Source organism: Burkholderia sp. USMB20, from assembly GCF_000949135.2.
Taxonomy (GTDB): domain Bacteria; phylum Pseudomonadota; class Gammaproteobacteria; order Burkholderiales; family Burkholderiaceae; genus Burkholderia.
The window spans coordinates 57383-115053 of sequence record NZ_JTAN02000013.1 but is presented as its reverse complement, the minus strand read 5'-3'; the positions used below and the strand labels follow the sequence as shown (position 1 = coordinate 115053).

The 57671-nt window shown below is 68.4% G+C and carries 42 protein-coding genes, 2 tRNA genes and 4 pseudogenes (2 of these 48 running past the window's edge); 16 read left to right on the top strand and 32 right to left on the bottom strand.

Annotated elements, in window-relative coordinates; genetic code table 11:
- Positions 1 to 406 carry the beginning of a pyruvate dehydrogenase (acetyl-transferring), homodimeric type gene (gene aceE, locus PL79_RS17840; RefSeq protein WP_044849249.1) on the bottom strand. 2291 nt of this gene lie to the left of the window's left edge, so 406 of the gene's 2697 nt are visible here — the first part of the coding sequence; the start codon lies at positions 404 to 406; the stop codon falls past the left edge of the window.
- Between the two features lie 132 nt (positions 407 to 538).
- Positions 539 to 756: pseudogene (locus PL79_RS37190) on the bottom strand (hypothetical protein); the annotation flags it as partial.
- Between PL79_RS37190 and fixL the strand changes: the two are divergent.
- From fixL to PL79_RS17815, 4 genes are all read left to right on the top strand, one after another.
- The gene (fixL, locus tag PL79_RS17830) at positions 676 to 3192 is read left to right on the top strand and encodes an oxygen sensor histidine kinase FixL (protein ID WP_044849250.1); all 2517 of its coding nucleotides are present in this window, start codon (positions 676 to 678) and stop codon (positions 3190 to 3192) included. The pseudogene PL79_RS37190 and the gene fixL sit on opposite strands and share 81 nt — an antisense overlap.
- Positions 3189 to 3827, top strand: coding sequence for an oxygen response regulator transcription factor FixJ (gene fixJ / locus PL79_RS17825; protein WP_006493245.1), 639 nt, complete (start codon positions 3189 to 3191; stop codon positions 3825 to 3827). Before fixL ends, fixJ begins: the two co-directional genes overlap by 4 nt.
- A 231-nt stretch (positions 3828 to 4058) precedes the next feature.
- The gene (gene folD / locus PL79_RS17820) at positions 4059 to 4916 is read left to right on the top strand and encodes a bifunctional methylenetetrahydrofolate dehydrogenase/methenyltetrahydrofolate cyclohydrolase FolD (RefSeq protein ID WP_044849112.1); all 858 of its coding nucleotides are present in this window, start codon (positions 4059 to 4061) and stop codon (positions 4914 to 4916) included.
- A 284-nt stretch (positions 4917 to 5200) separates the two neighbouring features.
- On the top strand, positions 5201 to 7288 hold the full coding sequence (locus tag PL79_RS17815) for a M3 family metallopeptidase (RefSeq protein WP_044849111.1): 2088 nt from the start codon (positions 5201 to 5203) through the stop codon (positions 7286 to 7288).
- A gap of 60 nt (positions 7289 to 7348) precedes the next feature.
- On the opposite strand, the gene dinB is transcribed toward PL79_RS17815, so the two are convergent.
- Positions 7349 to 8710 carry a DNA polymerase IV gene (dinB, locus tag PL79_RS17810; protein WP_082088772.1) on the bottom strand — a complete coding sequence of 454 codons (1362 nt, stop codon included), beginning with the start codon at positions 8708 to 8710 and terminating at the stop codon, positions 7349 to 7351.
- A gap of 202 nt (positions 8711 to 8912) precedes the next feature.
- On the opposite strand from dinB, the gene PL79_RS17805 reads away from it, so the two are divergent.
- Positions 8913 to 9605, top strand: a complete 693-nt coding sequence (locus tag PL79_RS17805) for an aspartate/glutamate racemase family protein (RefSeq protein ID WP_044849110.1) — start codon at positions 8913 to 8915, stop codon at positions 9603 to 9605.
- Between the two features lie 82 nt (positions 9606 to 9687).
- Here the strand turns inward: PL79_RS17805 and PL79_RS17800 are convergent.
- Positions 9688 to 9764 (bottom strand) — tRNA-Met (locus PL79_RS17800).
- Positions 9765 to 9945: 181 nt separating this feature from the next.
- On the opposite strand from PL79_RS17800, the gene xth reads away from it, so the two are divergent.
- Positions 9946 to 10722, top strand: coding sequence for an exodeoxyribonuclease III (xth, locus tag PL79_RS17795; protein WP_193759854.1), 777 nt, complete (start codon positions 9946 to 9948; stop codon positions 10720 to 10722).
- Positions 10723 to 10747: 25 nt separating this feature from the next.
- Here xth and PL79_RS17790 read toward each other — a convergent pair whose 3' ends face one another.
- The 4 genes from PL79_RS17790 to glnA form a co-directional block, all read right to left on the bottom strand.
- Positions 10748 to 12865 (bottom strand): prolyl oligopeptidase family serine peptidase, encoded by a 2118-nt coding sequence (locus PL79_RS17790; protein ID WP_044849108.1) that lies wholly within the window; start codon positions 12863 to 12865, stop codon positions 10748 to 10750.
- Positions 12866 to 12946: 81 nt separating this feature from the next.
- Entirely contained in the window at positions 12947 to 14470 is a 1524-nt protein-coding gene (gene ntrC, locus PL79_RS17785; protein WP_044849107.1) for a nitrogen regulation protein NR(I), read from the bottom strand.
- Positions 14471 to 14516: 46 nt separating this feature from the next.
- On the bottom strand, positions 14517 to 15659 hold the full coding sequence (gene glnL / locus PL79_RS17780; RefSeq protein ID WP_044849106.1) for a nitrogen regulation protein NR(II): 1143 nt from the start codon (positions 15657 to 15659) through the stop codon (positions 14517 to 14519).
- 161 nt (positions 15660 to 15820) lie between these two features.
- On the bottom strand, positions 15821 to 17236 hold the full coding sequence (gene glnA / locus PL79_RS17775; protein WP_044849105.1) for a type I glutamate--ammonia ligase: 1416 nt from the start codon (positions 17234 to 17236) through the stop codon (positions 15821 to 15823).
- Between the two features lie 405 nt (positions 17237 to 17641).
- Here glnA and PL79_RS17770 point away from each other — a divergent pair, with 405 nt between their 5' ends.
- Positions 17642 to 18106 carry a rhodanese-like domain-containing protein gene (locus PL79_RS17770; protein ID WP_044849104.1) on the top strand — a complete coding sequence of 155 codons (465 nt, stop codon included), beginning with the start codon at positions 17642 to 17644 and terminating at the stop codon, positions 18104 to 18106.
- 147 nt (positions 18107 to 18253) lie between these two features.
- On the opposite strand, the gene PL79_RS17765 is transcribed toward PL79_RS17770, so the two are convergent.
- From PL79_RS17765 to hrpA, 5 genes and pseudogenes are all read right to left on the bottom strand, one after another.
- Positions 18254 to 19069, bottom strand: a complete 816-nt coding sequence (locus tag PL79_RS17765) for a competence/damage-inducible protein A (protein ID WP_044849103.1) — start codon at positions 19067 to 19069, stop codon at positions 18254 to 18256.
- The gene (locus tag PL79_RS17760; protein WP_044849102.1) at positions 19066 to 19893 is read right to left on the bottom strand and encodes an EI24 domain-containing protein; all 828 of its coding nucleotides are present in this window, start codon (positions 19891 to 19893) and stop codon (positions 19066 to 19068) included. The genes PL79_RS17765 and PL79_RS17760 overlap by 4 nt, the downstream gene beginning before the upstream one ends.
- 111 nt (positions 19894 to 20004) lie before the next feature.
- Positions 20005 to 20979, bottom strand: a complete 975-nt coding sequence (locus PL79_RS17755; protein ID WP_044847671.1) for a sterol desaturase family protein — start codon at positions 20977 to 20979, stop codon at positions 20005 to 20007.
- 16 nt (positions 20980 to 20995) lie between these two features.
- A complete protein-coding gene (locus tag PL79_RS17750) occupies positions 20996 to 21985 on the bottom strand; it encodes a YVTN family beta-propeller repeat protein (RefSeq protein WP_044847670.1) in 990 nt (329 codons plus the stop codon).
- Between the two features lie 164 nt (positions 21986 to 22149).
- Positions 22150 to 26353: pseudogene (gene hrpA, locus PL79_RS17745) on the bottom strand (ATP-dependent RNA helicase HrpA).
- 23 nt (positions 26354 to 26376) lie between these two features.
- On the opposite strand from hrpA, the gene argA reads away from it, so the two are divergent.
- Both argA and PL79_RS17735 read left to right on the top strand, forming a co-directional pair.
- The gene (argA, locus tag PL79_RS17740) at positions 26377 to 27756 is read left to right on the top strand and encodes an amino-acid N-acetyltransferase (RefSeq protein ID WP_044847668.1); all 1380 of its coding nucleotides are present in this window, start codon (positions 26377 to 26379) and stop codon (positions 27754 to 27756) included.
- A gap of 49 nt (positions 27757 to 27805) precedes the next feature.
- A complete protein-coding gene (locus tag PL79_RS17735) occupies positions 27806 to 28081 on the top strand; it encodes an oxidative damage protection protein (protein ID WP_006478357.1) in 276 nt (91 codons plus the stop codon).
- Between the two features lie 259 nt (positions 28082 to 28340).
- Here the strand turns inward: PL79_RS17735 and PL79_RS17730 are convergent, their stop codons facing one another.
- The 3 genes from PL79_RS17730 to PL79_RS17720 all read right to left on the bottom strand — a co-directional run bounded on the left by PL79_RS17730 (position 28341) and on the right by PL79_RS17720 (position 32915).
- Positions 28341 to 29753 (bottom strand): MFS transporter, encoded by a 1413-nt coding sequence (locus PL79_RS17730; protein ID WP_044847675.1) that lies wholly within the window; start codon positions 29751 to 29753, stop codon positions 28341 to 28343.
- 190 nt (positions 29754 to 29943) lie between these two features.
- On the bottom strand, positions 29944 to 31164 hold the full coding sequence (locus PL79_RS17725) for a CaiB/BaiF CoA transferase family protein (RefSeq protein ID WP_044847667.1): 1221 nt from the start codon (positions 31162 to 31164) through the stop codon (positions 29944 to 29946).
- A complete protein-coding gene (locus tag PL79_RS17720; RefSeq protein WP_044847666.1) occupies positions 31161 to 32915 on the bottom strand; it encodes an acyl-CoA dehydrogenase family protein in 1755 nt (584 codons plus the stop codon). Before PL79_RS17720 ends, PL79_RS17725 begins: the two co-directional genes overlap by 4 nt.
- A gap of 173 nt (positions 32916 to 33088) precedes the next feature.
- Between PL79_RS17720 and PL79_RS17715 the strand changes: the two genes are divergently transcribed.
- A complete protein-coding gene (locus PL79_RS17715; protein ID WP_044847665.1) occupies positions 33089 to 33991 on the top strand; it encodes a LysR family transcriptional regulator in 903 nt (300 codons plus the stop codon).
- 36 nt (positions 33992 to 34027) lie between these two features.
- Here PL79_RS17715 and PL79_RS17710 read toward each other — a convergent pair whose 3' ends face one another.
- The 4 genes from PL79_RS17710 to PL79_RS17695 form a co-directional block, all read right to left on the bottom strand.
- Complete coding sequence (locus PL79_RS17710) at positions 34028 to 35446, bottom strand: amino acid permease (RefSeq protein WP_044847664.1); 1419 nt, start codon at positions 35444 to 35446, stop codon at positions 34028 to 34030.
- A 92-nt stretch (positions 35447 to 35538) separates the two neighbouring features.
- Positions 35539 to 36609: a porin gene (locus PL79_RS17705; RefSeq protein ID WP_442861561.1), complete on the bottom strand. Its 1071-nt coding sequence runs from the start codon at positions 36607 to 36609 to the stop codon at positions 35539 to 35541.
- 94 nt (positions 36610 to 36703) lie between these two features.
- The gene (locus PL79_RS17700; RefSeq protein WP_044847662.1) at positions 36704 to 37090 is read right to left on the bottom strand and encodes a RidA family protein; all 387 of its coding nucleotides are present in this window, start codon (positions 37088 to 37090) and stop codon (positions 36704 to 36706) included.
- Positions 37091 to 37120: 30 nt separating this feature from the next.
- Positions 37121 to 38335, bottom strand: a complete 1215-nt coding sequence (locus PL79_RS17695; RefSeq protein ID WP_044847661.1) for an amino acid aminotransferase — start codon at positions 38333 to 38335, stop codon at positions 37121 to 37123.
- Positions 38336 to 38526: 191 nt separating this feature from the next.
- On the opposite strand from PL79_RS17695, the gene PL79_RS17690 reads away from it, so the two are divergent.
- Both PL79_RS17690 and PL79_RS17685 read left to right on the top strand, forming a co-directional pair.
- Positions 38527 to 39009 (top strand): Lrp/AsnC family transcriptional regulator, encoded by a 483-nt coding sequence (locus PL79_RS17690; RefSeq protein WP_044847674.1) that lies wholly within the window; start codon positions 38527 to 38529, stop codon positions 39007 to 39009.
- A gap of 83 nt (positions 39010 to 39092) precedes the next feature.
- A tRNA-Val gene (locus tag PL79_RS17685) sits at positions 39093 to 39167 on the top strand.
- Between the two features lie 158 nt (positions 39168 to 39325).
- Here PL79_RS17685 and PL79_RS17680 read toward each other — a convergent pair.
- The 10 genes from PL79_RS17680 to hutH form a co-directional block, all read right to left on the bottom strand.
- Complete coding sequence (locus tag PL79_RS17680; protein ID WP_044847660.1) at positions 39326 to 40762, bottom strand: aspartate aminotransferase family protein; 1437 nt, start codon at positions 40760 to 40762, stop codon at positions 39326 to 39328.
- A gap of 37 nt (positions 40763 to 40799) precedes the next feature.
- A complete protein-coding gene (locus PL79_RS17675) occupies positions 40800 to 42137 on the bottom strand; it encodes a glutamine synthetase family protein (protein ID WP_044847659.1) in 1338 nt (445 codons plus the stop codon).
- Positions 42138 to 42149: 12 nt separating this feature from the next.
- Complete coding sequence (locus PL79_RS17670) at positions 42150 to 42956, bottom strand: gamma-glutamyl-gamma-aminobutyrate hydrolase family protein (protein ID WP_044847658.1); 807 nt, start codon at positions 42954 to 42956, stop codon at positions 42150 to 42152.
- 726 nt (positions 42957 to 43682) lie between these two features.
- Positions 43683 to 44480, bottom strand: a complete 798-nt coding sequence (gene hutG, locus PL79_RS17655) for an N-formylglutamate deformylase (protein ID WP_044847657.1) — start codon at positions 44478 to 44480, stop codon at positions 43683 to 43685.
- 60 nt (positions 44481 to 44540) lie between these two features.
- Positions 44541 to 45917, bottom strand: a complete 1377-nt coding sequence (locus PL79_RS17650) for a formimidoylglutamate deiminase (RefSeq protein WP_044847656.1) — start codon at positions 45915 to 45917, stop codon at positions 44541 to 44543.
- A gap of 151 nt (positions 45918 to 46068) precedes the next feature.
- Positions 46069 to 47292, bottom strand: coding sequence for an imidazolonepropionase (gene hutI, locus PL79_RS17645; protein WP_044847655.1), 1224 nt, complete (start codon positions 47290 to 47292; stop codon positions 46069 to 46071).
- A 4-nt stretch (positions 47293 to 47296) separates the two neighbouring features.
- Complete coding sequence (locus PL79_RS17640) at positions 47297 to 47908, bottom strand: HutD/Ves family protein (RefSeq protein ID WP_044847654.1); 612 nt, start codon at positions 47906 to 47908, stop codon at positions 47297 to 47299.
- A 2-nt stretch (positions 47909 to 47910) separates the two neighbouring features.
- The gene (hutU, locus tag PL79_RS17635) at positions 47911 to 49599 is read right to left on the bottom strand and encodes a urocanate hydratase (RefSeq protein WP_044847653.1); all 1689 of its coding nucleotides are present in this window, start codon (positions 49597 to 49599) and stop codon (positions 47911 to 47913) included.
- A gap of 39 nt (positions 49600 to 49638) precedes the next feature.
- On the bottom strand, positions 49639 to 50334 hold the full coding sequence (gene hutC / locus PL79_RS17630) for a histidine utilization repressor (RefSeq protein ID WP_044847652.1): 696 nt from the start codon (positions 50332 to 50334) through the stop codon (positions 49639 to 49641).
- Between the two features lie 4 nt (positions 50335 to 50338).
- Entirely contained in the window at positions 50339 to 51862 is a 1524-nt protein-coding gene (gene hutH, locus PL79_RS17625) for a histidine ammonia-lyase (protein ID WP_044847651.1), read from the bottom strand.
- A 225-nt stretch (positions 51863 to 52087) separates the two neighbouring features.
- Here hutH and PL79_RS17620 point away from each other — a divergent pair.
- Positions 52088 to 53007: pseudogene (locus tag PL79_RS17620) on the top strand (glutamate/aspartate ABC transporter substrate-binding protein).
- 28 nt (positions 53008 to 53035) lie between these two features.
- Here the strand turns inward: PL79_RS17620 and PL79_RS17615 are convergent.
- Both PL79_RS17615 and PL79_RS17610 read right to left on the bottom strand, forming a co-directional pair.
- A pseudogene (locus PL79_RS17615) lies at positions 53036 to 53774 on the bottom strand (4'-phosphopantetheinyl transferase family protein); the annotation flags it as partial.
- 160 nt (positions 53775 to 53934) lie between these two features.
- Positions 53935 to 54987 (bottom strand): alpha/beta hydrolase family protein, encoded by a 1053-nt coding sequence (locus PL79_RS17610; protein WP_044847649.1) that lies wholly within the window; start codon positions 54985 to 54987, stop codon positions 53935 to 53937.
- Between the two features lie 118 nt (positions 54988 to 55105).
- Between PL79_RS17610 and PL79_RS17605 the strand changes: the two genes are divergently transcribed.
- The 3 genes from PL79_RS17605 to PL79_RS36900 all read left to right on the top strand — a co-directional run.
- Complete coding sequence (locus PL79_RS17605; RefSeq protein ID WP_044847648.1) at positions 55106 to 56047, top strand: LysR substrate-binding domain-containing protein; 942 nt, start codon at positions 55106 to 55108, stop codon at positions 56045 to 56047.
- Positions 56048 to 56412: 365 nt separating this feature from the next.
- Positions 56413 to 57645: an MFS transporter gene (locus tag PL79_RS17600; protein WP_044847647.1), complete on the top strand. Its 1233-nt coding sequence runs from the start codon at positions 56413 to 56415 to the stop codon at positions 57643 to 57645.
- A protein-coding gene (locus PL79_RS36900; protein ID WP_044847646.1) for a hypothetical protein crosses the window boundary here: on the top strand, positions 57636 to 57671 show its 5' portion. The gene runs 87 nt beyond the window's last position; 36 of the gene's 123 nt are visible here — the first part of the coding sequence; its start codon is at positions 57636 to 57638; its stop codon lies beyond the right edge, outside the window. Before PL79_RS17600 ends, PL79_RS36900 begins: the two co-directional genes overlap by 10 nt.

The window sequence follows — 57671 nt, the reverse complement described above, 5'->3', positions numbered from 1 at the left end:
CCGCGTGCCAGAAGTGGTTGTAGCCGACGTCATAGAGCGTCGCGGCCGATGCGAACGACGCGATGTGGCCGCCGACGTTCGTGTCCTTGCCGGCGCGCAGCACCATCGCCAGCGCGTTCCAGCGCGTGTACGAACGGATGCGGTGCTCGAGGTCCTGGTCGCCCGGAATCTTCGCCTGGGCTTCGACCGGGATCGTGTTGATGTACGGGGTGTTGGCGGAGAACGGCAGGTGTTCGCCGTGCATGCGGGCGAACTCGATCTGCTTTTCGATCAGGTAATGCGCGCGGCCGGTGCCCACCGAGGAGATCACGCCGTCGAGCGACTCGAGCCATTCAACGGTTTCTTGCGGGTCGTCGTCACGTTCGGCGGCGACATATTTCATCACTTCGTTCGGTACAGCGGACATTCTCGTCTCCTGGGTCCTGGAATGTGAGGATCGCTCTCGTGCAGACGACGCGGCGCGGCCTGCGGCAAGCTCCGACGGATTGTAATGAGCGTCGCCGGCCCCGCGCAACAGAATTTTCGAATTATGAGATCTTTTCTCGTAATGCGGAATATTGCTGCGCTGCACCCTTGCGGCGGGCCTCTCCGGCACGCGCCGCGGGCATAAATCCGTTTCCGTTCAACATATCCGGTATAGGTTTTCCATGTATTGCGCTGCGCTACAATCCTGCCATGTTGACCGATCGGCTTTTCGCACGCTCGGCGCGACCGTCGGGCCCGCCGGCGGAGTCGCAGCCGTCCCGCTGGCACCACGGACCGTGGTGGTCCAATTCCTATTTGCTGACGCCGCTGCTGTCGATCCTCGTGTTCCTCGTGGTGATGAGCCTCATTCTATGGAGCCTCAATCGCCGCGAACAGCAGCAGCAGGAAGACACCCTGTTCCGTAACGTCGCGTGGGCGCAGCAGCAGATCCGCCTGTCGATGACTGGCGCGCAGGAGCAGCTGCAGGCGCTGTCGCGCGATCTCGCGTCCGGCCGCCTCGACCAGAACGCATTCCAGATGGCCGTCGCGGACGTGATGCAGACGCATCCGGAAATCCTCTATCTGAACTGGTACACCGCGCCCGGCGTGCAGCGCTGGCCGACCGTGCATCCGCCGCTGCTCGGCCAGCGGCTCGCGAAACCCGGCGACGCGCAGATGCAGGACGCCGTGCGCGGCGCGTACGACGAAGCGCGCAGCACGCGCCGCCAGGCCTATTCGCCGCTGATCTACGACGACTTCGGCAACGGCTTCATCACGCTGCAGACGCCCGTGATGCGCGGCGACCGCGAATATCTCGGCGCGCTCGCCGCGGTGTTCTCGGTCGAAGGGATCCTGAAGCACGACATCCCGCAGGAGCTGTCGTCGAAGTACAAGATCTCGATTACCGACTCGAACAACCGCGAGCTGTCGTCCACGTCGACGCGCCCGCGCCTGCCGCGCGACTCCCACTACGACCTGCCGCTCGACCCGCCCGGCCAGGGGCTGACCGTGCGCGTGTACGCGTTCCCGCAGCTCACGAACCTGACCAACAACACGCTCGTGTGGCTCGTGGCCGGCCTGTCGTGCTTCGTGCTGTGGAGCCTCTGGAGCCTGTGGAAGCACACGCGCCAGCGCTTCGAGGCACAGCAGGCGCTGTATGCGGAGGCGTTCTTCCGCCGCGCGATGGAGAATTCGGTGCTGATCGGCATGCGCGTGCTCGACATGCACGGCCGCATCACGCACGTGAACCCCGCGTTCTGCCGGATGACGGGCTGGGACGAAACCGACCTCGTCGGCAAGGTCGCACCGTTCCCCTACTGGCCGCGCGACTCGTATCCCGAAATGCAGCGCCAGCTCGACATGACGCTGCGCGGCAAGGCACCGAGCTCGGGCTTCGAGCTGCGCGTGCGGCGCAAGAACGGCACGCTGTTCCATGCGCGCCTCTACGTTTCGCCGCTGATCGACAGCTCCGGCCGCCAGACCGGCTGGATGTCGTCGATGACCGACATCACCGAGCCGAAGCGCGCGCGCGAGGAACTCGCGGCCGCGCACGAGCGCTTCACGACGGTGCTCGAAAGCCTCGACGCCGCGGTATCGGTGCTGGCCGCCGACGAAGCCGAGCTGCTGTTCGCGAACCGCTACTACCGCCACCTGTTCGGGATCCGCCCGGACGGCCACCTCGAGCTGTCGGGCGGCGGCTTCGACCGCGCGCAGGCGTCGTCCGACTCGATCGACATGGTCGATGCGTTCGCGGGCCTGCCGGCCGCCGCGCTGACGAGCAGCACTGCAGACGCGCAGGAGGTGTACGTCGAGAGCATCCAGAAGTGGTTCGAGGTGCGCCGCCAGTACATCCAGTGGGTGGACGGCCACCTCGCGCAGATGCAGATCGCGACCGACATCACGACCCGCAAGAAGGCGCAGGAACTCGCGCACCAGCAGGAAGAGAAGCTGCAGTTCACGAGCCGATTGATGACGATGGGTGAAATGGCGTCGTCGATTGCGCACGAATTGAATCAGCCGCTCGCCGCGATCAACAACTATTGCTCGGGCACGCTCGCGCTCGTGAAAAGCGGCCGCGGCACGCCCGAGACGCTGCAGCCCGCGCTGGAAAAGACCGCGCAGCAGGCGCTGCGCGCGGGGATGATCGTCAAGCGGATCCGCGAATTCGTGAAGCGCAGCGAGCCGAAGCGCCAGCCGGCGCGGGTCGCGGACATCGTCGCCGACGCAGTCGGGCTCGCCGAAATCGAGGCCAGGAAGCGCAGGATCCGGATCGTCACGGAAATCCTCGCAAGAATGCCTATTATTTATGTCGACCCCGTGCTGATCGAGCAGGTGCTCGTGAACCTGATGAAGAACGCGGCCGAGGCGATGGCCGACGTGAAGCCGGCGTCGGCGGACGGCGTGATCCGCGTCGTCGCCGACATCGATGCGGGTTTCGTCGACATCCGCGTGATCGACCAGGGTCCGGGCGTCGACGAAGCGACCGCCGAACGCCTGTTCGAACCGTTTTACAGCACCAAGTCCGACGGCATGGGCATGGGGCTGAACATCTGCCGTTCGATCATCGAATCGCATCGGGGGCGTCTGTGGGTGGTCAACAATGTCGAACCGGACGGCCGCATTTCCGGCGCGACATTCCACTGCAGCCTGCCCATTGGGGAACCCGCTGATCTCGGCCAAGGGGGGCGCGAGGCATCGGCATCACATACCGTTACGGGAGAACTATGAATAGCCCTGTCACCACCACTCAGGAAACTGTCTTCGTCGTCGACGACGACGAAGCCGTACGGGACTCGCTGCGCTGGCTGCTGGAGGCGAACGGCTATCGCGTGCAATGTTTCTCGAGCGCCGAGCAGTTCCTCGATGCGTACCAGCCGGCGCAGCAGGCCGGCCAGATCGCCTGCCTGATCCTCGACGTGCGGATGTCGGGCATGAGCGGCCTCGAGCTGCAGGAGCGCCTGATCGCCGACAACGCCGCGCTGCCGATCATCTTCGTCACGGGCCACGGCGACGTGCCGATGGCCGTGTCGACGATGAAAAAGGGTGCGATGGACTTTATCGAGAAACCGTTCGACGAGGCCGAGCTGCGCAAGCTCGTCGAGCGGATGCTCGACAAGGCCCGAAGCGAAAGCAAGAGCGTCCAGGAACAGCGCGCCGCGAGCGAGCGCCTGTCGAAGCTGACCGCGCGCGAGCAGCAGGTGCTCGAGCGGATCATCGCCGGCCGCCTGAACAAGCAGATCGCCGACGATCTCGGGATCAGCATCAAGACGGTCGAAGCGCACCGCGCGAACATCATGGAAAAGCTCAACGTCAACACGGTCGCCGATCTGCTGCGCCTCGCGCTGTCGAAGAAGCAGGCCTGAACGTTGCGCGCGGCCGCCGGGCGCCTGCCGCGGCGCACCGCCGCGCCGCGCGATGCGGCCCACTCGCGCGGCACGGCACGGCGCCGCCTCCGGGGCGCCGGCACCGCCGCCATGACGCTTTCCTTGTATTCGCTGTCGGACGACGGCAGGCGACCGGTATAATTCCGTGTTTTGCTGCGGCGCTTCGCGCGCCGTACGCCCGCATTCCAACTTCCCGGCAGGACCACCACCATGACAGCCCTCCTCATCGACGGCAACGCCCTCTCGAAGACCTTGCGCGCGCAGGCCGCCGAACGCGCCGCCGCCCTGACCGCACGCGGCCACCAGCCCGGCCTCGCGGTGATCCTCGTCGGCGCCAACCCGGCGAGCGAAGTCTACGTGCGCAACAAGATCAAGGCGTGCGAGGACAACGGCTTCTTCTCGCAGAAGGATGCGTATCCGGACACGCTGTCGGAAGCCGACCTGCTCGCGCGCATCGATGAACTGAACCGCGACCCGAAGATCCACGGCATCCTGGTCCAGCTGCCGCTGCCCGCGCACATCGACAGCCACAAGGTGATCGAGGCGATCGCGCCGGAGAAGGACGTCGACGGTTTCCACGTCGCGAACGCCGGCGCACTGATGACGGGCAAGCCGCTGTTCCGCCCGTGCACGCCGTACGGCGTAATGAAGATGTTCGAAGCGCACGGCATCCCGCTGCAAGGCGCCAACGCCGTCGTGATCGGCCGCTCGAACATCGTCGGCAAGCCGATGGCGATGCTGCTGCTCGAAGCCGGCGCGACCGTGACGATCTGCCACAGCAAGACGCGCGACCTCGCCGCGCACACGCGCCAGGCGGACGTCGTGGTCGCCGCGGTCGGCAAGCGCAACATCCTGACGGCGGACATGGTCAAGCCGGGTGCGACGGTGATCGACGTCGGCATGAACCGCGACGATGCGGGCAAGCTGTGCGGCGACGTCGACTTCGCCGGCGTGAAGGAAGTCGCCGGCCACATCACGCCGGTGCCGGGCGGCGTCGGCCCGATGACCATCACGATGCTGCTGATCAACACGATCGAAGCCGCCGAGCGCGCCGCCGCGGCCGCCTGAGCGCCTTCGCCCCTCTCGCCCGTCCAGCCGGCGCGCATGCGTGCGCCGGCGTCCCGCCGGCCGCCCGTCGCGGCCGCGTCAGCGCCCTGCCACACTGCCGCGCTCCGCTTCATTCCGCCCCTTTCGACCCTTTCCGGCTCCGCGTCGCGCACCGCCAATCGCCTCGTTAGAAACTAACGATTGGAAAGCGCGCGATGCGCCCCAATAATGTCGATATCGGGCGCCGCCGCATCGCGCCTCACCCTTTTCACCCCGGTTCATCCGGCAACAGACAGGGAGTCTTAATGTCCGCCAGCGCCAATACCAATCCGCTCCTCGATTTCTCCGGCCTGCCCCGCTTCGGCGAGATTCGTCCGGAACACGTGACGCCCGCGCTCGACACGCTGCTCGAGGCCGCCAACCGCGCGGTCGACACGGCGAGCGCACCCGCGACGCCGGCGACCTGGACCGCGATCGTCGAGACGGTCGAGCAGGCGACGGAGCCGCTCGGGCGCGCATGGGGCGTCGTCGGCCACCTGAACGCGGTCGCCGATACGCCGGAGCTGCGCGCCGCGTACGGCGAAAACCTGCCGCGCGTGACCGAATTCTGGTCGAGCGTCGGCCAGAACCTCGCGCTGTACGAGAAGTACAAGGCGATCGCCGCGAGCGCCGACTACGCGACGCTGTCCGCCGAGCGCAAGAAAATCCTCGACAACGCCCTGCGCGATTTCCGCCTGTCGGGCGCCGAGCTGCCCGAGGATCAGAAGCCGCGTTTCGCGGAACTGCAGGAGCAGCAGGCCGCGCTGTCGAAGGCGTTCTCCGACCACGTGCTCGACGCGACCAACGCGTATGCGTATTTCGCGCAGGACGAAGCCGAGCTGGCCGGCCTGCCGGGCGACGCGATCGAAGCGGCCCGCGAGGCCGCGCAGAAGGAAGGCAAGGAAGGCTGGAAGTTCACGCTGCACTTTCCGTCCTACTTCCCGGTGCTGCAGTACGCCGAGAACCGTGCGATGCGCGAGACGCTGTACCGCGCGTATGCGACGCGCGCGTCCGAACTCGGGCCGCAATACGGCGGCGGCAAGGCCGAGTGGGACAACACGGCGATCGTCGCGGACGAGCTTAAGCTGCGCCGCGAAGAGGCGCAGATGCTCGGCTACCGCAACTTCGCCGAAGTGTCGCTCGCGCCGAAGATGGCCGAATCGCCGCAACAGGTGATCGCGTTCCTCGAGGATCTCGCGACGCGCGCGCGTCCGCACGCGGACAAGGACTGGGACGAACTGCGCGCGTTCGCCGCGAAGGAACTCGGCCTGACCGAGCTCGCCCCGTGGGACGTCGCGTTCGCGGCCGAGCGGCTGCGTCAGCAGCGCTACGCGTTCTCGGAAAACGAGGTCAAGCAGTACTTCCCGGAACCGGCCGTGCTGAAGGGCCTGTTCAACGTCACCGAAACGCTGTTCGGCGTGCGGATCAAGCCGGACGACGCGCCGGTGTGGCACAAGGACGTGCGCTTCTTCCGCGTGGAGAACCGCGACGGCTCGCTCGTCGCGCAGTTCTATCTCGACCTGTACGCACGCGAAGGCAAGCGCGGCGGCGCGTGGATGGACGATGCGCGTGCGCGCGCCAAGCGCGGCGACGCCGTGCAGACGCCGGTCGCGTACCTGACCTGCAACTTCTCGGCACCCGTCGGCGGCAAGCCCGCCTGCTTCACGCACGACGAGGTCATCACGCTGTTCCATGAATTCGGCCACGGGCTGCATCACATGCTCACGCGCGTCGACGAGCTCGGCGTGTCGGGCATCAACGGCGTCGAATGGGATGCGGTCGAGCTGCCGTCGCAGTTCATGGAGAATTTCTGCTGGGAATGGGACGTGCTGTCGTCGATGTCGTCGCACGTCGATACGGGCGCCGCGCTGCCGCGCGAGCTGTTCGACAAGATGATCGCCGCGAAGAACTTCCAGAGCGGCCTCGGCACGCTGCGCCAGATCGTGTTCTCGATGTTCGACATGCTGCTGCACGTCGACTTCGACCCGGCCGGCACGACCGGCGTGAATGCGTTCGCGCGCGAGATCAACGAGCGCTACCACGTGATCCCGCAGGCCGCGTTCTCGCGCTGGCCGAACACGTTCAGCCACATCTTCGCGGGCGGCTATGCGGCCGGCTACTACAGCTACAAGTGGGCCGAGGTGCTGTCGGCCGACGCGTATGCGGCGTTCGAGGAAGCGGCCGCCGCCAGCGGCAGCGTGCTCGACGCGGCGACCGGCACGCGCTATCGCCGCGAAATCCTCGAAGTCGGCGGCAGCCGGCCGGCGATGGATTCGTTCAAGGCGTTCCGCGGCCGCGAGCCGGAAATCGACGCGCTGCTGCGTCACAACGGGATGGCCTCGCCCGCGCACTGAGCGCGCGCTGTCCGGCTTGTCCGGTTGCGTGGAAAGGCACCGCTGCTGCGGTGCCTTTTTTCATGGCGTGGGAGGTTTGTCGTTGGCGGTGTTCGCCTCGTTCGCCTCGTTCGCGCCGTTCACGTCGTTCGGGTCGGTTGCGTCGGTTGCCGCGTTGGCGTTGGCGTTGGCGTTGGCGTTGGCAGCGGCAGCGGCAGCGGCAGCGGCAGCGGCAGCGGCAGCGGCAGCGGCGTCAGTATCAGCCCCCTCGTCCGCATCGTCCCCATCGTCCCCATCGTCATCGAACAGCGAAAACTGCCCGTGACGTTCGGCCGTGTCCTCGTCGATGCGCACGCCCACGCCGAGCAACCGCACGGCCTGCGCGCGCCGTTGCAGCCCCTTCGCGAGCAGCGTGACGGCCGTCTGCGCGTTCGTCGCGTCGGCCACGCACTCGACCGTCGTACGCTGGAAATCGGCGAAGCGGATCTTCACGTAAAGCTTGCGGATCGTGCGGGCCGCGCCGGCGCGCGCGATGCGCGCGTCGAGCTGCACGACGAGGCGGCGGATCTCGTCCGCGCATTGCTCGAGCGTCGTCAGGTCGGTCACGTAGGTCGTCTCGACGCTGACCGACTTGCGCTCCTGGTCGGCCCGCACCGGCCGCTCGTCGATGCCGCGCGCCAGCTGGTACAGCCGCCGGCCGAACGCACCGAACTCGCGATGCAGGTCGATCAGCGACCAGCCGCGCAACTGCGCGCAGGTCTGGATGCCGAGCCGGTCGAGCCGCGCGGCCGTCACCTGGCCGACGCCGTGCAGCTTGCGCACCGGCAGCGCCGCGACGAACGCATCGACCTCATGCGGCCGCACGACGAACAGGCCGTCGGGCTTGTTCCAGTCGGACGCGATCTTCGCGATGAACTTGTTCGGCGCGACACCCGCCGACACCGTCACGCCGACCGTGTCGTACACGCGCTGGCGAATCTCCCGCGCAATCAGCGTGGCGCTGCCCTGGCACAGCTGCGAACCGCTGACGTCGAGGTACGCCTCGTCGAGCGACAGCGGCTCGACGTCGTGCGTGTAGTCGCGATAGATCGCCATGATCTGCCGCGACGCCGCACGGTACTTGTCCATCGCGGACGGCAGGATCAGCAGGTCCGGACACTTGCGCATCGCGAGCGCCGACGACATCGCGGAATGCACGCCGTAGCGCCGCGCCTCGTAGTTGCAGGTCGCGATCACGCCGCGCTGGTCGGGCCGGCCGCCGACGGCGAGCGGCCGGTTGCGCAGCGACGGGTCGTCGCGCATCTCGACCGACGCGTAAAAGCAGTCGCAGTCGCAGTGGATGATCTTGCGCACGCGCGACGGCGCGTCGCCGGGCGGCGACCCGCGCGGATCGGCAGGCGGGATGATGGTCGGATTCACGGTGCCGATACTGTACAAAAACACAGTGCCCGTTTCAACTGTCGCGTGCTGCCGCGTTCGGCCGACGCCCGGCGCAGCCGGACCGCCTCGGATCGCCTCCGCCCGCTCGCCGGCCACCCCCGACCGGCAATGCCGTACCGGTCCGCTTCGCGCGGATCGTACCGCCGCGCGCCCGGGCCGGCCCCTATACTCGTCTGCCACGACATATGAAACGCACAGGTGACGGATGAAAACGATCGGACTCATCGGCGGGATGAGCTGGGAATCGTCGGCCGAGTACTACCGGATGATCAATCGCCATTCGAAGGCGCTGCACGGCGGCCATCACAACGCGAAGAGCGTGCTGGTCACGGTGGATTTCGCGGAGATCGAAGCGCTGCAGCGCGCGCAGGACTGGGCGGCGCTCGGCGAACGGATGGCCGATGCCGCGCGTCGGCTCGAAGCGGCCGGCGCCGATCTCGTCGTGCTGACGACCAACACGATGCACCGCGTGCACGGCGCGATCGAGGCCGCCGTATCGCTGCCGTTCCTGCACATCGCCGATCCGACCGGCGCCGCGCTGCGCGCCGCGGGCGTCGAGCGCGTCGCGCTGCTCGGCACGCGCTACACGATGGAGCTGCCGTTCTATGCGGAGCGCCTGCGCGACAAGTTCGGCCTCGACGTACTGGTGCCGGACGAATCCGCACGCAACGACGTGCACCGGATCATCTACGACGAGCTGTGTCATGGCGTGATCGATGCCGGGTCGCGCGCGACCTACGTGTCGATCATCGGGGAACTGGCGAAACGCGGCGCGCAGGCGGTGATACTCGGCTGTACGGAAATCACGCTGCTGATCGGCGCGGACGATGTGCCGCTGCCGGTATTCGATACGACCGCGCTGCATGCGAAGGCGGCGGTCGAGTGGGCGGCGGGCTGAAAACAAAAAACCCGGCACGGGGCCGGGTTCCTGTCGACGAAGCGCGCATCGGTCACTTGCGCTGCACATCGTCTGGTGTGCTTGGTTGCGGGGGTAGGATTTGAACCTACGACCTTCGGGTTATGAGCCCGACGAGCTGCCAGACTGCTCCACCCCGCGTCAGAGAAATAAATTATAGGGTGATGAAGCACTCACGTCAATACTTTTGTCACAAATTCTTCGCAGGCCGTCGATATCGACACGCACGGCACCGGCTTCGCATCGTGTGTCGCGCGCGTTCGCGCCCCGTGCTCGCGGTAAGATGGCGGCCTTCGCATTCACCCCGCACGCATTCCCGTTCATGAAAATCGCAACTTGGAACGTCAACTCGCTCAACGTCCGCAAGCAGCACGTGCTCGACTGGCTCGCGCAAAGCGGAACCGACGTGCTGTGCCTGCAGGAACTGAAGCTGCCGGATGAGAAATATCCGCGCGCCGATCTCGAAGCGATCGGCTACCGCAGCTGGTTCGCGGGCCAGAAGACCTACAACGGCGTCGCGATCCTCGCGCGCGACACGCTCGCCGTCGACGAATCGGACGTCGTGCGCAACATCCCCGGCTTCGACGACGCGCAGCAGCGCGTGGTCGCCGTGACGGTCGAAGGCGTGCGCATCGTGTCCGCGTATTTCCCGAACGGCCAGGCACCCGACTCCGACAAGTTCGTCTACAAGATGCAGTGGCTCGACGCGCTGCACGCGTGGCTGGGCACCGAGATGCAGCGCTACCCGAAGCTCGCGCTGCTCGGCGACTACAACATCGCGCCGGAAGACCGCGACGTGCACGACCCGGCGAAATGGGAAGGCCAGAACCTCGTGTCGCCCCAGGAGCGCGCGCACTTCGCGAAGCTGATCGAACTCGGCTTCGTCGATGCGTTCCGCCGCTTCGAGCAGCCCGAGAAGACCTTCACGTGGTGGGACTACCGGATGTTCGCGTTCCGCCGCAACGCGGGGCTGCGCATCGACCACATCCTGCTGTCGCCCGCGCTCGCCGAAACCTGCACGTCGTGCGAGGTCGATCGCGTGCCGCGCACGTGGGAACAGCCGTCCGACCACACGCCTGTGATCGCGGTCGTCAGCTGAACGCCCTGCCCGCTCGCGCCTGCGCTCAAGCGCGCGCGGGCGCGGGCCCGAGATGCGCCCACAGGAAGCCGAATTCCGCCGCATCGGATTCGGCACGCTCAAGATCGTCGGCGCTGCCGTGGCCGCCGTCGGTGTTCTCCCAGTACCACACCCGTTCGTGTCCGAGCGCATGCATGCGCGCGGCCATCTTGCGCGCATGCGCGGGATGCACGCGGTCGTCGCGCGTCGACGTCGTCAGCAGCAGCGGCGGATACGCAACGCCTTCGCGCACGCGGTGATACGGCGAGTAGGCGGCGAGCGCCGCGCCCTCGCGCGCATCGTCCGGATCGCCGTACTCGTCGAGCCACGCGGCGCCCGCGTGCAGCTTCGGATAGCGCCGCATGTCGAGCAACGGCACGCGGCACAGCACCGCGCCGAACAGTTCCGGGCGCTGCACCATGCATGCGCCGACCAGCAGCCCGCCGTTGCTGCCGCCCTCGATGCCGAGTTGCGCGGCCGTCGTCACGCCGGTGCGGATCAGGTCCTCGGCCACTGCGATGAAGTCGTCGAACGAGCGCTGCCGATGCTCGCGTTGCGCGTCGACGTGCCAGCCCGGTCCGAATTCGCCGCCGCCGCGGATGTGCGCGAACGCCGCGACGCCGCCGCGTTCGAGCCATGCGATGCCGAGTGCATCGCTGTAGCCCGGCAGGTTCGGAATCGCGAAGCCGCCATAGCCTGACAGCAGGCACGGCCGCGCGACACGGGCGCTGCCGTCGGGATGCGCCAGGCCATCGAGCGCATCACGCGGCCCGATCAGCGTGTACGGCACGACCGTGCCGTCGCGCGAGCGGGCATTCGCGCGACGCACGACGAGCCCGGCCGCATCGAACCGCACCGGCGGCCGGTCGAGCAGCACGCGACGCGACGGCGCATCGGCCGCGCGGTCGGCCAGATCGGCGAGCCAGCATTCGGGCGGATCGAGATAGGTGTCGACGTCCACGTACACGTCGTCGTTCAGCGTCGACTCGACCGGCTCGACGTCGATCTGCGCGTCGCCCGGCCATTCGAACGGCCGTGCGTCCCACGTCCATGCGCCGTCCTCACCCTGGCGCGGCTGCCACAGCATCGTGCGGTTGTGCACATCGTCGAGCCAGCTCGCGATCAGCATCGTGCGCGTGTGCGTCCACGTGCACGCGGACGTCGTCGGTCGCGGCTCGAACAGCGTCGTGAGCTCGCGCGATCCGGCGAGGAACGCCTGCTCGCGGATCGCGAGCAGCGAGCCGCCCGCGTGACGCACGCCGCCGCAGTCCCAGTCGAGCCGCGGCTCCAGCATCAGCCAGCCTTCCCAGAAACCGACCTCGACGTGCGTCGGCACGTCGTAGCGCGCCCACTCGCCCGCGTCGGTCAGCCGGTATGCATGCGCGTCGAAGAAATCGACGCTGCGCCACGCGACGTGGCGGCCGTCGATCGGATCGAACCCGGCGCCCGCGCTGATGTCGTCGGGTTCGCCGCGGAACACCACCGGCGCATCGGCGAGCGGCGTGCCGCGCACCCAGCGGCGCGCTTCGTACGGATAGCCGGCGGCGGTCGCATGCGCCTCGCCGCGATCCCAGCTCACGTAGACGGTGTCTCGGTCGATCCAGCCTATCGTGTGATTCCCGGGCACGTCGATCGTGAAGCCGCCGTCGACGAAACGGCGCTGCACGAGGTCGAATTCGCGCACGACGACCGCGTCGGCGCCGCCCGGCGACAACGACAGCAGCGCGCGGTCGCCGTCCGGGTACAGGATCGCGTCCTGCTCGAACACCCACGACTCGCCCTCTTGCGCGCCGAGCGCGTCGACGTCGAGCAGCGTTTCCCACTCGGGCCGGCCCGCGCGCCAGTCGTCCCAGCGCGCGCGGCGCCACAGTCCCTTCGGATGGAGATCGTCCTGCCACAGGTCGTACGCCCAGTCGCGCCAGCGGGTCGGAATCACCGGGCGTTCGCGCGGCAGATACGCCTGCGCGAGCCGCGCGGTCAGCGCGCGATACGCGTCGTCGTCGCGCAGCGCGACCCGCGTGCGCGCATTCTGCTCGTCGACCCACGCACGGGCACGCTTGCTGTCGAGCGCTTCGAGAAAACGGAAGGGATCGGCCCCGGCGGGCCAGCGGAAGGAATCGGACATGACGGGAGCGCACGTGACGGCAAACCGCGATTATGTCCGATCGCGGCATGCGCGACGCACGCGCATGCCGCGACAGAGGCTTTACGGCTCCAGATGCAGTTCCTGGATCTTGCGCGTGATCGTGTTGCGGCCGATGCCGAGCCGCTCTGCCGCCTCGACCTTGCGGCCGCGCGTGAAATCGAGCGCCTCGCGGATCACGGCCGCCTCGAAGCGGCGCGCGAGCTCGTCCATCACGTCGGCCGAATTCTCGCGCAACAGCCGCGCGACTTCCGTGCGCAGCCCGCTTTCCCACATCGGATAGCCGGCCGGTGCGCCGTTCGGCGCGACCGCGACGGGCGCAGCCGTCAACGGCGCGCCCACCGCCGGCTGCACGCGCGCGATGTCGCCACCGCCCACGCCGGTGCCGGCGTGCGCATCCGCGCCGTCGGCCGTCGCCGTCACCGGCGCGCCTGCCGGCACGAGGTCGGGCGGCAGGTCCTTGATCTCGACCGTCTGCGCGGGCGCCATCACGGTCAGCCAGTTCGCGAGGTTCTCGAGCTGACGCACGTTGCCGGGGAACGTGAGCGACGTCAGATACGCGAGCGCTTCGTCGGACACGCGCTTCGGCTCGACGCCGAGATCGCGCGCGCTCTTCTGCAGGAAGTGGCGCGTGAGCAGCGCGATGTCCTCGCTGCGTTCGCGCAGCGGCGGCAGCCGCAGCCGGATCACGTTGAGCCGGTGGTAAAGGTCCTCGCGGAACAGCCCCTGCCGCACGCGCGACTCGAGATTCTGGTGGGTCGCGGCGATCACGCGCACGTTCGCGCGCAGCGGGTTGTGGCCGCCGACCCGATAGAACTGGCCGTCCGACAGCACGCGCAACAGGCGCGTCTGCAGGTCGAACGGCATGTCGCCGATTTCGTCGAGGAACAGCGTGCCGTTCTCGGCCTGCTCGAAGCGGCCCTGGCGCGTCGTCTGCGCGCCGGTGAACGCGCCGCGCTCATGGCCGAACAGTTCGGATTCGAGCAGGTCCTTCGGAATCGCCGCGGTATTCAGCGCGATGAACGGCCCGTTCGCGCGCGGGCTGTGACGGTGCAGCGCCCGCGCGACGAGCTCCTTGCCGGTGCCCGACTCGCCGGTGATCAGCACGGTCGCGGCCGAGTGCGACAGGCGGCCGATCGCGCGGAACATGTCCTGCATCGCGGGCGCCTGGCCGAGCATCTCGGGCGCTTCGGCCACACGCTCGTCCTGCGGCGCGCCGCCGCGCAGGCTCTCCTCGACCGCGCGGCGAATCAGCTCGACCGCCTTGTCGACGTCGAACGGCTTCGCGAGATATTCGAACGCGCCGCCCTGAAACGCCGCGACGGCGCTGTCGAGATCGGAGAACGCCGTCATGATGATGACGGGCAGGCCCGGCAGGCGCTCGTGCATCGCCTGCAACAGCTCGAGGCCGGAGCCGCCCGGCATCCGGATGTCGGACACGAGCACCTGCGGCGTCTCGTGGTCGAGCGCGGCCAGCGCGTCGCGCACGTTCGCGAAGCTCTTCGTCGCGAAGCTGTCCCGGGCGAGTGCCTTTTCGAGCACCCAGCGGATCGATTGATCGTCGTCTACTATCCAGATCGGCTTCATAGGTCGGTCAGGTATGGGTGAATCCGGTGAATCGCCATGCCGCCGCTCAATGATCGAGCGGCAGCAGGATCTGAAATTCGGTACGACCGGGCCGGCTCTCGACCTCGATCATCCCGTCGTGCTGCTGCACGAACGTCTGCGCGAGCGTGAGGCCGAGGCCGCTGCCGTCGTCGCGCCCGGACACGAGCGGGTAGAAGATCCGGTCGCGGATCTCCTCCGGAATGCCGGGCCCGTTGTCGACCACGTGCAAGTCCAGTGCCAGCCTGTACAGGCGCTTCGCGATCGTCACCTTGCGTGCGATACGCGTGCGCAGCTCGATCTTCGCGTCGCCCTGCGCGATCCGCTCGCGCAGCGCCTGCGCCGCGTTGCGCACGATGTTCAGCAGCGCCTGGATCAGCTGCTCCTTGTCGCCGCGCAGGTCCGGCACGCTCACGTCGTAGTCGCGCTCGATGGTGAGCCCGCGCGGAAATTCCGCGAGCATCACCGCGCGCACGCGTTCGCATACTTCATGAATGTTCACGTCGCCGACGATGTGCGGATGCCGGTGCGGCTCCAGCAACCGGTCGACGAGCGTCTGCAGGCGGTCGGACTCCTTGATGATCACCTGCGTGTATTCGCGCAACTCGCCGCGCTCGCGCCCGCTCAGTTCGAATTCGAGCAGCTGGGCTGCACCGCGAATGCCGCCGAGCGGGTTCTTGATCTCGTGCGCGAGGTTGCGGATCAGTTGCTTGTTGACCGCGGTCAGGTCGTGGATGCGCTCCTCGCGATCGGTGCGCGACTGCCGTTCGTTCTCGAACAGTTCGACCAGCACGAAATCGGGCACGGTCTCGAGGAAGCCGACGATCGCATGCACGTGCAGCGGCTCGCGGCCGGGCCGGTCGAGCACGGTATCGAGATGCGTCGCGTGAAAGCGCTCCTGGCCGATCGCGGTGATCGTCGACGCGAGTTCGTTCGCATTCGGGAAAATCTCGCCCCACGGCCGCTGCGCGAGCTGCCGGCGCGAGATGTCGAGCATCGCCTCCGCGGACGGGTTCGCGAACGCGACCCGCAGCGTCTTGCGGTCGAGCACGATCACGGCCGTCGGCAGCGCTTCCAGCCCCGCCAGCAGGCCCGAGCGCGCGAGCCGCTCGTCTTCCGTCAGTCGCTCGGGCTGCCCCGTCTTCGCCTTGATGAGATTCTTCAGAGCCATCGTGCGTGTCGTCGCGCGTTACCGGGTCGGAAATTGGAAATTTTCGGAACAAAAAAGGGACGGCTGGACGCCGTCCCCCTTCAGACTCCGCGGTTCCCGCCGCAGGCCACGCGACGGGAACGAACCGGCATGACGGCGCTGAATCGAAGCGCCATCGCCGATTACAGCGAGTAGTACATCTCGAACTCGATCGGATGCGTCGTCATGCGGAACTTCGCCAGCTCCTGCTCCTTCAGCGCGAGGTACGCATCGATCATGCCGTCGGTGAACACGCCACCGCGCGTCAGGAACTCGCGATCCTTGTCGAGCGCTTCCAGTGCCTGGTCGAGGCCTGCGCAGACGGTCGGGATCTTTGCGTCCTCTTCCGGCGGCAGGTCGTACAGGTTCTTGTCGGCGGCTTCGCCCGGATGGATCTTGTTCTGGATCCCGTCGAGGCCGGCCATCATCAGCGCCGTGAAGCACAGGTACGGGTTCGCCATCGGATCCGGGAAGCGCGTTTCGATACGGCGACCCTTCGGGTTCGACACGTGCGGAATGCGGATCGATGCCGAACGGTTGCGCGCCGAGTACGCGAGCTTGACCGGTGCTTCGAAGTGCGGGACCAGACGCTTGTACGAGTTCGTCGTCGGGTTCGTGATCGCGTTCAGCGCACGGGCGTGCTTGATGATGCCGCCGATGTAGAACAGCGCCAGTTCCGACAGGCCCGCGTAGCCGTTACCCGCGAACAGGTTCTGGCCGTCCTTCCAGATCGACTGGTGAACGTGCATGCCCGAACCGTTGTCGCCGACGACCGGCTTCGGCATGAACGTCGCCGTCTTGCCGTACGAGTGCGCGACGTTGTGGATGATGTACTTCGACCATTGCGTCCAGTCGGCGCGCTGCACGAGCGTCGAGAACTTCGTGCCGATTTCGTTCTGGCCCTGGCCCGCCACTTCGTGGTGGTGCACTTCGACCGGGATGCCGAGCTGTTCGAGCAGCAGGCACATTTCCGAACGCATGTCCTGGAACGTGTCGACCGGCGCGACCGGGAAGTAGCCGCCCTTCGTGCCCGGACGGTGGCCCGTGTTGCCGCCTTCGAATTCCTTGGCCGAGGACCACGGTGCTTCTTCCGAGTTGATCTTCACGAAGCAGCCCGACATGTCCGTGTTCCACTGGACCGAGTCGAAAATGAAGAATTCCGGTTCCGGACCGAAGTAGGCGGTGTCGCCGATGCCCGTGCTCTTCAGGTACGCTTCGCCGCGCTTCGCGAGCGAACGCGGGTCGCGCTCGTAGCCCTTGCCGTCGGCCGGCTCGACCACGTCGCAGGTCAGCACGAGGGTCGACTCTTCATAGAACGGGTCGACGAATGCGGCGCTCGGATCCGGCATGAGCAGCATGTCCGACGCCTCGATGCCCTTCCAGCCGGCGATCGACGAGCCGTCGAATGCATGGCCGCTTTCGAACTTGTCTTCGTCAAACGCCGAAACCGGCACCGACACGTGCTGTTCCTTGCCGCGCGTATCCGTGAAGCGGAAATCGACAAACTTGACGTCCTCGTCCTTCACGAGCTGCATGACGTCGGCGACGGTTTTACTCATAACCTCTTCTCCTGATTGAACAATTCCGGCGGACTGGGAACCGCCTCGTTTATCGAGCTGCCCGGAGTCTGGCTTTGGCGCAGCGTGCCCCGGGTCGACCGAATTCTATATAGCAGCTTCCGTGCCAACCATCGCAAAACCGACGCGAATCACGCCGACCCGCGCCGTAGCGGGGCCCGGCTGCGCGATTCCGGGGCCGGGCGCCGCACCGGCGGCGGCGCCTCCGCACCGCAACGGTGCAATCCCGGGGAGGCGACGGCGTCGACGAATCTTTTTGGTGCATTCGTGCCATTCTGCACTCTTTTGGTGAGCGCGTGGGCGGTGCATGCGCCACCGGGCACGCGGACATCCGCGCGGCGGCGCCGCGCTAGAATGTTCGTTTGACCGATACGGAGACCTCCTGCCATGAGTACGCTCGACCAGCTTTACGCGAAGGCCGAAGAACGCCGCGCCCAAGGCGCGCTCAACTATGCCGGCGCCCTGCTGCCGGCCGAGGCATTCGAACTGCTGCAGCTCGACCCGTCGGCACGCCTCGTCGACGTGCGCACCCGCGCCGAGCTCGACTGGATCGGCCGCCCGCTCGTCGGCGACGGCCAGTACCTGCACCTCGAATGGACGCGCTATCCGGGCGGCGTGCCGAACGCCGAATTCATCGATCAACTGAAAGCGGCCCTCCCGGCCGATACGCCGATCCTGTTCCTGTGCCGCAGCGCCGCGCGCTCGAAGCTCGCCGCGGTCGCGTCGACGCAGGCCGGCTTCACGAAGGCCTTCGACCTGCTCGAAGGCTTCGAGGGCGGCAAGGATGCCGAAGGCCACCGCAAGACGGTCGACGGCTGGTGCTTCCGGAAACTGCCGTGGATCGGCGCCTGACGGCGCATCCGCCCAGGCACGCCCGACTGCCACATCGTCGAGCCGGGCGATGACATCCCGATGACGGGCCGCGTTGCGCGGCCCGTGGTTTTTGCGGGGCCGTTCAACGGCCCGCATGCGCGATCGACGCGCGCGGCCTTCAGGCCTTCAGGCGCGCGGCGCCTCCGGTTCGACCACGTCGCCGCCGAGCAGGTGCACGCCTTCGCGCAGCTTCACGAACGCGGCCGCGACCGCCTCCGGCTCGCCCTTCACGCCGAGGTCGATATGCCGGCGCGCATAGATCCCGCCGCGCTCGGCATCGCCGACGCTCGGCAGGCTGAACACGCGCACACTCGGGAAATCGCGCTCGATCTTCTCCATCAGCGGCGTGAGCGTCGACTCCGGCAGTTCGAACACGTACAGCGAGCGCTCCGCGTGCGGCGTCGCATGATGGAGATGCCGGTACTTCGTGTCGAGCACCCATTCGATCATCGGCCACGCCATCACCGGGAAGCCCGGCACGAAATGGAGATCGCCGACCGAGAAACCGGGAATCCGGTTATAGCCGTTCGGGATGATCGTCGCGCCCGCCGGGAACACGCCCATGTTGAAGCGATGCTGGTTTTCCGGCGATTCGAAGTCGACCGGCGTGGCCGCATCGGTGTGCGTCTCGCGAATGCGCTCCGAGATCAGCGCCTTCGCTTCCGGATGCAGCACGAGCGGCACGCCGAGCGCGGCGGCCGCGCATTGGCGCGTGTGGTCGTCCGGCGTCGCGCCGATCCCGCCCGTGGAGAACACGATGTCGCCCGACGCGATCGCGCGCGCGAGCGTCGCGGTGATCCGCGCCGGATCGTCGCCGACGTATTCGGCCCAGTCGAGCGCGAGGCCGCGCGCGCCGAGCAGTTCGATGACCTTCGCCAGATGCTTGTCCTGCCGGCGGCCCGAAAGGATTTCGTCGCCGATGATGATGATGCCGATGCTCATGCCTGCCCCATGTCGATTGCGGTGGCGCGCGAACTCGCACGCAGGTCGTCCAGCGCGCGCAGGCAATAGTGCCCGAACCACAGCGCCGAGAAGACGAGGATGAAAGCGTAAACCCAGATCATGGCCGCCGCCACGAACGGAAACAGCACCATCATCCAGACCGACGACACCCACACGAAGGTCGGCACGGTGCCGAGCAGCCCGGTCGCGACGCCGATGCCGATCAGCGGCCAGCGATGCTGGCGCACGAGCGCGCGGCGTTCGTCGCGGCTCGCGTGCTGCGCGAGCGCGTCGTAGGTCATCACGCGGTACGTGAGCCAGCCCCAGATCACCGGCGGCAACAACGCGAAGAACGGCGGGATCAGCCACAGCGGAATCGTGACGACGAGCAGCACGACACCCACGATCGCCGCGCCGAGCGAATTGAACACGCTGCCGAAGAACGTGCCGCCCCGCTTCGCCTCCAGCGCGGCGAACTGCCGGTTCGACAGGTGCCTGATCACGACCGGCATCGAGATCGTCGCGATCAGCAGCAGCACGGTCAGCACGATCAGCGGAATCGCGAGCGACACGACGACGAACGGCGCGACGACCGCATGCAGCTGCGACATCCCGAGCGCGTCGAACGCGCGGTACAGCGCGGCGGTCAGCACGAAGCCGTCGAGCGCGCCGCGCGCGGCGTCGATCAGCGTCTGCCACGAGAACCACAGCACGACGCCCCACAGCAGCGCGGAGACGACGAACGGCATCAGGGTGAGCCACAGCATGCGCGGGTGCAGCGCGCTGGCGAACGCCCGGACGAAGGAGCGCAGCAAGTCGTTCATGCGAACCTGTATCGACGATGAAAAACGGGAAAAGGATAAACCACACGGCCCGCATGCGCCAAAGCGCATGCGGGCCGTGCGGGAAAGCCGTTCAACGGGAAAGTGACGCGCTCAGGCCGACGCCGCGCCGCGCTTCGCGGGAACGAGGCGCCGGAAGATCCGCACGAACGCGAGGCCGTGCTGCGCCCAGAAGCCTTCGCCGTAGGACACGCCTTCGACCTGCTCGCGGATGCCGGTCGGCTCGACCGTGCGGTTCCACGACGCGGTGCCGAACATCATGTCCCACCACGGGAACAGCACGCCGAAGTTGCAGCCGTACTTGGTGCCTTCGTGGCCATAGCCGACCGCGTGGTGGCGCCGGTGGAAGGTCGGGCTCACGAGCAGGCGCTCGCCGAGCCAGCCGAACGACAGCCGCGCATTCGTATGCTGGATGCTCTGCACGAAGTTCGTGACCGCGGTCAGCACGACGAACTGCGACGGCGTCACGCCGATTACGAGCGCGATCGCCGCGAAGAAGCAGGATTGCAGCACGTTGTCGAGCAGGTGGTTGCGGTCGTCGCACCACAACGACATCTGCCGCTGGCTGTGATGCACCGCGTGCAGCTCCCACCAGATGCCGAACTTGTGCTGCCAGCGGTGATACCAGTAGCCGGCGAAGTCGAGCACGACGAGGTAGATCGCGAACGCGACGATCGGCCGCGAGGTCACGCCCGGCCACAGATAATCGAGGTTGACGTTCGCAACGCCGTGCAGGCGCAGCCACGCCTGGAAGCGGTCGAACACCGGCTGCAGCGCGAAGAAGAAGAACAGCGTGTAGATGCCGAGCTTCGAGATCGCGGTATAGATCACGTCGACCCGCACCGCGCGGCGGTTCTTCCAGCGCTCGACGGGCGCGAGCGCCTCGAGCGGGCGCAGCAGCGCGAACATCAGCACCATCTGGAGCGCGCCGATGATCACCCAGTACAGCGCGTCGTAGGTGTCCTCGTCATAGTCCATCAGGTTGAACTTGAAGAGGAGCGGCTGCACGACGTCGACGTACAGCCAGGTCTGGATGTCCGACACGAACGCATCGATCAGGTGCAGCATCGTCCGCCTCCGCCCGTCACGCGCCGTTCGCAGCCTTCCACGGCGCGCGGTCGTAGAAGTAGATGCCGTGCGGCGAACGGCCGACGGAGATCGTCTGCACCAGCTTGCGCGAGGCCAGGTCGATGATCCCGACCTTCTTCGCGAAGCGGAACGTCACCCACAGCGTCTTCTTGTCGGCGGACAGCTCCATGTCGTCCGGGCCCGGCAGCAGGCCGGTGATGTCGCCGACCTTGGTGAGCGTGTTCTCGTCGATGATGCTGATCGTGTTCGCGACCCGGTTCGTGATCGCGACGTGCGTGCCGTCCGCGAGCGAGCGGAAGTTGTGCGCGCCCTTGCCGGTCTGGATGGTCTTCACGACCTTCTGATTGCGCCAGTCGACGACCGCGACGTAATCGGCACCCGTCATGCCGACCAGCAGGTACTTGTCGTCCGGCGTCATCCACAGGCCCGCCGGCACGTTGCCGACCGGCATCTTCCACTTGACCGTCTGCGTCGCGAGGTCGACCGCCGCGATCTCGCCGGACACCTGCAGCGACACGAGCACGGTCTTGCTGTCCTTCGTGAACGCGATGTGGCTCGGCATCACCGCGAGCGGCAAGCGCTTCACGAGATGCAGGTCGCGGCCGTCGTAGCTGTAGATGTCGAGCCGGTCGAGCCGCAGCCCGGTCGACACGAACCACTTGTTGTCGGGCGAGAAGCCGAGCTGGTACGGATCCTCGATGCCTTCGACCGTGCGCTGCAGCTTGCCCGTCTTCGGATCGACGAACATCAGGCTGTTCGAGACCGAATTCGCGACGATCAGCGACGAATTGTCCGGCGTCGCCATCAGGTGGTGCGGCTCCTTGCCGGTCGGCATCGTGCCGACGACCTGGCGGGTCTGCTGGTCGATCAGGGAAAGCGTCGCTTCGGCCGAATTGAGGATGATCACGTTATTCGCGTGCGCGGCAGGCGCCAGCACGGCGGCGGCCAGCGCAAGCGTGCGGCCGAAGGAAAGGAAAGTGCGCATGAAGACTCACGTCGTGGAACAGCAGTGATTGTAAAACGCTCGACCGGCCCTGCCGGTTGGGAAGTCGCCCTCGCACTTCGAACGCACGCCGCCCGCCGTGCGCTGCCCGGCAGGCGCCGGCGCCCGGCCGGCGGCCGCGGGCGGCCCGGACAACCGCCGTTGCGCTAGCGCTGCATCGACTCCCAGACTTGTGCAGACGCTGACAGAGACAGGCATCGGCGTGCGCAGTTCCTGCGCGAACAGCGAAATGCGCAGTTCCTCCAGCAGCCAGCGGAATTCCGCGAGCCGCGGATCGGCGACGCCGCCGCGCTGCGACACCGCGCGCTGGTACTGCTGGACGAGCGGCAGCAGCTCGCCGGACTGCTTCGCGTCGCGCGCCGGGTCGGCCTTCAGCTTGTCGATCCGCAGCGCGATGCCTTTCAGGTAGCGCGGGAAGTGTGCAAGCTGCACGTAAGGCGTGTCGATCACGAAGCGCTTGCCGACCAGCGCGGCGAGCTGCTGCTGCAGATCCGCGTGGGCCTGTGCGAACGGCTTCGCCTGCGCGAGCTTCTTCGCGAGCCCCGCGTACTCGGCGAGGATCTGCCCGACGAGCCGCGCGATTTCCTGCGCGAGCAGGTTCAGGCGGCTGCGGCCTTCGTCGCGACGCGCGTGGAAGCTCGCGTCGTCGTCGGGCAGCGGATCCTGCAGGCACGCACGGTCGAGCGCCGTGTCGATCAGCTGGTCGCGCAGCTCGTCCTGCGTGCCGAGCGACATGTACTGCATCGCCATCTCGCGCAGCCCCGGCAGGTTCTTCTCGAGGAACTTGATCGGCTCCTTCAGCTGCAGCGCGAACAGCCGCCGCAAGCCGGCCCGGTGGATCCGCGCGGCCTCCTCCGGCGAGTCGAACACCTCGACGTCGCAATGCGTGCCGCGATCGACGAGCGCCGGATAGCCGTACAGCGTCTGGCCGCGCCGGCGGATCTCCAGCAGCTCGGGGAGCTTGCCGAAGTTCCACGTCGTCAGGTTCTCGTACAGCGCGGTCGCGCCGGCTTCCGCCGGGGCGGCCGTGTGCGGTGCGACGCCCTTGCCCGGCTTGCCGCCCTTCGCCGCCGAAGCCGCGGAACCCGCCGTGGCAGGCGGCGCCGGCGTGGCGCCCGCGTCGTCCGCGCCGGCTTCGCCGCCGGGCGCGATCGTCGACGCCGCCGCGATCTTCTGGAACTGCTGCTGCGCCTGCGCGCCGAGTTCCTGGCGCAGTTGCGCGAGATTGCGCCCCATCGCGAGCTGGCGGCCGTGCTCGTCGATCACCTTGAAGTTCATGAACAGGTGAGCGGGCAGCGTCTCGAGCTTGAAGTCGGCCGTCTTCATCGCGACCTGCGTCTCGCCGCGCACGTCGGCGATCAGCGCCTCGACGAGGCCGCCCGCGCCGAAGCGCTCGCGGCCCGTGCGCTCGACGAAGCCGGCCGCGTACTCGGGCAGCGGCACGCAATGCCGGCGCAGCTTCTGCGGCAGCGACTTCAGCAGCAGCTGCACCTTTTCCTTCAGCATCCCCGGCACGAGCCATTCGCAGCGGCGCGCGTCGACCTGGTTCAGCGCGTACAGCGGCACCGCGAGCGTCACGCCGTCGCGCGGCGTGCCGGGTTCGAAGTGATAGGTCAGCGCCATCTCGACGCCGGCCATCGTCGCGCGCTTCGGAAACAGCTCGGTCGTGACGCCCGCCGCCTCGTGGCGCATCAGGTCGTCGCGCGACAGGTACAGCAGGCGCTGCTTGTCCTCCGCCTGGCCGCCCTTCTTCACTTCATCCCGATACCAGCGCTCGAACGCGACGCCCGTGTGAATTCCTTCCGGAATCGCCTGGTCGTAGTACGCGTAGATCAGCTCGTCGTCGACCAGCACGTCCTGCCGGCGCGACTTGTGCTCGAGCTGCTCGATGTCGGCGAGCAGCTTGCGGTTGTGCGCGAAGAACGGCAGCTTCGTGTCGAATTCGCCTTCGACCAGCGCGCCGCGGATGAACAGCTCGCGCGCCCGCGCCGGGTCCTGCTTGCCGAACGCGACGCGCCGGCGGTGGTAGATCGGCAGCCCGTACAGCGTCGCGCGCTCGAACGCGCTGACCTGCGCGGGACGCTTTTCCCAATGCGGCTCCGACAGCGATTTCTTCAGCAGGTGGGCGCCGATCTTCTCGACCCACTCCGGCTCGATCTTCGCGAGGCAGCGCGCGTACAGCCGGCTCGTCTCGACGAGTTCGGCCGCCATCACCCAGCGGCCGGCCTTCTTCGCGATCGCGGAGCCCGGCCACAGGTAGAACTTGATCCCGCGTGCGCCGAGGTAGTGCGGATCGTCGTCGGCCTTCATGCCGAGGTTGCCGAGCAGGCCCGTCAACAGGGCCAGATGCACCTGCTCGTAGGTCGCCTCGACCTCGTTGAGGCGCCAGCCGTGTTCGCGCACGACCGTCAGCAGCTGCGAATGGACGTCGCGCCATTCGCGCAGTCGCAGGTGCGACAGGAAATTCTGCCGGCATGCGTCGATCAGCTGGCGGTTCGACTTCTTGTGCGCGACGGCCTCTTCGAACCACGCCCAGATCTTCAGCCACTGCAGGAATTCGGAACGCTCGTCGGCGAACCGGCGGTGCGCCTGGTCGGCCTGCTCCTGCGCTTCGATCGGCCGGTCGCGCGGGTCCTGCACGGACAGCGCGCTCGCGATGATCAGCACCTCGCGCAGCGACTGCTGGTCGCGCGCAGCGAGAATCATCCGGCCGACGCGCGGATCGAGCGGCAGCCGCGCGAGTTCGCGGCCGAGCGGCGTCAGCGCGTTGTCGTCGTCGACCGCGCCGAGTTCGTTGAGCAGCTGGTAGCCATCCGCGATCGCGCGGCCGGGCGGCGGCTCGAGGAACGGGAACGATTCGATCGCCGTCAGGTGCAGCGATTTCATCCGCAGGATCACCGACGCGAGCGACGAGCGCAGGATTTCGGGATCGGTGAAGCGCGCGCGCGCCTGGTAGTCGCTTTCCTCGTACAAGCGGATGCAGACGCCGTCGGCCACCCGGCCGCAGCGGCCCGCGCGCTGGTTCGCGGCGGCCTGCGAGATCGACTCGACCTGCAGCTGCTCGACCTTGTTCCGGTACGAATAGCGCTTCACGCGCGCGAGGCCGGTGTCGACGACGTAGCGGATGCCCGGCACCGTCAGCGAGGTTTCGGCCACGTTGGTCGCGAGCACGATGCGGCGCGCGTTCGACGCCTTGAACACCTTGTCCTGGTCGGCCGCCGACAGCCGCGCGAACAGCGGCAGGATCTCGGTGTGCGGCGGATGGTGCTTGCGCAGCGCCTCGGCCGCCTCGCGGATCTCGCGCTCGCCGGGCAGGAACACCAGCACGTCGCCGGGGCCTTCGCGGCACAGTTCGTCGACCGCGTCGACGATCGCGTCCATCAGGTCGCGCTCGGCCTCGCGCGCGGTCTTCACGCGGTCGCGGCCGCCCGTGCCTTCGGCGTTTTTCACCGCCGGGCGATCCTCGGCCACCGGGCGATAGCGCATCTCGACCGGATACAGCCGCCCGCTCACCTCGATCACGGGCGCCGGGCGCTCGTCGGTGCCGAAATGGCGCGCGAAGCGATCGGCGTCGATCGTCGCGGACGTGACGATCAGCTTCAGGTCGGGCCGCCGCGGCAGGATTTCCTTCAGGTAGCCGAGCAGGAAGTCGATGTTCAGGCTGCGCTCGTGCGCCTCGTCGATGATCAGCGTGTCGTACGCCTTCAGCAGCGGATCGGTCTGCGTCTCGGCGAGCAGGATGCCGTCCGTCATCAGCTTGACGGACGCGCCCGGCGCGAGATTGTCGGTGAAGCGCACCTTGTAGCCGACCACCTCGCCGAACGGCGTGCCGAGTTCCTCGGCGATCCGGCGGCCGGTCGACGACGCGGCCAGGCGCCGCGGCTGCGTATGGCCGATCAGGCCCGTGCCGCCGGCGCCGAGGCCGCGGCCGAGATCGAGGCAGATCTTCGGCAGCTGCGTGGTCTTGCCCGAACCCGTCTCGCCGCAGACGATGACAACCTGATGACCGGCGATCGCGCGCGCGATTTCGTCGCGCTTGCCCGACACCGGCAGGCTTTCGGGGTAAGTGATCGGCGGAACGGGATTCGGCGCAACGGTGGCGCGCGGCGCACGCTCACGGCGCGGAGCGCGCTCGCCGGCGGCCTGCGGTGCGCCCTTCGCGGACGGCTGGCGCGCATCGCCACGCCGTTCGTCGCCGCGCGGCGCGTGGGCCGGCTTGCCCGCCGGCTTTTCCTGCTGCTGGCGCGGCGGCTGGCCCTGCTGCTGACGCGCGTCGGCCGCACCATCCGGGTGCTTCGCCGACGGCGCTTTGGCCCGCGTCGGCGCGGGACTTTTAGGTACATTCGACATGGGGGCGCATTATAATCCCGCCCATGAATTCCCAAACCGACCTCCCTCCCGCCCAGACCGGCGCCGCGACGCCGCCGGCCGCCGACGATTCGGCCGCCAGCCACGCGCAGTTCGTCGACTGGATGCGTTCCGTCGCGCCCTATATCCACAAGTTCCGCAACAGCACGTTCGTCGTGGGGTTCGGCGGCGAGGTGGTGCAGCAGGGCCTGCTGAACGCGCTCGTGTCCGACATCGCGCTCCTCCAGGCGATGGGCATCCAGATCGTGCTGGTGCACGGCTCGCGGCCGCAGGTCGAGGAGCAGCTGAGCCTGCATGGTGTCGAATCCGAGTTTTCGCACGGGCTGCGCATCACCGATGCGCGCGCGCTCGAATCCGCGAAGGAAGCGGCCGGCGAAGTGCGTCTCGACATCGAGGCCGCGATCAGCCAGGGTCTGCCGAACTCGCCGATGGCGCACGCGCACATCAGCGTCGTGTCCGGCAACTTCGTGACCGCCCGGCCGGTGGGGATTCTCGACGGGGTCGATTTCGCGCACACGGGCATCGTGCGCAAGATCGACGCCGAATCGATCCGTCATTCGCTCGCGAGCCGCAAGCTCGTGCTGCTGTCGCCGCTCGGCTTCTCGCCGACCGGCGAGGCGTTCAACCTGTCGATGGAAGACGTCGCATCGGCCGCCGCGATCGCGCTGCGCGCCGACAAGATCATCTTCCTGACCGAAGCGCCCGGCATCGTCGACGACGAAGGCGGGCTGATCCGCGAAATGTCGCTCGACGCGGCCGCCGAACTGCTCGATTCGGGCAACATCCAGGGCGACGACGCGTTCTTCCTGAAGCACTCGATCCGCGCGTGCCGCGGCGGCGTGACCCGGGCCCACCTGATTCCGCAGTCGCTCGACGGCAGCATGCTGCTCGAACTGTTCCTGCACGACGGCGTCGGCACGATGATCTCGTACGAGAACCTCGAGAGCCTGCGCGAAGCGACGCCGGACGACGTCGGCGGCATCCTGTCGCTGATCGAGCCGCTCGAGTCGGACGGCACGCTGGTGCGGCGCGGCCGCCACCAGATCGAACGCGACATCGACCACTTCTCGGTGATCGAGCACGATGGCGTGCTGTTCGGCTGCGCGGCGCTGTATCCGTACCAGCAGGAAAAGATCGGCGAGATGGCGTGCCTGACGGTCGCGCCGGAAGCGCAGGGCTCGGGCGACGGCGAACGCCTGCTCAAGCGCATCGAGCAGCGCGCCCGCGCGCGCGGCCTCACGCACATCTTCGTGCTCACGACGCGCACCGAGCACTGGTTCCTCAAGCGCGGCTTCGTCAAGGTCAGCGTCGACGACCTGCCGGAAGACCGCCGCAAACTCTATAACTGGCAGCGCAAGTCGCTCGTGCTGATGAAGCAGCTCTGAGCACAGGCACGACTGCCCTCCCCCAGACCGATTACAGGAGAAGTACACGATGGCTCGAATGATCCAATGCGCGAAACTCGGCAAGGAAGCCGAGGGTCTCGATTTCCCGCCGCTGCCGGGCGAACTCGGCAAGCGCATCTACGAAAGCGTGTCGAAGGAAGCGTGGCAAGGCTGGCTCAAGCAGCAGACGATGCTGATCAACGAGAACCGCCTGAACATGGCCGACCCGCGCGCGCGCCAGTACCTGATGAAGCAGACCGAGAAGTATTTCTTCGGCGACGGCGCCGACCAGGCGTCCGGCTACGTGCCGCCGACGGAAGGCTAAGCACCGCGCATCGCGATGGCCGGCCGTGCCGGCCTCGTCGCGAAGTGAAGCAACCGCCAGGCAAACGGCACCGTGGATCGCACGGTGCCGTTTGCTTTTGGGACGCGTGATTTGGCGCGAGTCGAGGCCATGCGGCGCGCGATGTCGCCGGAGCGCGATGTCGCCGAAGCGGCGAATTATCGCCTCACCGCCTCACCGCCTCACCGCGTTACCGCGTTACCGAATCGCCAGCGTGCCGAATCACGCCGGCCTCCCCGTCTCACCCCGCCGGTTTCAACGCGCCGCGCTCGCCTGGCTGCGTGGTCTCGCCGGCCGGACTTTCAGCGCTCGCACTTTCGGCGCCCCACTCGGCCGCGTCGCTGCGCTCGGCCGTCGACAGCTCGTCCGCGCGGTAGCCGGTGCGATTCAGCAGCGCGAGCATGCACGCGAGCGACACGAGCGCGTACAGCCCCGACGCGATCGCGACGCCGACGATGCTGCCGGTCGCGTTCAGGATCGCCTGCGCGAGCACCGGCGTGCCGCCGCCGACGACGAGCGCGCTCAGCTGGTACGCGAGCGACAGGCCCGTATAGCGGATGTTGGCCGGAAACACGCGCGCGAGCACGCCGCCGACCGCACCGTAGAACATCGCCGACGGAATCGTCGAGATGCACATGCCCGCGACGGCGACCCAGTACGAACGCGTCGCGAGCGCATGGAACATCACCGGCATCAGCACGATCTCCGGAATCAGGATCCAGCACATCGCGCGCCGCATGTCGACCTTCGACACGAACCACGCGCCGACCGGCTGCATCAGGAACTGCACGACGAGCGAGATCGACAGGATGCCGAGGAACGTGCCCTGCGCATAACCGAGCTCCTTGGTCGCCCACGACAGCGCGAACGTGCTGCGGAAATACGTGACGTTGATCACCGGCAGCGTGCCGGCCGCGAGCAACACGACCGGCCAGTGGTCGCGCACGACGTCGCGCAGCGGCAGCTTCACCGTGCGCTTGCGCGCGAGCACGCGCTGCATGTCGATCGATTCCTCGAGCCGCAGCCGGATCACCATCCCGATGATCACGAGCACGGCCGACAGCAAAAACGGAATGCGCCAGCCCCACATCAGGAACGACGGCGTCGGCAGCGCGCTCAGCGCGAAGAAGGCGGCGGTGGCGAGCAGGTTGCCGGTGGGCGAACCCTGCTGCGCGAACGCCGCGTACAGGATGCTGCGATGCTTCGGCGCGTTCTCGCTCGCGATCAGCACCGCGCCGCCCCACTCGCCGCCGACCGCGATGCCCTGCAGCACGCGCAGCACGACGAGGCCCGCGGGCGCCCACACGCCGATCGACGCATAGCCGGGCAACAGGCCGATGCCGGTCGTCGCAAGCCCCATCATCACCAGCGTGATCACGAGCGCGGTCTTGCGGCCGACGCGATCGCCGAGATGCCCGAACACGATGCCGCCGAGCGGCCGCGCGGCGAAGCCCGCCCAGAACGTGACGAACGCGAGCAGCGTCGCGACGCCGGGATTCATCGTGCTCGAAAAGAACACCTTGCCGAACACGAGCGCGGCGGCGGTGCCGTAGATGTAGAAGTCGTACCACTCGATCGTGGTGCCGACGAACGCCGCGAGGGCGGCACGGCCGGGCCGCGGCTGCGCGGCGGACGGGGATTGCGGACGGCTCATCGATGTCTCCATGTTTGTGATCGGCGGCGCGACTGTCGCGCGCGTTGCCGGATGGCCGGCCTTGCGCCGCCGGCTGGCGGAGTTGCGTTACGAGCGATTGCTCGACGCGGGGCAGCTTTACGCTGCCCAACGTCGCTTTACGTCGCGATCTGTCGGTCCAGGTCACTCGCCTGCAGGGCCACTCGTCCGGTCACGCCGGGTCGGGCGCGACCTTCAGCACGCCCGCGTCGAGCAGCTGCTGCTGGAGCGCGGGATCGACGCCGAGGCGGTCGAGCACCGCGCGCGTGTCGCGGCCGAGCGCGGGCGGCGGCGAACGATAGGTCGCCGGCGTGCGCGACAGCTTCACCGGCGATGCGGTGCCGCGATACGCGCCGATCTCGACGAACAACTCGCGATGCAGCGCATGCGGATCGCGCGCGACGTCGGCGACCGTGCGCACCGGCCCGCACGGCACGCCCGCCGCCATCAGGTCGCGCGCGAGCGGCTCGCACGGATGCGCGGCGAGCCGTGCCTCGAGTTCGGCCTTCAGTTCGGGCCGGTGCGCGCAGCGGCTGCGGTTGTCGACGAAGCGCGGATCGCCGGCGAGCGCCGGCGCGCCGAGATGCGCGACGAGCCGCGCGAACTGCCGGTCGTTGCCGACCGCGAGGAAGATCGGCACGGTGGCCGTCCGATAGCTGTCGTACGGCGCGATGTTCGGGTGCGCGTTGCCGCTGCGCTCGGGCACGCGCCCCGAGCCGAAGAAGTTCGGCAGGTGCGGATGCAGCAGCGACACGCCGCAGTCGTACAGCGCGATGTCGATCGACTGGCCCTGCCCGCTCTGCTCGCGCTCCGCGAGCGCGAGCAGGATGCCGGTGAGCGCGTTGAGTCCGGTGACCATGTCGACGATCGGCAGCCCGATGCGCGTCGCGTCGCCGTCACGCTCGCCGTTCACGCTCATCAGCCCGGCCATCGCCTGGATCACCGCGTCGTAGCCGGGCAGCCCGCCGAGCGGGCCGTCCTCGCCGAAGCCCGTCACCGCGCAGTGGATCAGGCGCGGGAAACGCGGCTGCAGGTCGCGCGCGTAGTCCATGCCCCAGCGCGCGAGCGTGCCGGGCTTGAAGTTCTCGACGAGCACGTCGGCGCTCTCGAGCAAACGCCACAGGATCGCGCGCCCTTCGTCGCGGGACAGGTCGAGCGCGACGCCCTCCTTGTTGCGGTTCACGCCCATGAAGTACCACGCGGTGTCGCCGAGGAACGGCGGCCCCCAGCCGCGCGTCTCGTCGCCGTCGGGCGGCTCGATCTTGATCACCGTCGCGCCGTGGTCGGCGAGCGCCTGCGTGCAGTACGGGCCGCCGAGCACGCGGCTCAGGTCGACGACCTTCAGGCCGTCCAGTGCGCCGCGGGTCGCTTCCGTCGCTTTCGTCGTGCTCATCGTTCGACCTCCGGCAGCAGGTCGAGCGCCATGTCGAGCGCTACCGGCGTGCCGCGCAGCAACGCATCGAACGCCGCTGCCTCGTCGTCGCGCGACGCCGGCGCGAGCGGATCGACCGGCAACAGCTTGTGACGCACGATCAGGTGCGCGAGCGCGAGGCGCCGGTAATCGGGCGCGAGCCGCGCGCCCTCGCATGCCATCAGCACGGCCGCGCTCGCGTAGTACAGTGCCGACGCGGCCTGCCGCACATGCGCGTCGTCGCCTTCCGCCGCGACCCGGGCGAGCGCATCGCACGCACGCGCGAGAATGCGCCGCAGTGCCGCGCGGCTCGCGTCGGGCAGCGGCGCCGCGCCGAGCCGGTCGCCGAGGAACGTGCGCAGCGCATCGAGCGCCTGCTCGCGCTGCGCGGCGCGCGCGACGTCGAGCGCGACGATGTTGCTGGTGCCTTCCCAGATCGAGCCGAGATGCGCATCGCGCACGAGGCGCGCATCGCTCCATTCCTCGATGTAGCCGGTGCCGCCGCGCACCTCCATCGCGTCGCCCGTCACACGGCGTGCGTCGCGGCACGCGCGGAACTTGATCAGCGGCGTCAGGATGCGCACGCAGCGCGCGGCCTGCTCGTCGCCCGCATCCGCCTGCGGCAGCAGCAGCGCGATCTGCATGAACATCGCGCGCGCGGCCTCGGCGGGCAGCAGCATCTTCATCAGCTGGCGCTGCATCAGCGGCATCTCGATCAGCTTGCGGCCGAATGCGGCGCGGTGGGCGGCCACGTGCAGCGACTCGTTCAGCGCACGCCGCATCAGGCCCGCCGCGCGCACGCCGTTCGACAGCCGCGACATGTTGATCATGTCGGCCATCTGGTGAAAGCCGCGGCCGATCTCGCCGATCAGGTATGCCTGCGCGCCTTCGAGCGCGATCTCGCCGCTCGCCATCGAACGGCTGCCGAGCTTGTCCTTCAGCCGCACGATCCGGTAGCGGTTGCGCGTGCCGTCCGGCAGCGTCTTCGGCAGCAGGAACAATGCGAGCCCCTTGATGCCGTCCGGCGCGCCGTCGGGCCGCGCGAGCACCATCGCCAGGTCGGCGTCCGCGTTCGAGCAGAACCACTTGTCGCCGAAGAGGCGCCACACCGCCTCGCCCTGCGCGTCGGCTTCGCGCACCGCGCGCGTCGCGATGCGGCCGACGTCGGAGCCGGCCGCCTGTTCGGTCATGAACATCGCGCCCTGGAACAGCGTGTCGAAATCACGCGATGCGAGCATCGGCAGATAGCGCTCGACGAGTGCCGGGTCGCCGAAGCGGCGCAGCGTGCGCGTCAGCGAATCGGTCATGCTGACCGGGCAGCACAGCCCGAATTCGGCCTGCACGAACAGGAACGTCAGCGCGTACTTGACGAGCGGCGCGACCGCCTCGGGCTGGTGGCTCAGCGACGCGAGCCCGAGTTCCGCATACGCGACGCGTTCGAGCGCGACGTACGCGGGATCCTTGTCGATCCGCTGCACGGCTTCGCCGCGCCGGTTGCGGTGTTCGAGCACGGGCGGATGCTTGTCCGCGCGCGACGCCCATGCGTCGAGCTCGCCCGACACGCGCGCGCCGAGCGCGTGCAGCTGCGGTTCGAGTTCCGCGTAGCGCGCGTCACCGAGATGCAGTTTCAGCAACGCGCCGAGATCGGGATCGGCCGTGAAGAAATTGATGCCCCGGCTATCGGGGATGTTGTTGGCCGCGCCGGTGTCCGGCGTGCGAGCGATGTCGTTCATGCATGCGTCTCCAGGATGGCCCGGCTACCGGCCGGCGCCCGCGCGGCGGCGGCGCGGCCGGCTGGTGCCCGGCGTTCAGCAGAGCGTAGGCGCGCGATCGATAAGCGTCCAATACAGGATTTATCCGGTACGATAGACGACGCTTATCGATGCCGATGCGGGAAGGAGACAGCATGGAACTGAGGCAGTTGCGCTACTTCGTGGCGGTCGCCGAGGAACTGCATTTCGGGCGCGCGGCGAAGCGCCTGTTCATCTCGCAGCCGGCCTTGAGCTTCGACATCCGCAAGTTCGAGGACGCGCTCGGCGTGCAGCTCTTTTCGCGCACCAACAAGACGGTCGCGCTGACCAACGCGGGCGCGGTGCTGCTCGGCGAAGCGCGCCGGCTGCTGCTGCAGGCGGCCGAGGCCGAGCGGCTCACGGTGCGCTCGGCGTCCGGCCTCGCGGGCCGGCTGCGGATCGGCTTCGTCCATTCGATGCTGTATCGCGGGCTGCCCGATGCGGTGCGGCGCTTCGAGGCCGATTACCCGGGCGTCGAGATCGTGCTGAGCGAGATGAACACGCAGGCGCAGGTGCAGGCGATCCAGCGTGGCCAGATCGATCTCGGCTACGCGCACTGGGGCCACTGCCCGCCCGAGGTCGAATCGGCGCCCGTCTACGCGGAACCGTTCGTCTGCTGCCTGCCGGCCGCGCATCCGCTCGCGCGGCGCCGTCAGGTCGCGCTCGCCACGCTGGCCGAGGAACCGTTCATTCTGTTTCCGCGCGACGCGGCGCCGCACTATCACGACCTGATCATCGCGCAATGCGTGAACGCGGGATTCAGCCCGCTGATCCGTCACGAGGCGCGGCTGTGGCAGACGATCCTGTCGATGATCGAGTTCGGGATGGGCATCGCGCTGGTGCCGCGCGTGCTGCAGCAGGTGAAGAGCGACCGGCTCGCGTTCCGGCCGCTGAAGGATGCGTCGCTCGAATCGCGCACGCTCGAACTGAAGCGCAGCGGCGCCGCCGAACCGGTCGCACTGCGCTTCGCCGACTACGTGCGCGCATCGATCGACGCGCTGCCCGCGCTCGCGGGCTGAGCCGGCGCGCCGGCATTTCGCGCCGGCACTGCCCCGTTACTTCGCTTCCGGCTGCAGCACCGGCTGCGCGCGCCGGTACCACACCGCGTACACGACGGACAGCGCGACCAGGAACGGAATGCCGAAGATCAGCGTCATGTGGAATTCCGCCGTGAAGTAGGTCGTCACCATCACCGCGAGCATCAGCGCCGCGCCGAGCAGCGTCAGCAGCGGAAAGCCGCGCATCCGGAACGCGGGCGCCGGCAGGCCGAGCGCCGCGCGACGCCGCCGGAAGCAGTAATGCGTGACGAAGATCATCATCCACGTGAACAACGCGCCGAACATCGACACCGCCATCATGATCGTGAACGACGCGTCCGGGTACAGCACGCTCAGGACCGTCGCGAGCGCGATGCCGAGCGTCGACAGCAGCAGCGCGCCGAACGGCACGCCGCGCGCGTCGACCTCGCCGAGCGCCTTCGGCGCATAACCCGCGCGCGACAGGCTGAACATCATCCGCGTCGTGATGTAGAGCTGGCTGTTCATCGCGGACAGCGCGGCGATCAGCACGACGAAGTTGATCAGCCCGGCCGCGCCCGGCAGGTGGATCGCCTCCATCACCTTCACGAACGGGCTCTCGTCGCGCCCCGCCGCCGTCCACGGCACGATCGCGAGCATCAGCGCGAGCGTGACGAGGTAGAACAGCACGAGCCGCACGATCGTCGAGCGGAACGCGCGCGTCACCGCGCGCTCGGGATCTTCCGCCTCGCCCGCCGCGACCGCGATCATCTCGATGCTCAGGTAGCTGAAGATCGACACGATCACCGCGACCCACATCCCCCACATGCCCTTCGGGAAGAAGCCGCCGTGCCCGGTGTAATGGTGGAAGCCCGCGCGGGCCGCACCGTCGCCGACCAGTGCCGGATTGCCGAACACGACGTACGCGCCGAGCACGATGAAGCCGACGATCGCCGCGATCTTCACGACCGAGAAGCCGTATTCGACCGCGCCGAACACGTCGACGCTGCGCGCGTTGACGAACACGAGCAGCGCCGAGAAGCCGACGATCCACAGCCAGCCCGGCACGCCCGGGAACCAGTACTTCATGTACAGCGCGATCGCGGTGACTTCGGTGCCGACCGCGAGCACGATGCACGCCCAGTACGCATAGCGCACGAGGAACCCGGCCCACGGGCTCACGTAATGTTCGGCGTATGCGCCGAACGACCCGGAGGTCGGATGCGCGACCGTCATCTCCGCGAGACAGCCCATCAGCAGCAGCGAGATGAACGCGCCGATCGCGTAGCTGACGAGCACGCTCGGGCCCGCGAAGCCGATCGCGAACCCGCTGCCGAGAAAGAGACCGGTGCCGATCGCACCGCCGATCGCGATCATCGCCATCTGCCGCGCGGAAAGTGTGCGGCGCAGACCCTGCTCGCGCGCCGCGATGTGCTGGAATTGCCCTTCTGGTTGCATCGAATGACCTCGTTCGAAAGCGTGTGTCCGGCCGAAACGTCGACGGCGCACGGACCGGTGCCGGACCGCACCGGCCACCGCGCGCCGCATGCTCAGAACAGGTGGCGCAAGCCGGCTGCGATACCCGTCTGGTTGCCGCGTCCGGGCATTTCGGTGAACGCGCCGCCGGTCACCCGGTTGTAGTCGACCGTCGCGTAGACCTGCGTCGCCTTCGACAGCGCGTACTCGGCCTCGAGCACGCCCGTGTAGCGCTTCCCGCCGTTACCGGCGATGCCGTTGACGTTGCGGATGTCGTCGTAGTACGCGACGCCCGTCACCGACACCGCGGGCGTGATCTGCACGCTCGCGCCGGTATAGAAGATCGCGTCGCGGCGCGGATTGTCGGCGAAGGAACCGTAGGTCACGTCGCGGCCCGGCGCGTTCAGCAATTGCCGGTCGAGCATGCCGGTGCGGTCGATGCCGCCGAGATAGCCCGCGTACAGCGTCGCCGCGCCGAACGCGTAGCGTGCGCCCGCGCCCCATGCCTGCTGCGCGCGGCTCGTCAGGTCGCGCACCTGCTGGTAGGTCGCGCCGACCATCAGCCCGCCGAGCGTGTACGACACGTGCGTGCCCCAGTACGCATTCGCGCCGAGGCTGCCCGCGACGCCGCCGAAGCCGTAGCTCGCGCCGACGTTCAGCCCGCCGAACGTGCCGTCGTAGCTGACCACGTTGCTCGCGCGGCCCTGCGTGAGGAAGTACGGCCACATGTTGGCCGTGTAGTTGCCGACCGTCAGCGGATCGAGATCGCCGAACAGGTTGAACGCCTCGGTCGCCTGCCGGCCGAGCTTCACGGTGCCCCAGTCGCTCGCCAGGCCGACATACGCGTAGCGGCCGAACAGCGCGCCGTCGAGCTGCCCGTTCTGCGGCTCGAAGCCGCTCTCGAGCCGGAAGATCGCCGTCAGGCCGCCGCCGAGCGCTTCGCTGCCCTTCAGGCCCCAGCGGCTGTTGGTGATCGCACCGTTGGTCATCTGCACGCTCGCGTCGTTCGACGCGTTCGCATGCGTCGTGTAGCGAATGCTCTGGTCGACGATGCCGTAAAGCGTCACGCTGCTCTGCGCCATCGCGCCGCTCGCGGCGAGCAGGCCGGCAATCGTCGGTAGTGCGAATCGATTGATACTCCTCATCTTCGTCTCCATCCTTGTCTGAATTATCGATGTGTACTGGTTGGGGTATGTCGGTAATCGTGGGTACTGCAATCCGCGCCGAGTTGCGTGCTTTCTAGCCGCGTGCCGCCGGCAACGCCACGTATGCGACGAGTTCGACGCGCATGTCCGGGTGCGCGAAGCCCTGCACGCCCACGCACGTGCGGTTCGGGTACGGTTCGCGAAAGTGGCGCCGGTATTCGGCGTCGAATTCGGGCATCGCCTTCACGTCGGACAGGTAGACGAGCACCTGCGCGACGTCGTCCATCGTCGCGCCGGCCGCCGCGACGGCCTTCGCGAGATTGCCGAGCGTGACGCGCGCCTGCCCCGTCATCGTGTCCCCTGCGATCGCGCCGGACGCATCGACCGGGCCGTGGCCGGTAAACATCAGCCTGCCCGCGCGGGTCGCCCACGAGAACGGCTGCGCGAGTTGCGGCAAGTCGACCGGGATCGTGTCTGCCATCGTGTCCTCCTTCGGTTCGGAATCGGCCGCTCAGGCAGCCTGGCGCGACGTGCCGCCGAGCACGTCGGCGATCGCGTACGCGACGTGCTCGACGTTCGCGTCGTTCAGGCCCGCGATGCACATGCGGCCCGAACGCAGCAGGTAGACGCCGTGCGACGCGCGCAGCCGGTCCACGTCGGCCGCGGCGATGCCCGTATAGCTGAACATGCCGCGCTGCGTGACGAGCGCGTCGAACGCGGGCCCGGCCAAGCGCGCGTCGAGCCGCGCCTTCAGCGCACCGCGCATGCGCTTGATGCGCGTGCGCACCTGGGCCACCTCGTCTTCCCAGCACGCGCGCAGGACGTCGTCGTTCAGCACCGCCGACACGAGTTGCGCGCCGAACAGCGGCGGGCTCGAGTAGGTGCGGCGCACGCCGGCCTGCAGCTGGCTCAGCACCGTCGCCGCTTCGCCCGCGCTCGCGCAGACGATCGACAGGCCGCCGACGCGCTCGCCATACAGCGAGAAATTCTTCGAGAACGAGTTGCTGACGATCGCCGGCAGCCCGGCTTCGACGATCGCGCGCACGGCCCATGCGTCGTCGTCGAGACCATCGCCGAAGCCCTGGTACGCCATGTCGAGGAACGGAATCAGCCCGCGGCGCGCGAGCACGTCGATCACAGCGCGCCACGCGTCGCGGTCGAGGTCGAGGCCCGTCGGGTTGTGGCAGCACGGCTGCAGCAGCACGATGCTGCGCGCGGGCAGCGCGTCGAGCGCCGCGAGCATCGCGTCGACGCGCAGGTCGTTGCGCGCTGCGTCGTAGTACGGATACGTGTGCACGTCGAGGCCGGCCGCAGCGAAGATCACGCGATGGTTGTCCCACGTCGGATCGCTGATCCAGATCGCGCTGTCGGGGAAATAGCGCTTCACGAATTCCGCGCCGAGCCGCAGCGCGCCCGAGCCGCCGAGCGTCTGCAGCGTCGCGATGCGTCCTTGCGCGAGCGCCGCGCAACCGGCGCCGAACACGAGGCGCTGCACGCCCTGCCGATACGCGGCGAGCCCTTCCATCGGCAGATACGTATGCGGCGCGCCGGCTTCGCGCAGGCGCTCGGCCGCAAGGCGCGTGCTCTCCAGCACGGGGATGCGGCCCGCGTCGTCGTAATAGAGGCCGATGCTGAGGTTGACCTTGTGCGGATGGGCATCCTGCTGGAACGCCTGGAACAGCGACAGGATCGGATCGCCCGGATAGGCAGGAATGTGTTCGTACATGGCGGAATGACGGTCTGGGTTGAAGGCGGCGATACGGCCGGCGGCGTGACGGCACGTCAGGCCGTGCGGTCGAGGCATGGGGCGCATGTTATCGAGGACGAAATAGAATGAGCTTCACTTTTCGATGACGAATCCCGCGGATTGCAGTAGAGTCTGCGCTTACCATCTCAAAAATGACGGGATTCTGCGAAATGAATCTGGATCGAACCGACATGCGGATCCTCCGGCACCTCGAGCGGGACGGACGCATCAGCAATCAGGACCTCGCGAACGCGGTCGCGCTGTCGCCGTCGGCGTGCCTGCGGCGTGTGAAGCTGCTCGAGGAACGCGGCGCCATTGCCGGCTACCGCTGTACGATCGAGCCGAAGAAGGTCGGCGTCGCATTCGAGGCGCTCGTGCACGTGTCGATGCGGCCGGACGTACCCGAATGGCACGACCGCTTCGTGGAGGCGATCCAGCAGTGGCCGGAAGTCATCGCCGCGCAGATCGTGACGGGCGGCTCGAACTACGTGCTGACGGTGCGGGCGCGCGACCTCGACCACTACTCGGACTTCGTGATCAACCGGCTGCATCGCGCGACGGGCGTGATGTCGATCAATTCGAGCATCGTGCTCGCGACGCTCAAGCGCGACGGCTCGATCCTCGATCTCGTCGAGCCGTCGACGGCCGGCTGACGCACCTCTTGCACCGGCCTGAAAAATATTTGAAGAAAGTGCTTTACGAACCCGAAAAGCTCTGACATAATTTCAGCTTCTTTGGGCGGTTAGCTCAGCGGTAGAGCACTGCCTTCACACGGCAGGGGTCACTGGTTCGATCCCAGTACCGCCCACCAAAGAATTCAAGGGCCTGCGTCTCACGACGCAGGCCCTTTTCGTTTTGTGCGCCGTCTTTCCGCGACTCGCCTCCCCTGCCCGCTTCCTTGCGCTCGCGAACGCGTTCGACGGGCAACGCCGCTTCGGCCAGATGCAATCGAAGCGTCGCGACGACTCGCTACCCTGCCCGCCCGACCCGTTCCGCGGTCGCATCGAACGCGCGTTTCGCCTTGTCGACGATCTCGTCGACCTCCTCCTCACGAATCACAAGCGGCGGCGACAGCAGCATCCGGTCGCCGGTCGCGCGCATGATCAGGTTGCCGTTGAAGCAGAAGTCGCGGCAGATCGTGCCGATATCGGCGCCGGCGTCGAACCGCTCGCGCCGCGCGCGATCGCGCGCGAGCTGGACGCCCGCGACCAGCCCCGCCCCCGCGATCTCGCCGACGATCGGATGATCGCCGAGCGCTTCGCGCAGCCGACGCTGGAAGTACGGCCCGATGTCATGCTTCACGCGCTCGACGATCCCTTCGTCGCGCAGCAGCTTCAGGTTCGCGACCGCCACCGCCGCCGCGACCGGGTGCCCCGAGTACGTGAGGCCGTGATTGAATTCGCCGTTGTCGATGATCGGGCGCGCGACGCGTTCATGGATGCCCACCGCGCCCATCGGCACGTAACCCGAGGTGAGGCCCTTGGCCATCGTGATCAGGTCCGGCTCGAAGCCGAAGTGCTGGTGCGCGAACCATTCGCCGGTGCGGCCGAAGCCGCCGATCACTTCGTCGGCGACGAGCAGGATGTCGTACTTGCGGCAGATCCGCTGGATTTCCGGCCAGTACGTCGACGGCGGGAAGATCACGCCGCCCGCGCCCTGGAACGGCTCGCCGATGAACGCCGCGACGTTCTCCGCGCCGAGCGCTAGGATCTTCGCCTCGAGCTGCTGCGCACGCGCGAGGCCGAACGCTTCGGGAGTCTCGCCGGCTTGCGCTTCGCCGAAAAAATACGGCTGGTCGATGTGCACGATGTTCTCGACCTTCGACGGCATCTGCTCGTGCATGTAGCCCATCCCACCGAGCGTGCCGCCCGCGATCGTCGAGCCGTGATAGCCGTTCCTGCGCGAGATCACGTATTTCTTCTGCGGCTTGCCCTGCACGCGCCAGTACTGGTGCACGAGGCGCAGCACGGTGTCGTTGCCTTCCGAGCCGCTGTTGCAATAGAAGAAGTGGTTGAAGCCCGCGGGCGTGACTTCGGCGAGCATCGCCGACAGTTCGATCACCGGCGGGTGCGTGGTCTTGAAGAACGTGTTGTAGAACGGCAGTTCCTGCAGTTGGCGATATGCGGCATCGGCAAGTTCCTTGCAGCCGTAGCCGACGTTCACGCACCAGAGGCCGGCCATCCCGTCGATGATCTTGTCGCCGTCCGAGTCCCACAAATAGACGCCGTCGGCCTTCACGATCACGCGGCTGCCCGCGCGATTCAGCGCACCCATGTCCGAGAAGGGATGGATGTGGTGCGCGGCGTCGAGCGCGCGGTATTCGGCGGTCGAGCGTGCCTGCGTCGTGCGCAGTGCGGTGGCCGGCGCGGCCGGCTGGATCCAGGCAGATTCGTTGCGGTACGTCATGTTTCCTCCGTGATTCCGTATTCGGTCGTGCGCACGCTCACACGTGCAGCAGAAGATGGCGACGTTCCCACGAACTGATCACGCGGAAGAACGCTTCGTATTCGGTTTCCTTCAGCGCCAGGTACGCCTTCACGAACTTGTCACCGAGAATGCCGGCGAGCGGCGTGCACGCGGCCATCAGCGAGATGCCCTCCTCGAGGTTGCGCGGCAGCTGGTACGGCAGGTCGTAGCCGTCGGACGCGATCGGTTCGGTCGGCGCGAGCTGCTGCGTGAGGCCGAGATAACCGGCGGCGAGCGTCGCCGCGAACGCGAGGTACGGATTGCAGTCGACGCCCGGAATCCGGTTCTCGATGCGCCGCGCGACCGGCGTCGACTGCGGGATGCGAAAGCCGACCGTACGGTTGTCGTAGCCCCACTGCACGTTGATCGGCGCGGCCATGAAGCGCGACAGGCGGCGATACGAGTTGATGTACGGTGCGAAGATCGGCATCAGCGCGGGCGTATATTTCTGCAGGCCCGCAAGATAGCTTTGGAACATCGGCGACACGACGCCGCCGTCGTCGGCGAACAGGTTGCGGCCGGTGTGCACGTCGGCGAGGCTCTGGTGGATATGCATCGCGGAGCCCGGCTCGTTTTCCATCGGCTTGGCCATGAACGTCGCATACATGTTGTGGCGCAGCGCCGCCTCGCGCACCGTGCGCTTGAACAGGAACACCTGGTCGGCGAGCGACAGCGCGTCGCCGTGCACGAAGTTGATCTCCATCTGCGCGGCGCCGACCTCGTGGATCAGCGTCTCGATGTCGAGGCCCTGCATCTCGCAGTATTCGTAGATGTCCTCGAACAGCGGATCGAACTCGTTGACGGCCTCGATCGAATACGACTGACGGCCGGTTTCCGCCCGCCCCGTGCGCCCGACCGGCGGACGCAACGGCAGGTCGGGGTCGGCGTTCATATCGACCAGATAGAACTCGAGTTCGGGCGCGACCACGGGCTTCCAGCCCTTTTCCTTGTACAGGTCGAGCACGCGGCGCAGCACGTAGCGCGGCGAAATCTCGACCGGCGAACCGTCGAAATGCACGCAATCGTGGATCACCTGCGCGGTCGGGTCGACGGCCCACGGAATCAGGCAGATCGTCGACGGATCGGGCACGCACACCATGTCGGGATCGGTCACGCCGGTCAGCGTGCCGTCCTCCGGATAGTCGCCGGTGACTGTCTGCACCATCACGGCCTGCGGCAGGCGCATCGATTCACCGGACTCGAATTTGTTGCGCGGAATGATCTTGCCGCGCGCGATGCCGGCCATGTCGGGAATGATCGCCTCGACTTCGGTGATGCGGTGCTGGCGCAGGAATTCACTCAGTTCGGGTTGCATGATCGGCCTCGTTCAGTCGATGTCGGATGCAGCCGGCGACGGCATGGTGCCGCCGGCCGCATGAATGCGGTGTGTCATGCGCGCGCGGCACGCCGCGCCGAATGCCGCGAAGATGTCGCGCGACAGCGGTTGCTCCGCGTGGCGCCATTCGGGATGCCACTGCACGCCGAGCGCGAACGCACGCGCGCCGCGCACGCTCACGGCCTCGATCAGCCCGTCGGGCGCGCTCGCCTCGACCGCGAGGCCCGCGCCGAGCCGCGCGATGCCCTGGTCGTGCAACGAATTGACCAGCGCGTCGTGCGCGCCGTGCGCGACCCGTTGCAGCAGCCCGCCCGGCGCGAGCTGCACGCGGTGCGCGGCGCCGTACTGCCGCTCGAGCGGATCGCCGTCGCGCTCGCGATGATCGTGGAAGCCAGCGCTCGCATGCAGTCGCTGATGCAAGGTGCCGCCATACGCGACGTTCAGCTCCTGCATGCCGCGGCAGATCGCGAGCACCGGCACGCCCGCATCGATCGCCGCGCGGATCAGCGGCAGCGCGGTCGCATCGCGCGCGGGATCGTGCAGGGTATCGGGCGCGCTCGCCGGGCCGCCGTAGTGATGCGGCTCGACGTTCGAATAGCTGCCGGTCAGCAGCAGCCCGTCGATCGCCGCGACGATCGCGTCGACCGGCTGCCGCGCACCCAGCGCGGGCAGCACCAACGCCAGCGCGCTGGCACCGTCGACCAGCGCGACGAGATACTTCTCCCCGGCCGTGTGGTTCGGATGGGCGCCGCGCATGACGCGATCGGCGGTGACGGCTACGAGTGGGCGCGGTCGCATGATCGCCTCCGCGATAAATGCGCGACGCTTGCGGACGCGCAGGACGATGGCGGCCCGCGATGGCGCTGCACGCGTCCACGCGCGATCGTGCCGCTCGGACGGTGCGGCAACGGGCGGTGCGATCCGATGCGAAAGCGGAAAAGGACGCTAGGGCAACAATGAAGCGCTGCCGTCGCACTGCACCGCGCTGAACACGTGTGCGGTGACGACATTGAAGCGGCGCAGGCCGCGATGGGGCACAGCGAAGAAGCGGGGCTCGCGTATGGGGGCGGCGCGCGTGCCGCGCTCAGCATGCCGGATCGGCCCGGCCTGAGGCGGCGCGCCCGCCGACGGACTTCGGGTCCGGCGTATCGAAGGGCTGGCGGCTTTCACGATCGTACTCGACTGACTGATGAAGGCAGGACACGTGTCGCGATGAAGCGGGGGCGGCAATGCCGCGCGACGACACGTCGGCAAGGTGTCTCGCAACGGATTCCGGCGCGGTGCAGCGCTGATCGACGCCGTCGCGGCCGGGGCGCGCGTGACGACTTCCTGACATTCAGCTTATATCACCTAAAAATTGCGTCAAATTTTCAGGTACCGATCCCGACATCGATCAGACGAAAAAAAACGGCATCGACCGCTCGGGTCGATGCCGTTTTGTGCGATGCACCAATGTGCACCTTGCCAGCCGGCCGTGGCGCGACATCGCGCCGTGCCGCCGCACGCAGCGCGCGCGCCGACGGATCAGCGATGCGCGAGCGCGGTTTCGATGAGCGTCTGCAGCAGCGGCACGATCCGCGCGGCGCGCGCTTCGTCGTACGCATACGGACGCGTCTCTTCCATGTAGGTGATCTGCGACAGCTCCAGCTGCACGGCTTCGACGCCGGTCGCGGGCACGCCGTAGTGGCGCGTGATGTAGCCGCCCTTGAAACGCCCGTTCGCGACGGCCGTATAACCGCCGTGCGCGCTCACGCATGCGGCCAGCGCCTCGGCAAGGCCCGGCGCGGCGCTCGCGCCGCTCGACGTGCCGAAGTTGAAGTCCGGCAGGCGGCCCTCGAAGAAGCGCGGCACGTGCGAGCGGATCGAATGCGCTTCCCACACGAGCACGCGGCCGTGCTCGCGCTTCAGGCGCGCGATCTCGCCTTGCAGCGCGTCGTGATACGGGCGCCAGTAGCGGTCGCGACGGCGCATGATCTCGTCGTTGCCGGGCAGCGCGCCCGCCGGATACAGCGGCGCCTTGTCGAACGTATCGACCGGCACGAGCCCCGTCGTGTCCTGCCCCGGATACAGGTTCTCGTTGTCGGGCGGACGGTTCAGGTCGACGACGTAACGCGCGTGCGACGGCACGAGGATCGACGCGCCGAGCGTCGCCGCGAAGCCGTACAGGCGCTCGAGGTGCCAGTCGCAATCGTCGACGAAGCGCGCGTCGGGCGTCATCGTCGCTGCGATGTCGTCGGGGATGTGGATGCCTGCGTGCGGAATCGAGATCAGCAGCGGCAGCGTGCCCTGCTTCAGCGTGAATACAGCCGGTTGTTCAGTCATGTCGCATCACCGTAAAAGTCGGCCGGCGCACGCGCGCGGCGTGCGCCGGATGCCGCGCATTCAGCGCAGCAGTTGCGCCAGCGCGGCGCGGTAGTCGGCATAAGCTGCGGCTTCGTCGCGATGGCGGCGGCCGCTCACGACGCGCTCGCCGCCGGTATAGACGTCGAGCACCGGCGTGTCGCCGTGCTCGGCAAACACCGCGCCCGACAACCACGCCGTGCTGTCGTGCTCGGCAATCGCCGGATGATCGGGATCGAGCACGAGCCAATCGGCGCGGCTGCCTTCACGCAGCGCGCCGATGCGCCGCCCGCTCGCCTGCGCGCCGCCCGCGAGCGACGCGTCGAACAGCCGGTCGGCGACATGCGCCTGCGTGTCGCTCGCGAGCACGTTGCGCGCGCGATGCACGAGCCGCTGCCCGTATTCGAGCAGGCGCAGTTCCGAGCGCCAGTCGACCGACGCATGGCTGTCCGAGCCGACGCCGATCACGCCGCCCTGCGCGAGATAGTCGAGCGCCGGGAATACGCCGTCGCCGAGGTTCGCCTCGGTGGTCAGGCACAGGCCGGCCACCGCGCGACGCTTCGCGAGCGCGGCCGTTTCGGCCGCATCGACGTGCGTCGCGTGCACGAGGCACCAGCGCGCATCGACGTCGAAACGATCGAGCAGCCATTGCACGGGACGCGCGCCGTACGCGCGCACGCAATCGTCGACTTCGGCCGTCTGTTCGGCGATGTGGATATGCACCGGCGCGTCGTCGGGCAAGCCTTCCAGCAGCACGCGCAAGCCGTTCTCGGACACCGCGCGCAGCGAGTGCGGGGCGACGCCGTAGCGCAGGCCGCCGTGCTCGGGCGCGACGCGGCGCATCGCGTCGAGCAGCTCGAGCAGGCCGTCCGGCGTATTGATGAAGCGGCGCTGGTCGTCGCGCGGCGGCTTGTTGCCGAAGCCGGCGAACTGGTACGACACGGGCAGCATCGTGATGCCGATGCCGGCCGAGCGCGCGGCATCGACCACGCGCGCACCGAGTTCCGCGATCTGCGGATAGCGTGAGCCATCCTGCGCGTGATGCACGTAGTGGAATTCGCACACCGACGTGTAGCCGCACTTCAGCATCTCGACGTACAGCCAGCGCGCGATCGCCGCGAGCGCGTCGGGCGTGATCTTCAGCGCGAAGCGGTACATCAGGTCGCGCCAGCTCCAGAAGCTGTCGGCGGGATTCGCGCGATATTCGGTGAGCCCCGCCATCGCGCGCTGGAACGCGTGCGAATGCAGGTTCGGCATGCCGGGCAGCACGGGCCCGGCCGCGCGCGCGACGCCGGCCGGCGCGTCGGTGTCGGGCGTCACGTCGGTCAGCGTGCCGGCCGCGTCCCAGCGCAGCAGCACGTTGCGGCGCCAGCCATCGGGCAGCCAGGCATGGTCCGCGAACAACATAGAGTCGGTCATCGTGAGTCCTTGTTGGCCGGATTCGGCGCACTGAAGCGTCGGTCCGGTCCCAAGCCCCGGTTGGCAGGAGGCGGCGCGTCGGCGCCCGCTTCCGCTCCGTGGCGATCGACCGGACCGGCGCTTCAGCGCCGCCTCCGGCCCTCCGCTAAAACTAGCCGTTCATCCGGCGAAACACCGTCGCGCCGCCGCGCACGACCTGCTCGCACAGCGGCCGGCCGATCCAGTACGCGAGCTCCGACAGCGAGCCGACCGACCAGACCGCGAAATCGGCCTGGCGGCCGATCTCGAGCGCACCGTGACGATCCGCGCGGCCGAGCGCCGCCGCCGCATGGCGCGTCACACCCTGCAGCACCTCGGGCACCGTCATGCGGAACAGCGTGCAGCCCATGTTCAGCGTCAGCAGCAGCGATTCGAGCGGCGAGGTGCCGGGGTTGTGATCGGTCGCGAGCGCGATCGGCACACCATGCTTGCGCAGCAGCTCGATCGGCGGCAATTGCGTTTCGCGAATGAAGTAATACGCGCCGGGCAGCAGCACGGCGACCGTGCCGGCCGCCTTCATCGCCTCGATGCCGGCTTCGTCGAGAAATTCGAGGTGGTCGGCGGACAGCGCGCGATAACGCGCGGCAAGCGCGGTGCCGCCCGCGTTCGACAACTGCTCCGCGTGCAGCTTCACCGGCAGCCCGCGCCGCGTCGCGGCCTCGAACACGCGCTCGGTCTGCGCGAGCGAAAAGCCGATGCGCTCGCAGAACACGTCGACCGCGTCGACCAGGCCTTCGTCGGCGAGCGCCGGCAGCATCCGGCCGCACACTTCGTCGATGTATTCATCCGCGCGGCCCGCATATTCCGGCGGCAGCGCGTGCGCGCCGAGGAACGTGGTGTAGACCGTGACCGGGAAGCGCTCGCCGAGCTGGCGCGCGACGCGCAGCATCTTGCGCTCGCTCGCGAGGTCGAGCCCGTAGCCCGACTTGATCTCGATCGCCGTCACGCCATCGGCGAGCAGCGGCTGCAGGCGCGCGGCGGCCTGCACGAACAGCGTCGTCTCGTCGGCCGCGCGCGTCGCGCGCACCGTCGACACGATCCCGCCGCCCTGCCGCGCGATCTCCTCGTAGCTGACGCCGGCGAGGCGCTGCGCGAACTCGTCGGCCCGCGTGCCGCCGTACACGAGGTGCGTATGGCAGTCGACGAGGCCCGGCGTCACCCACGCGCCGTGCAGGTCTTCCCGCTGCCAGTGCGCATAACCGTGCGGCAGCGCGGACAACGCGCCGAGCCACACGATCGTGCCGGTTTCGTCGACGGCGATCGCCGCGTCGTCGATCGTTTCGTCGGGATGGCCGTGCGGACACAGCCTCAGGTGATGCCAGACAGTCGGTTTCATGCGTTCAGTCTCGTTCGCCGACGGCGAGCGACACGGCGAGCAGCGCGCCGCCTCCGCTCACGACGACGTCAAACGCACGCTGCGGCCCGTCGAGCCGCAGCGTGTCCATTTCCTGCAGTGCGTAGTGCGCGCCGTCGATCTCGACGCCGACCGCGCCCGTTGCGCAGAACAGCAGCACGGTATCGGCGCGCTCGACGCGGTGCGTGCCTTCGGGCCACACGTCGAGCGTCCCGCGCGCGGCCGAACGGCGCGTCATCAGGTTGAAGTCGCGCGTCGCGCCGTCGTGCAGCGTCGCGTCGATCGCCGTCTCGCCGGCGAAGTCCGCACGCGCGAGCGGCGCGTCGAGCACGTGGCGCGCGCCCCCCTCTTCGGCGAGCGTCATGCCCGCGCCGGACAGCAGCACGAGCGTGCGGTCAATCCCGTCGAAACGCGAGAACGGACCGGCCGCGCCGACGTCCGCGACGCTCACGCGCCATGCGAACGTATCGAGCGCGGCGCCCGGCGGGAATGCACCGATCTCGCGCGTCACGCCGCCGCCGTTCCTCCACGGCGACGCGACGAGATCCGCCGCGCGGATCATCGTCGCGTTCACCGGCGCCTGGTCGAGCGCCGTCATGCTCAGCGGCCGAGCATCGGCAGCTTCAGGCCGGCTTCGCGGGCCGTCTGCTGCGCGAGTTCGTAGCCGGCATCCGCATGGCGCATCACGCCCGTCGCCGGATCGTTCAGCAGCACGCGGCCGAGACGCTCGTGCGCTTCGGCGGTACCGTCGGCGACGATCACGACGCCCGAGTGCTGCGAGAAGCCCATGCCGACGCCGCCGCCATGATGCAGCGACACCCACGATGCGCCGCCTGCGGTGTTCAGCAGGGCGTTCAGCAGCGGCCAGTCGCTCACGGCGTCCGAACCGTCCTTCATCGATTCCGTCTCGCGGTTCGGGCTCGCGACCGAACCGGTGTCGAGGTGGTCGCGGCCGATCACGATCGGGGCCTTCAGTTCGCCGTTCTTCACCATCTCGTTGAACGCCTGGCCGAGGCGATAGCGATCCTTCACGCCGACCCAGCAGATCCGCGCCGGCAGGCCCTGGAACGCGATGCGCTCACGCGCCATGTCGAGCCAGTTGTGCAGGTGCGGATCGTCGGGGATCAGCTCCTTCACCTTCTGGTCGGTCTTGTAGATGTCTTCCGGATCGCCGGACAGCGCGACCCAGCGGAACGGGCCCTTGCCTTCGCAGAACAGCGGGCGGATATAGGCCGGCACGAAACCCGGGAAGTCGAATGCGTTTTCGACGCCCATTTCCAGCGCCATCTGGCGGATGTTGTTGCCGTAGTCGAGCGTGGCGGCGCCGCGCTCCTGCAGCGTCAGCATCGCGCGCACCTGCACGGCCATCGACTGCTTCGCGACCTTCACGATGCTCTGCGGATCGACCTTCTGCGCTTCGCGCCATTGCGCGACGGTCCAGCCTTGCGGCAGGTAGCCGTTGATCGGGTCGTGCGCGCTCGTCTGGTCGGTCACGCAGTCCGGCGTGATACCGCGCGTCACGAGTTCCGCGAACACGTCGGCCGCGTTGCCGAGCAGGCCGACCGACACCGGCTTGCCGGTGCGCTTCGCTTCGTCGATCATGCCGAGCGCTTCGTCGAGCGTCGTCGCCTTCTTGTCGACGTAGCGCGTCTTCAGGCGGAAGTCGATGCGCGTCTCGTCGCATTCGACCGCGATCATCGAGAAGCCGGCCATCGTCGCGGCGAGCGGCTGCGCGCCGCCCATGCCGCCGAGGCCGCCCGTCAGGATCCAGCGGCCCGACGGATCGCCGTTGAAGTGCTGGTTCGCGACCGAGAAGAAGGTTTCATAGGTGCCCTGCACGATGCCCTGGCTGCCGATGTAGATCCAGCTGCCGGCCGTCATCTGGCCGTACATCATCAGGCCCTTGCGGTCGAGCTCGTGGAAGTGATCCCAGGTCGCCCAGTGCGGCACCAGGTTCGAGTTCGCGAGCAGCACGCGCGGCGCATCCTTGTGCGTGCGGAACACACCGACCGGCTTGCCCGACTGGATCAGCAGCGTCTCGTTCTCTTCGAGATCCTTCAGCGACGCGAGGATCTGGTCGTAGCATTCCCAGTTGCGCGCCGCGCGGCCGATGCCGCCGTACACGACGAGCGCGTGCGGATGCTCGGCGACTTCCGGATCCAGGTTGTTCTGGATCATCCGGTAGGCCGCTTCGGCCAGCCAGGTCTTGCAGACCTTCTCGCTGCCGCGCGGCGCGCGGATCGTGCGGGTCGGATCGAGACGGGGATCGATGTGTTTCGGATGGTTCATGACGACTGCTCCCGAAGGAAAATGACTATCAAATAGGAATCAGAAATGCCCGGTGAAGCGATAACGGCTGCCGGGGTGCCACAGATTCGCCACCGAGGCGACGACGCCCTGCGACCAGGTGCGCCGATGTAAAACCAGACACGGCTCGACGTCGTCCATCCGCAGCTGCTCGCGCCGCTCGGGCGCCGGAGCCGCCGCTTCGATCCGGTACTCGACGCGCTGCAGCGGGGCCGCGCGCATCAGGTACAGGTTCGGCGTCGTGTTCGTAAAATCCTGCTCGGCATAATCCGGCGCGACCGCCGGATTCACCCACCGTTCTTCGAGCTGGACGGGTTCGTCATTCTCGAAGTGCAACACCTGCGAATAAAACAGCTTCGCGCGCACGGCCATCTGCATCTCGTCGGCGAGCGCCTCGTCGGCGCGGATCGTCTCGAGGCCGAGCACGCTGGCGCGGTACGCATGCCCGCGCGCGTCGACCTCTTCCGAGATGCTGCGGATCGCGACGAGCGTCGACTCGTACTTCGGCCGCGCGACGTAGGTGCCGGCGCCCTTCATGCGCGTCAGCACCTGCTCGGCCGTCAACTCGCGCAACGCGCGGTTGACGGTCATGCGCGCGACCTTGAACTCGCGGGCCAGTTCGTTCTCGGAGGGCACCTGGTCGCCCTCCGCCCACTCGCCGGCGTGAATGCGGCCCAGGATGAAATCCTTGATCTCCTGGTAGACCGGCGCGCTCATGGGCTTACTGTTCCGATGCGAACGAGAACGGCGCGACCTTCGCGAACGCGCGCTCGCCGACGAGCTTCGCGATCACCGCGATGTCCGGTGCGAAGTAGTGGTCGAGCTCGTAGTGCGCAACCTTGCCGCGGATCGTTTCCATCACCGGCGCGAGCTTCGGGCTCGTGTGGTACGGCGCGCGCAGGTCGACGCCCTGGGCGGCGGCCAGCAGTTCGATCGCGAGGATGTGCTTCGTGTTGTCCGCGATGTCGGCGAGCTTGCGCGCGGCGAACGTCGCCATCGACACGTGGTCTTCCTGGTTCGCCGAAGTCGGCAGCGAGTCGACCGACGCCGGGTGCGCGAGCGTCTTGTTTTCCGATGCCAGCGCGGCCGCCGTCACGTGGGCGATCATGAAGCCCGAGTTCACGCCGCCGTCCTTCACGAGGAACGGGGGCAGGCCCGACAGCGTCGCGTCGATCAGCAGCGCGATGCGGCGCTCGGCCAGCGCGCCGATTTCCGCTGCGGCGAGCGCGAGGTTGTCGGCCGCGAATGCGACGGGTTCGGCGTGGAAGTTGCCGCCCGACAGCACTTCGCCGGTATCCGGGAAGATCAGCGGGTTGTCCGACACGGCGTTCGCTTCGACCAGCAGCACGTCGGCTGCATGGCGCATCTGGTCCAGGCACGCGCCCATCACCTGCGGCTGGCAGCGCAGGCTGTACGGATCCTGCACCTTGTCGCAGTCGCGGTGCGACTGGTTGATCGGCGAGCCTTCGAGCAGGTCGCGGTACGACGCGGCCGCGTCGATCTGGCCTTGATGGCCGCGCAGTTCGTGGATGCGGGCGTCGAACGGCTTCACCGAGCCGGCTGCCGCGTCGACCGACAGCGCGCCCGCAACCAGCGCGGTGCGGTACAGGTCTTCGATCGCGAACATGTTGTCGAGCGCCAGCGCGGTCGACGCCTGCGTGCCGTTCAGCAGCGCCAGGCCTTCCTTCGCCTGCAGCGTCAGCGGCGCGAGGCCCGCGACGCGCAGACCGTCCAGCGCGCTGGCGCGCTCGCCGCGGATGAACACTTCACCGACGCCCAGCAGCACGGCCGACATATGCGCGAGCGGCGCCAGGTCGCCCGATGCGCCGACCGAGCCCTTCACCGGGATCAGCGGCAGCACGTCGGCGTTGAACAGCGTGATCAGCGCGTCCATCACTTCGCGACGGATGCCCGAGTGGCCGCGGCCGAGGCTCGACAGCTTCAGTGCCATCAGCAGACGCACCGACGAGCGTGCCATCGGCTCGCCCACACCGACCGCATGCGACAGCACCAGGTTCTTCTGCAGCAGCTCGAGCTGGTCGTGCGGGATGTGCGTGCTGGCCAGGCGGCCGAAACCCGTGTTGATGCCGTATGCGGGCTCGCCCTTCGCCGCGATGTCGGCGACGGCCTTCGCGCCCGCGTCGATCTTCGCGAAGCTCGCCGGGTCGAGCTTGAGCTGCACGGATTCGCGAGCGATCTTGCGCAGTTGCGGAAGGGTCAGGTGGCCGGGGGTCAACGTAATCATGTGAGCAATCCTGTCTAGACAAGTTCGGGATGGATTGGAGTGTAGCCACCGCGACTTGTCTAGACAACCTGTTTTTCATAATTCCGACTCGGGAGTTTCCCTGATGTCCGGCGCGGCGCGCCGGAGCGGCCAGACAGGCCTCGCAATTAACATATGTTGCAATTATTTTGTCTTTGGCAACATACGAATCGACGCTTCCCTACGATCCGCCCACGGAGATCCGCCATGACCATCCCGCCCCGGTTGACCACCCTCCTCGGCCGCAGCCTGCTCGTCGCCGCGTGCGCGCTCGCGTGCGGCGCATCGCTCGCCGCGGAACCGCTGTCCGGCACGCTCGAGAAGGTGCGGCAAAGCGGCCTGATCTCGATCGGCCATCGCGAGACGTCGGTGCCGTTCTCCTATGTCGACGCGAGCGGCAAGGTGATCGGCTTCCGCAGGACCTGTGCGACCGCGTAATCGCCGCCGTGAAGGCGCGCACCGGCAAGCCCGACCTGCAGGCGCGCTTCATCCCGGTCACGTCGCAGAACCGCATCCCGCTCGTGCAGAACGGCACCGTCGATCTCGAATGCGGGGTGACCACCAACCTCGCCGCGCGTCACGCGCAGGTCGCGTTCTCGACCACCTTCTTTGTCGCGACGACACGCCTGCTCACGCGCACGAACTCGGGCATCCGCGACTTCCCCGATCTCGCCGGCAAGACGGTCGTGACGAACCAGGGCACGACGTCCGAACGCCTGCTGCGCAAGATGAACGAGGAAAAGAAGACGAACATGCAGATCATCAGCGCGAAGGACTACGGCGAAGGACGCCTCACGCTCGAATCGGGCCGCGCGGCCGCGTACATGATGGACGACGTGCTGCTCGCCGGCGTGCGCCAGCTCGCGGCGAAGCCGGCCGACTGGGCGATCGTCGGCACACCGCAATCGTCGGAAGCGTACGGGTTCATGCTGCGCAAGGACGATCCGCAGTTCAAGGCGCTCGTCGACGGCGTGCTCGTGCAGCTGATGAAGAGCGGCGAGATCAACGCGCTGTACGACAAGTGGTTCATGAAGCCGGTGCCGCCGAAGGGGCTCGCGTTCGAGTTCCCGATGAGCGACGTGATCAAGGCGCGCTACGCGGCGCCCAACGACGTACCGCTCGAATGAGCGTCGCGCGCTGAAACGGGTCAGCGCGCCACGCGACGCACGCCGCGTAACCGGGCGCCGCGTCGAGCCAGCCCGCGTCGAACGCGGCCACGCCGGCGCGGGCGCGGCCGCTCGACGATCGTCGTCGCGGCGTCGCCGCATCGCGCGGCGGCACGACCGCGAACGGCGCCAGCCGCCGACGATGCGGTGCCGAGCGCCTTCAGCAGCGCCTCCTTCGCGGCCCACACGCGCATGAACGCGTCCGCGCGGGCGGCGAGCGGCAGGCCGTCGAGATACGCAGCCTCGGCGGCCGCGCACACTTCGCGCGTCAGCGCACGCCAGTCGGTCGTGCGGTTGCAGCTTTCGATATCGACGCCGACGCGCCCCGTCGCCGCCCACGCGATGAGCGCGTGATCGCCCGCGTGCGACACGTTGAAATCGAGCGACGCGCGATGCGCGGGATCCAGCGACGGCCGTCCCGATGCGTCGACGACGATCGCGACGTCCTTCGGCGCGATGCCGAGCGCCGCACCGAGCACGTCGCGCAGCGCGGCGCGCGTCGCGGCACTGCGCACCGCATCCTCGTGCCGCAGATAGCGCCCGGCACGCGCCCGCTCCGCGTCGCTCAGTGCGGCGTAGGCGGGCGATGCGAGCGGCACGCGCCAGTCGAAATCGACGCGCGCGACCTGCACGCCGGCACGCGACGCGGCAGGCGGCACATCGAGCAGGTGCACGCGCCACGCGCGGGACAGGTCGTCGGCAATCTCGGAATCGGGTGGAATGGACATCGGCACGCGGCAGCCAGGCGAACGAAACGTTCGATGTTAATCGATCGTACGGGACGGAGACCGACGCATCGCGACCGAGATCGTCGGCAGCGGCAGCAGCAACGGCAGCCGGTGCGACCGTCTCATCGACGCGATGGCCGGGCCACGCGCGCGCGCGCGTTCACCCGTGCGCGACGGCACCCGGCACGCCGCTTCCCGCCAGCCGCGCACGCTGCGCCGGATGGCGCGCGTGAACGCGGCCCGGCGCATCGGCCGGCAGCGCGCCGTGTTGCAGCCAGGACAGCGCGACGGGCCACAGCGTGTCGGTGAAGCGGCTGTGGAAGAACGCGAAGTGGCCGATCGCGTCGACGCCGATGTCGCGCGGCGCGATCCGCAGGTGCGTGACGTCGCTGCCCGTGTAGTAGCCGACCAGCCGTTCGATCGCGTCGACCGTGCCGAACCCGTCGTCGTCGAGGCCGATCGCGAGCATCGACGCCGGCAGCCGCGCGAAGCGGGCCGGCAGCGCGGCGCGGCTCGCCGCGGGTTCGGCGAGCAGGCCGTGCGTGAAGGCGTCCTCGAAGCGCGGTTGCGCGCGCACCCACGACAGCGCGACGCCGCGCGGCGTGTCTTCCATCCAGCCGAGCCGCTTCGCGGGCACGTAGCCGAATACGGCCGCGAGCGCCGGCATCGCGACGTGCCATTTCCACCACATGCGCCGCCGCTCTTCCGGCCGATAGTCGCGCCAGTACGCATACTGCGCGCCCACCGTCACCACGTGACGCACGTACGCGTTCGACGCCGCGAGCCCGAGCACGCAGCCGCCGATGCTGTGCGCGACGACGTCGAGCGGCTGGCCCGGAAATGCATCGCGCGCGTATTGCAGCGCGGCCTCGCAATCGAGCCGCCCCCAGTCGAGCCAGTTCGCGCGCAGCTTCGCGAGCCGCGCGGGGCGCGAGCCGCCGATCCCGCGATAGTCGTAGACGAGCACGTCGCGCCCCTGCGCGAACAGCCAGGCCGCGAAACGGAAGTAGTAGTCGCAGCGCACCGACGTCGCGCAATTGACGACCGTCACCGGCCGCACGGTGCTGCCGCGATGCCGCCACACGTAGCCGCGCAGCACGTAACCGTCGGCCGCGGTCAGCGTCACGGCCTCCGGCGGAAACGCACCCGCCGGGCGCCCCGCTGCCTGATCCGCCGCGCACGCGGCCCCGCCTGCTTCGTTCGAAATCGTCATCGTGTCTCCTGTGCGGCGCCGCCTGCCCGGCGCCCGCCCGATCGGCCAGCCTCCATTGAACTTGACGCGCCGGACGTTCTCAACCAATCTTGCTGCTCCGTTCGCATGAGCCCTACGCATGTCAACGCCGCTCGTCCGTCTTCCGTCGCTGGACCTCGTGCGCGGCTTCGTCGCCGTCGGCCGCCGCATGAGCATCACGCTCGCCGCGCAGGACCTGTGCGTCACGCAGTCGGCGGTCAGCCGCCAGGTGCACGCGCTCGAGGCGCATCTCGGCGTCGCGCTGCTGCAGCGCGGCTATCGCAAGATCGCGTTCACGCCGGAAGGCGAGCGGCTGTTCCGCGCCGCCGATGCGGCGCTGCTCAACCTGCAGGACACCGTCGCGTCGCTCGCCGCCGCACGCGAGCGGCAACCCGTCACGATCACCGCGAGCATCGGCGTCACCGCGCTGTGGCTGCTGCCCAGACTCGGGCGCCTGCAGGCGCGCCTGCCCGACATCGACTTGCGCGTGGCCGCGAACGACAAGGTACTCGATTTGCGCGCGGAAGGCATCGACCTCGGAATCCGCTACTGCCCGCGCGAGCGCGCGCCGGCCGGCGCGCTGCACCTGTTCGACGAGATCGTCGTGCCGGTCGCGCACCCCGCGCTGGCCGCCCGGCCCGTCACCGACGCGGCCGCTATCGCCGAGCACGTGCTGCTCGAATTCGACGGGCCGCCGCAAACCCGACTGCAGTGGCGTGCGCACCTGCACGCTGCCGGGCTCGGCGACGCGCGCCCGAAGGGCGTGCTGCGCTTCAACCAGTACGACCAGGTCATCCACGCCGCGATCGCCGGCCAGGGCGTCGCGCTCGGCAGGCTCGCGCTCGTCGCGCCGATGCTCGCCGACGGCCGGCTCGCGGTGCTCGGCCCGCACTCGCAGGCGTTGTCGGATGCGTACGGCTACTGGCTGTTCCGGCACGATCCGGCACCGCGCCGCGAAGTCGCCGACGTGCGCGACTGGATCCTCGCGGAAGCGGCCGAGTGCGACGCGGCGATGCGGGCGTACGACGTGGCGCAGCGGTAGTCGCGAGCCGCGAGCCGCGAGCCGCGAGCCGCGAGCCGCGAGCCGCGAGCCGCGAGCCGCGAGCGAAATTCTGCATCGAGCCGGCGCCGGCGCGGTGTTGCGCACGTACATGAACGCCGCCACGGGCAATGCACCGGCGCCCCGTCCCCGCTGCATCGGCCGCCTGTCACGCCGGCTGCATGCGGCGCAGCGGCTTCACGCATCCGGCGTGTACAGCCCGCGTCGCCGACATCGTGTCCGAACCGCATCGCATTCCCCGCACGCATGCGAACGCGACCGAATGATTGCTTGAGCGGCCGGCGGCCGGATCGTCTAATCGGATCGAACGCGGCCGCCGCGCCGCACGCATCCATCCGGAGACACGCATGACCCCGATCGAACAAGACGCCCGGCGCCGCTGGCTGCCGGTGCTCGCGGGCGGCCTGATCATGGGCGCCGCGCTCGGCATCCGTCACGTGCAGGGACTGTTCCTCGCCCCCGTCACGCTCGACCACGGCTGGTCGCGCGAAGCGTTCGGCCTCGCGCTCGCGCTGCAGAACCTGATCTGGGGCATCGCGCAACCGTTCACCGGCATGATCGCCGACCGCTTCGGGTCGGTGCGCGTGATCGTCGCCGGCATGCTGCTGTACGCGGCCGGGCTCGTCACGATGGCGTTCGCCGCGTCGGCCGGCGTATTCACGGCCGGCGCGGGGTTCGTGATCGGCGTCGCGCTGTCGGGGTCGGCCTTCGCGTCGATCTACGGCGCGCTGAGCCGCCTGTTTCCGCCCGACCGGCGCGGCTGGGCGCTCGGCGTCGCCGGCGCGATCGGCGGGCTCGGCCAGTTCTGCATGGTGCCGGTCGCGCAGGTGCTGATCGGCGGCATCGGCTGGCAGCATGCCTTCGTCGCGCTCGCCGTCGTCACCGCGCTGCTCGCGCCGCTCGCCGTGCTGGTGCGCGACCGGCCCGCGCAGGCCGCGAGCCGCGCGGACGGCCCCGACCAGTCGATCGGCGCGGCGGTACGCGAAGCGTTCGCGCATCGCGGCTTCTGGCTGCTGAACGCGGGATTCTTCGCGTGCGGGTTCCAGCTCGCGTTCATCGCGACCCACCTGCCCGCCTACCTGCTCGATCACGGCCTGCCGGCGCGCCACGCCAGCGTCGCGCTCGCGCTGATCGCGCTGACCAACGTGGCCGGCACCTACGCATGCGGCCATCTCGGCAGCCTGCTGCGGCGCAAGTACGTGCTGTCCGTGCTGTACCTCGTCCGCGCGCTGGCGATGGTCGCGTTCGTTGCAGCGCCGTTGTCGCCCGCGAGCGTCTACGTGTTCGCGGCCGTGATGGGCTTCACGTGGCTCGGCACGGTGCCGCTGACCAACGGCGTGATCTCGCAGGTGTTCGGCGTGCGTTACATCGCGACGCTGTTCGGCTTCGTGTTCTTCGGGCACCAGCTCGGCAGTTTCTTCGGCGTCTGGCTCGGCGCGCTCGTGTACGACGCGACGCATTCGTACCTGCCGCTGTGGATCGGCTCGATCGCGCTCGGCGTGCTGGCCGCGCTGCTGCACCTGCCGATCGACGACGCGCGCATCGCGCGGCCGGTGCCGGGCAAAGCCGCATGGGCGTGATGCGTGCGGCGCTGGCCGCCGGCGCG

Coding starts and splice junctions, on each gene's coding strand:
- fixL (WP_044849250.1), top strand. CDS start 676: ATGTTGACCGATCGGCTTTTCGCACGCTCGGCGCGACCGTCGGGCCCG.
- fixJ (WP_006493245.1), top strand. CDS start 3,189: ATGAATAGCCCTGTCACCACCACTCAGGAAACTGTCTTCGTCGTCGAC.
- folD (WP_044849112.1), top strand. CDS start 4,059: ATGACAGCCCTCCTCATCGACGGCAACGCCCTCTCGAAGACCTTGCGC.
- PL79_RS17815 (WP_044849111.1), top strand. CDS start 5,201: ATGTCCGCCAGCGCCAATACCAATCCGCTCCTCGATTTCTCCGGCCTG.
- PL79_RS17805 (WP_044849110.1), top strand. CDS start 8,913: ATGAAAACGATCGGACTCATCGGCGGGATGAGCTGGGAATCGTCGGCC.
- xth (WP_193759854.1), top strand. CDS start 9,946: ATGAAAATCGCAACTTGGAACGTCAACTCGCTCAACGTCCGCAAGCAG.
- PL79_RS17790 (WP_044849108.1), bottom strand. CDS start 12,865: ATGTCCGATTCCTTCCGCTGGCCCGCCGGGGCCGATCCCTTCCGTTTT.
- ntrC (WP_044849107.1), bottom strand. CDS start 14,470: ATGAAGCCGATCTGGATAGTAGACGACGATCAATCGATCCGCTGGGTG.
- glnL (WP_044849106.1), bottom strand. CDS start 15,659: ATGGCTCTGAAGAATCTCATCAAGGCGAAGACGGGGCAGCCCGAGCGA.
- glnA (WP_044849105.1), bottom strand. CDS start 17,236: ATGAGTAAAACCGTCGCCGACGTCATGCAGCTCGTGAAGGACGAGGAC.
- PL79_RS17770 (WP_044849104.1), top strand. CDS start 17,642: ATGAGTACGCTCGACCAGCTTTACGCGAAGGCCGAAGAACGCCGCGCC.
- PL79_RS17765 (WP_044849103.1), bottom strand. CDS start 19,069: ATGAGCATCGGCATCATCATCATCGGCGACGAAATCCTTTCGGGCCGC.
- PL79_RS17760 (WP_044849102.1), bottom strand. CDS start 19,893: ATGAACGACTTGCTGCGCTCCTTCGTCCGGGCGTTCGCCAGCGCGCTG.
- PL79_RS17755 (WP_044847671.1), bottom strand. CDS start 20,979: ATGCTGCACCTGATCGATGCGTTCGTGTCGGACATCCAGACCTGGCTG.
- PL79_RS17750 (WP_044847670.1), bottom strand. CDS start 21,985: ATGCGCACTTTCCTTTCCTTCGGCCGCACGCTTGCGCTGGCCGCCGCC.
- argA (WP_044847668.1), top strand. CDS start 26,377: ATGAATTCCCAAACCGACCTCCCTCCCGCCCAGACCGGCGCCGCGACG.
- PL79_RS17735 (WP_006478357.1), top strand. CDS start 27,806: ATGGCTCGAATGATCCAATGCGCGAAACTCGGCAAGGAAGCCGAGGGT.
- PL79_RS17730 (WP_044847675.1), bottom strand. CDS start 29,753: ATGAGCCGTCCGCAATCCCCGTCCGCCGCGCAGCCGCGGCCCGGCCGT.
- PL79_RS17725 (WP_044847667.1), bottom strand. CDS start 31,164: ATGAGCACGACGAAAGCGACGGAAGCGACCCGCGGCGCACTGGACGGC.
- PL79_RS17720 (WP_044847666.1), bottom strand. CDS start 32,915: ATGAACGACATCGCTCGCACGCCGGACACCGGCGCGGCCAACAACATC.
- PL79_RS17715 (WP_044847665.1), top strand. CDS start 33,089: ATGGAACTGAGGCAGTTGCGCTACTTCGTGGCGGTCGCCGAGGAACTG.
- PL79_RS17710 (WP_044847664.1), bottom strand. CDS start 35,446: ATGCAACCAGAAGGGCAATTCCAGCACATCGCGGCGCGCGAGCAGGGT.
- PL79_RS17705 (WP_442861561.1), bottom strand. CDS start 36,609: ATGAGGAGTATCAATCGATTCGCACTACCGACGATTGCCGGCCTGCTC.
- PL79_RS17700 (WP_044847662.1), bottom strand. CDS start 37,090: ATGGCAGACACGATCCCGGTCGACTTGCCGCAACTCGCGCAGCCGTTC.
- PL79_RS17695 (WP_044847661.1), bottom strand. CDS start 38,335: ATGTACGAACACATTCCTGCCTATCCGGGCGATCCGATCCTGTCGCTG.
- PL79_RS17690 (WP_044847674.1), top strand. CDS start 38,527: ATGAATCTGGATCGAACCGACATGCGGATCCTCCGGCACCTCGAGCGG.
- PL79_RS17680 (WP_044847660.1), bottom strand. CDS start 40,762: ATGACGTACCGCAACGAATCTGCCTGGATCCAGCCGGCCGCGCCGGCC.
- PL79_RS17675 (WP_044847659.1), bottom strand. CDS start 42,137: ATGCAACCCGAACTGAGTGAATTCCTGCGCCAGCACCGCATCACCGAA.
- PL79_RS17670 (WP_044847658.1), bottom strand. CDS start 42,956: ATGCGACCGCGCCCACTCGTAGCCGTCACCGCCGATCGCGTCATGCGC.
- hutG (WP_044847657.1), bottom strand. CDS start 44,480: ATGACTGAACAACCGGCTGTATTCACGCTGAAGCAGGGCACGCTGCCG.
- PL79_RS17650 (WP_044847656.1), bottom strand. CDS start 45,917: ATGACCGACTCTATGTTGTTCGCGGACCATGCCTGGCTGCCCGATGGC.
- hutI (WP_044847655.1), bottom strand. CDS start 47,292: ATGAAACCGACTGTCTGGCATCACCTGAGGCTGTGTCCGCACGGCCAT.
- PL79_RS17640 (WP_044847654.1), bottom strand. CDS start 47,908: ATGACGGCGCTCGACCAGGCGCCGGTGAACGCGACGATGATCCGCGCG.
- hutU (WP_044847653.1), bottom strand. CDS start 49,599: ATGAACCATCCGAAACACATCGATCCCCGTCTCGATCCGACCCGCACG.
- hutC (WP_044847652.1), bottom strand. CDS start 50,334: ATGAGCGCGCCGGTCTACCAGGAGATCAAGGATTTCATCCTGGGCCGC.
- hutH (WP_044847651.1), bottom strand. CDS start 51,862: ATGATTACGTTGACCCCCGGCCACCTGACCCTTCCGCAACTGCGCAAG.
- PL79_RS17610 (WP_044847649.1), bottom strand. CDS start 54,987: ATGACGATTTCGAACGAAGCAGGCGGGGCCGCGTGCGCGGCGGATCAG.
- PL79_RS17605 (WP_044847648.1), top strand. CDS start 55,106: ATGTCAACGCCGCTCGTCCGTCTTCCGTCGCTGGACCTCGTGCGCGGC.
- PL79_RS17600 (WP_044847647.1), top strand. CDS start 56,413: ATGACCCCGATCGAACAAGACGCCCGGCGCCGCTGGCTGCCGGTGCTC.